At 50.6% G+C, this 57,671-nt stretch carries 48 protein-coding genes (2 of these 48 cut by a window edge); 37 read left to right on the top strand and 11 right to left on the bottom strand.

The genetic code is table 11. The features are described from left to right. From NT073_RS07300 to NT073_RS07290, 3 genes are all read left to right on the top strand, one after another. Nucleotides 1-946, top strand: the 3' portion of a protein-coding gene (locus tag NT073_RS07300; RefSeq protein WP_297371009.1) for a D-2-hydroxyacid dehydrogenase. 11 nt of this gene lie to the left of the window's left edge; the window shows 946 of its 957 coding nt (coding positions 12-957); the start codon falls outside the window, past its left edge; its stop codon occupies nucleotides 944-946. Between the two features lie 108 nt (nucleotides 947-1,054). Further along, on the top strand, nucleotides 1,055-3,070 hold the full coding sequence (locus tag NT073_RS07295) for an alpha/beta hydrolase domain-containing protein (RefSeq protein WP_297371006.1): 2,016 nt from the start codon (nucleotides 1,055-1,057) through the stop codon (nucleotides 3,068-3,070). Between the two features lie 106 nt (nucleotides 3,071-3,176). Next, nucleotides 3,177-3,473, top strand: coding sequence for a hypothetical protein (locus NT073_RS07290; RefSeq protein WP_297371004.1), 297 nt, complete (start codon nucleotides 3,177-3,179; stop codon nucleotides 3,471-3,473). 20 nt (nucleotides 3,474-3,493) lie between these two features. Here the strand turns inward: NT073_RS07290 and NT073_RS07285 are convergent, their stop codons facing one another. From NT073_RS07285 to NT073_RS07265, 5 genes are all read right to left on the bottom strand, one after another. Further along, nucleotides 3,494-4,048 (bottom strand): rhodanese-like domain-containing protein, encoded by a 555-nt coding sequence (locus NT073_RS07285; protein ID WP_297371002.1) that lies wholly within the window; start codon nucleotides 4,046-4,048, stop codon nucleotides 3,494-3,496. A 107-nt stretch (nucleotides 4,049-4,155) separates the two neighbouring features. After that, nucleotides 4,156-4,548 (bottom strand): hypothetical protein, encoded by a 393-nt coding sequence (locus NT073_RS07280; RefSeq protein WP_297370999.1) that lies wholly within the window; start codon nucleotides 4,546-4,548, stop codon nucleotides 4,156-4,158. Nucleotides 4,549-4,564: 16 nt separating this feature from the next. Further along, a complete protein-coding gene (locus NT073_RS07275) occupies nucleotides 4,565-5,050 on the bottom strand; it encodes a GNAT family N-acetyltransferase (protein ID WP_297370996.1) in 486 nt (161 codons plus the stop codon). 57 nt (nucleotides 5,051-5,107) lie between these two features. Continuing rightward, on the bottom strand, nucleotides 5,108-6,337 hold the full coding sequence (locus NT073_RS07270) for an alginate lyase family protein (RefSeq protein WP_297370994.1): 1,230 nt from the start codon (nucleotides 6,335-6,337) through the stop codon (nucleotides 5,108-5,110). Further along, on the bottom strand, nucleotides 6,289-8,403 hold the full coding sequence (locus NT073_RS07265; RefSeq protein WP_297370992.1) for a hypothetical protein: 2,115 nt from the start codon (nucleotides 8,401-8,403) through the stop codon (nucleotides 6,289-6,291). Before NT073_RS07265 ends, NT073_RS07270 begins: the two co-directional genes overlap by 49 nt. A 119-nt stretch (nucleotides 8,404-8,522) precedes the next feature. On the opposite strand from NT073_RS07265, the gene NT073_RS07260 reads away from it, so the two are divergent. Both NT073_RS07260 and NT073_RS07255 read left to right on the top strand, forming a co-directional pair. Next, nucleotides 8,523-9,869 carry a Gfo/Idh/MocA family oxidoreductase gene (locus NT073_RS07260; RefSeq protein WP_297370989.1) on the top strand — a complete coding sequence of 449 codons (1,347 nt, stop codon included), beginning with the start codon at nucleotides 8,523-8,525 and terminating at the stop codon, nucleotides 9,867-9,869. A 236-nt stretch (nucleotides 9,870-10,105) separates the two neighbouring features. After that, a complete protein-coding gene (locus tag NT073_RS07255) occupies nucleotides 10,106-11,098 on the top strand; it encodes an aldo/keto reductase (protein WP_297370986.1) in 993 nt (330 codons plus the stop codon). Nucleotides 11,099-11,185: 87 nt separating this feature from the next. Here the strand turns inward: NT073_RS07255 and lepB are convergent, their stop codons facing one another. Both lepB and NT073_RS07245 read right to left on the bottom strand, forming a co-directional pair. Then, nucleotides 11,186-12,355 (bottom strand): signal peptidase I, encoded by a 1,170-nt coding sequence (gene lepB, locus NT073_RS07250; protein WP_297370982.1) that lies wholly within the window; start codon nucleotides 12,353-12,355, stop codon nucleotides 11,186-11,188. A gap of 139 nt (nucleotides 12,356-12,494) precedes the next feature. After that, entirely contained in the window at nucleotides 12,495-14,462 is a 1,968-nt protein-coding gene (locus NT073_RS07245) for a glycoside hydrolase family 127 protein (RefSeq protein WP_297370979.1), read from the bottom strand. A 525-nt stretch (nucleotides 14,463-14,987) separates the two neighbouring features. Between NT073_RS07245 and NT073_RS07240 the strand changes: the two genes are divergently transcribed. The 5 genes from NT073_RS07240 (at nucleotide 14,988) to NT073_RS07220 (ending at nucleotide 19,721) form a co-directional block, all read left to right on the top strand. Then, a complete protein-coding gene (locus tag NT073_RS07240) occupies nucleotides 14,988-15,521 on the top strand; it encodes a hypothetical protein (RefSeq protein ID WP_297370976.1) in 534 nt (177 codons plus the stop codon). A 121-nt stretch (nucleotides 15,522-15,642) separates the two neighbouring features. Then, complete coding sequence (locus NT073_RS07235) at nucleotides 15,643-16,791, top strand: DUF3500 domain-containing protein (protein WP_297370973.1); 1,149 nt, start codon at nucleotides 15,643-15,645, stop codon at nucleotides 16,789-16,791. Between the two features lie 170 nt (nucleotides 16,792-16,961). Then, a complete protein-coding gene (locus NT073_RS07230) occupies nucleotides 16,962-17,696 on the top strand; it encodes a CPBP family glutamic-type intramembrane protease (RefSeq protein ID WP_297370970.1) in 735 nt (244 codons plus the stop codon). 219 nt (nucleotides 17,697-17,915) lie between these two features. Beyond that, nucleotides 17,916-18,239, top strand: a complete 324-nt coding sequence (locus NT073_RS07225; RefSeq protein WP_297370967.1) for a hypothetical protein — start codon at nucleotides 17,916-17,918, stop codon at nucleotides 18,237-18,239. A 198-nt stretch (nucleotides 18,240-18,437) separates the two neighbouring features. Then, nucleotides 18,438-19,721 carry a Gfo/Idh/MocA family oxidoreductase gene (locus NT073_RS07220; protein WP_297370964.1) on the top strand — a complete coding sequence of 428 codons (1,284 nt, stop codon included), beginning with the start codon at nucleotides 18,438-18,440 and terminating at the stop codon, nucleotides 19,719-19,721. A gap of 27 nt (nucleotides 19,722-19,748) precedes the next feature. Here NT073_RS07220 and NT073_RS07215 read toward each other — a convergent pair whose 3' ends face one another. Together NT073_RS07215 and NT073_RS07210 are read right to left on the bottom strand one after the other, a co-directional pair. Then, the gene (locus NT073_RS07215) at nucleotides 19,749-21,269 is read right to left on the bottom strand and encodes a VCBS repeat-containing protein (protein ID WP_297370961.1); all 1,521 of its coding nucleotides are present in this window, start codon (nucleotides 21,267-21,269) and stop codon (nucleotides 19,749-19,751) included. A gap of 90 nt (nucleotides 21,270-21,359) precedes the next feature. Next, a complete protein-coding gene (locus NT073_RS07210; RefSeq protein ID WP_297370958.1) occupies nucleotides 21,360-23,477 on the bottom strand; it encodes a S9 family peptidase in 2,118 nt (705 codons plus the stop codon). A 110-nt stretch (nucleotides 23,478-23,587) separates the two neighbouring features. Between NT073_RS07210 and NT073_RS07205 the strand changes: the two genes are divergently transcribed. The 23 genes from NT073_RS07205 to NT073_RS07095 all read left to right on the top strand — a co-directional run bounded on the left by NT073_RS07205 (nucleotide 23,588) and on the right by NT073_RS07095 (nucleotide 47,552). Then, nucleotides 23,588-24,265: a DUF3431 domain-containing protein gene (locus tag NT073_RS07205; protein WP_297370955.1), complete on the top strand. Its 678-nt coding sequence runs from the start codon at nucleotides 23,588-23,590 to the stop codon at nucleotides 24,263-24,265. 198 nt (nucleotides 24,266-24,463) lie between these two features. After that, nucleotides 24,464-25,957 carry a M20/M25/M40 family metallo-hydrolase gene (locus NT073_RS07200; protein WP_297370952.1) on the top strand — a complete coding sequence of 498 codons (1,494 nt, stop codon included), beginning with the start codon at nucleotides 24,464-24,466 and terminating at the stop codon, nucleotides 25,955-25,957. Between the two features lie 91 nt (nucleotides 25,958-26,048). Continuing rightward, entirely contained in the window at nucleotides 26,049-26,444 is a 396-nt protein-coding gene (locus tag NT073_RS07195; RefSeq protein WP_297370948.1) for an FtsL-like putative cell division protein, read from the top strand. Further along, nucleotides 26,434-28,563, top strand: coding sequence for a penicillin-binding protein (locus tag NT073_RS07190; RefSeq protein WP_297370945.1), 2,130 nt, complete (start codon nucleotides 26,434-26,436; stop codon nucleotides 28,561-28,563). Before NT073_RS07195 ends, NT073_RS07190 begins: the two co-directional genes overlap by 11 nt. An 84-nt stretch (nucleotides 28,564-28,647) precedes the next feature. Continuing rightward, nucleotides 28,648-30,117 carry a UDP-N-acetylmuramoyl-L-alanyl-D-glutamate--2,6-diaminopimelate ligase gene (locus NT073_RS07185; protein ID WP_297371656.1) on the top strand — a complete coding sequence of 490 codons (1,470 nt, stop codon included), beginning with the start codon at nucleotides 28,648-28,650 and terminating at the stop codon, nucleotides 30,115-30,117. A gap of 114 nt (nucleotides 30,118-30,231) precedes the next feature. Further along, nucleotides 30,232-31,440, top strand: a complete 1,209-nt coding sequence (gene mraY, locus NT073_RS07180; protein ID WP_297370940.1) for a phospho-N-acetylmuramoyl-pentapeptide-transferase — start codon at nucleotides 30,232-30,234, stop codon at nucleotides 31,438-31,440. Between the two features lie 126 nt (nucleotides 31,441-31,566). Beyond that, nucleotides 31,567-32,010, top strand: a complete 444-nt coding sequence (gene rplM, locus NT073_RS07175; RefSeq protein WP_012929222.1) for a 50S ribosomal protein L13 — start codon at nucleotides 31,567-31,569, stop codon at nucleotides 32,008-32,010. 6 nt (nucleotides 32,011-32,016) lie between these two features. Then, nucleotides 32,017-32,403, top strand: a complete 387-nt coding sequence (gene rpsI, locus NT073_RS07170) for a 30S ribosomal protein S9 (RefSeq protein WP_012929223.1) — start codon at nucleotides 32,017-32,019, stop codon at nucleotides 32,401-32,403. Between the two features lie 150 nt (nucleotides 32,404-32,553). Further along, nucleotides 32,554-33,387 (top strand): 30S ribosomal protein S2, encoded by an 834-nt coding sequence (gene rpsB, locus NT073_RS07165; protein WP_012929224.1) that lies wholly within the window; start codon nucleotides 32,554-32,556, stop codon nucleotides 33,385-33,387. A 221-nt stretch (nucleotides 33,388-33,608) separates the two neighbouring features. Further along, complete coding sequence (gene tsf / locus NT073_RS07160; protein WP_012929225.1) at nucleotides 33,609-34,442, top strand: translation elongation factor Ts; 834 nt, start codon at nucleotides 33,609-33,611, stop codon at nucleotides 34,440-34,442. Nucleotides 34,443-34,636: 194 nt separating this feature from the next. Continuing rightward, complete coding sequence (locus tag NT073_RS07155) at nucleotides 34,637-35,245, top strand: RNA polymerase sigma factor (protein ID WP_297370926.1); 609 nt, start codon at nucleotides 34,637-34,639, stop codon at nucleotides 35,243-35,245. Between the two features lie 5 nt (nucleotides 35,246-35,250). Continuing rightward, entirely contained in the window at nucleotides 35,251-35,424 is a 174-nt protein-coding gene (locus NT073_RS07150) for a hypothetical protein (protein WP_297370923.1), read from the top strand. Nucleotides 35,425-35,453: 29 nt separating this feature from the next. Then, nucleotides 35,454-36,281 (top strand): mechanosensitive ion channel domain-containing protein, encoded by an 828-nt coding sequence (locus NT073_RS07145; RefSeq protein WP_297370920.1) that lies wholly within the window; start codon nucleotides 35,454-35,456, stop codon nucleotides 36,279-36,281. A 166-nt stretch (nucleotides 36,282-36,447) separates the two neighbouring features. After that, nucleotides 36,448-37,404, top strand: a complete 957-nt coding sequence (locus NT073_RS07140) for a DUF3078 domain-containing protein (RefSeq protein ID WP_297370917.1) — start codon at nucleotides 36,448-36,450, stop codon at nucleotides 37,402-37,404. An 82-nt stretch (nucleotides 37,405-37,486) separates the two neighbouring features. Then, a complete protein-coding gene (gene mscL, locus NT073_RS07135; protein WP_297370914.1) occupies nucleotides 37,487-37,819 on the top strand; it encodes a large-conductance mechanosensitive channel protein MscL in 333 nt (110 codons plus the stop codon). A gap of 90 nt (nucleotides 37,820-37,909) precedes the next feature. Continuing rightward, the gene (gene murD / locus NT073_RS07130; RefSeq protein WP_297370911.1) at nucleotides 37,910-39,262 is read left to right on the top strand and encodes a UDP-N-acetylmuramoyl-L-alanine--D-glutamate ligase; all 1,353 of its coding nucleotides are present in this window, start codon (nucleotides 37,910-37,912) and stop codon (nucleotides 39,260-39,262) included. Nucleotides 39,263-39,339: 77 nt separating this feature from the next. Next, on the top strand, nucleotides 39,340-40,461 hold the full coding sequence (locus NT073_RS07125; protein WP_097126454.1) for an FtsW/RodA/SpoVE family cell cycle protein: 1,122 nt from the start codon (nucleotides 39,340-39,342) through the stop codon (nucleotides 40,459-40,461). A gap of 28 nt (nucleotides 40,462-40,489) precedes the next feature. After that, nucleotides 40,490-41,584: an undecaprenyldiphospho-muramoylpentapeptide beta-N-acetylglucosaminyltransferase gene (gene murG / locus NT073_RS07120; RefSeq protein WP_297370904.1), complete on the top strand. Its 1,095-nt coding sequence runs from the start codon at nucleotides 40,490-40,492 to the stop codon at nucleotides 41,582-41,584. Nucleotides 41,585-41,660: 76 nt separating this feature from the next. After that, a complete protein-coding gene (gene murC / locus NT073_RS07115) occupies nucleotides 41,661-43,046 on the top strand; it encodes a UDP-N-acetylmuramate--L-alanine ligase (protein ID WP_297370902.1) in 1,386 nt (461 codons plus the stop codon). A gap of 37 nt (nucleotides 43,047-43,083) precedes the next feature. Continuing rightward, nucleotides 43,084-43,857: a cell division protein FtsQ/DivIB gene (locus tag NT073_RS07110; protein WP_297370900.1), complete on the top strand. Its 774-nt coding sequence runs from the start codon at nucleotides 43,084-43,086 to the stop codon at nucleotides 43,855-43,857. Beyond that, nucleotides 43,854-45,251: a cell division protein FtsA gene (gene ftsA / locus NT073_RS07105; RefSeq protein ID WP_297370896.1), complete on the top strand. Its 1,398-nt coding sequence runs from the start codon at nucleotides 43,854-43,856 to the stop codon at nucleotides 45,249-45,251. The genes NT073_RS07110 and ftsA overlap by 4 nt, the downstream gene beginning before the upstream one ends. Nucleotides 45,252-45,332: 81 nt before the next feature. Beyond that, on the top strand, nucleotides 45,333-46,775 hold the full coding sequence (gene ftsZ / locus NT073_RS07100; RefSeq protein ID WP_297370893.1) for a cell division protein FtsZ: 1,443 nt from the start codon (nucleotides 45,333-45,335) through the stop codon (nucleotides 46,773-46,775). A 72-nt stretch (nucleotides 46,776-46,847) separates the two neighbouring features. Then, nucleotides 46,848-47,552: a DNA alkylation repair protein gene (locus NT073_RS07095; RefSeq protein WP_297370890.1), complete on the top strand. Its 705-nt coding sequence runs from the start codon at nucleotides 46,848-46,850 to the stop codon at nucleotides 47,550-47,552. A 77-nt stretch (nucleotides 47,553-47,629) separates the two neighbouring features. Here the strand turns inward: NT073_RS07095 and ffh are convergent, their stop codons facing one another. Further along, on the bottom strand, nucleotides 47,630-48,949 hold the full coding sequence (gene ffh / locus NT073_RS07090; protein ID WP_297370886.1) for a signal recognition particle protein: 1,320 nt from the start codon (nucleotides 48,947-48,949) through the stop codon (nucleotides 47,630-47,632). Between the two features lie 377 nt (nucleotides 48,950-49,326). On the opposite strand from ffh, the gene NT073_RS07085 reads away from it, so the two are divergent. The 4 genes from NT073_RS07085 (at nucleotide 49,327) to NT073_RS07070 (ending at nucleotide 55,950) form a co-directional block, all read left to right on the top strand. Beyond that, nucleotides 49,327-49,668, top strand: a complete 342-nt coding sequence (locus NT073_RS07085; RefSeq protein WP_297370883.1) for a hypothetical protein — start codon at nucleotides 49,327-49,329, stop codon at nucleotides 49,666-49,668. 263 nt (nucleotides 49,669-49,931) lie between these two features. Continuing rightward, the gene (locus NT073_RS07080) at nucleotides 49,932-53,207 is read left to right on the top strand and encodes a TonB-dependent receptor (protein WP_297370880.1); all 3,276 of its coding nucleotides are present in this window, start codon (nucleotides 49,932-49,934) and stop codon (nucleotides 53,205-53,207) included. 19 nt (nucleotides 53,208-53,226) lie between these two features. Beyond that, nucleotides 53,227-54,999 carry a RagB/SusD family nutrient uptake outer membrane protein gene (locus NT073_RS07075; protein ID WP_297371651.1) on the top strand — a complete coding sequence of 591 codons (1,773 nt, stop codon included), beginning with the start codon at nucleotides 53,227-53,229 and terminating at the stop codon, nucleotides 54,997-54,999. A gap of 108 nt (nucleotides 55,000-55,107) precedes the next feature. Beyond that, nucleotides 55,108-55,950: an endonuclease/exonuclease/phosphatase family protein gene (locus tag NT073_RS07070; protein WP_297370877.1), complete on the top strand. Its 843-nt coding sequence runs from the start codon at nucleotides 55,108-55,110 to the stop codon at nucleotides 55,948-55,950. Nucleotides 55,951-56,072: 122 nt separating this feature from the next. On the opposite strand, the gene NT073_RS07065 is transcribed toward NT073_RS07070, so the two are convergent. Then, on the bottom strand, nucleotides 56,073-57,671 hold the 3' portion of the coding sequence (locus NT073_RS07065) for an amidohydrolase (protein WP_297370874.1). 108 nt of this gene lie beyond the right edge of the window; 1,599 of the gene's 1,707 nt are visible here — the last part of the coding sequence; the start codon falls outside the window, past its right edge; the stop codon is at nucleotides 56,073-56,075.

Raw genomic sequence — 57,671 nt, 5'->3', positions numbered from 1 at the left:
CGTATTAGATGGCTACACCCTGAATCCGGGCGATTTGTCCTGGGAAGGTGTTGAAAAACTGGCTGAGGTGACGGTATATGACCGGACGCCCACCGATAAAATTGTGGAGCGGGCGCAGGATGCCGACATCATTTTTACCAACAAAACGCCCCTCGACGCGGCCACCCTCGACCAATTGCCCAACCTGAAATTCATCAGCGTACTGGCTACCGGATTCAATATTATCGACACCGCCACGGCTAAAAAGAAGGGGGTTGTCGTGAGCAATGTTCCCGGCTATGGCACGCCCTCCGTTGTTCAACTGACGTTTGCGCTGCTGCTCGAACTGACCCTGCACGTGCAGCGGCACAGCGATTCGGTACGGGATGGCAAGTGGGCGCGGTCGGTGGATTTCTGTTTCTGGGATTACCCGCTCATCGAACTGGCGGGCAAAACGATGGGCATCATTGGCTTCGGGAGTATCGGTGAGAAAGTGGCCGATGTAGCCACGGCCTTTGGCATGAACATCATCGGTTCCAAACGACACCGCACCGATCAGTCGCACCGGCCAAACTTCAAATGGGCGGAGATTCCCGAACTACTGGCGGAGTCGGATGTGGTGAGCATCCACACGCCCTTGGTGCCCGAAACGCAGGGACTTATCAACAAAGAAAACCTGGCCCTGATGAAGTCATCGGCCTTTCTGCTCAACACCTCGCGCGGCCCGATCATCGTGGATCAGGATCTGGCCGATGCGCTCAACAACGGCGTCATTGCCGGTGCAGGAATCGACGTTTTGTCGAAAGAGCCGCCCCTGCCCGACAACCCGCTATTTACGGCCAAAAACTGCCTCATCACCCCGCATATCGCCTGGGCCACCACCGAAGCCCGCGCCCGACTTATGGCCATTACGGTCGAGAATCTGGCCGCGTTTCTGGATGGCAAACCGGTGAATGTGGTGAATTAGAACGTCCGGGCCAAGCCGCTACGGCGGACCGTTCCAGCTTGGCCGTGTTACCTTTATGACAATAGCCAAGCTGGAACGGTTCGCCGTAGCGGCTTGGACCAGACATATATGCTCATCCGCTTATCCTTCCTGCTGCTCCTCATCGCCTTCTCCTTCCCGACGCAGGCGCGTATCATCCGTATCGAGATCAACAGCGTTCAGTCGCCCACGTTTGAGGGAAAAGTGTTCGGGCAGGTGGGGGCTTATGAAAAACTGAGGGGCAAAGCCTATGGCGAACTTGACCCCAACAGCCTGCAGAACGCGCTCATTACGGATATCAGGCTGGCTCCCCGTAATGCAAAAGGTATGGTGGAATATGCAATGGATATTTACATTCTTAAACCCATTAATCTTGCCACCGGCAACCACAAGCTCTTTCTGGAGATCAACAACCGGGGCGGCAAGCTTATTGGCGGGTTCAACAAAAGCAGTGGCGGCAACGACCCCAACACGGCCGCTCAGGCTGGCGAAGGCTTTCTGATGAACAGGGGCTACACGCTGGCCTGGAACGGCTGGGATTGTTCGGCCGCGCCGGTCAATAATAACCTGACGATTACCGTTCCCATCGCCCATAACGCCGATGGCTCGTCCATTACGGGGCCGTCTTACGAATACATCTCGTTCGACAATGCCACTTCCCTGACATATTCGCTCGCTTACCCGACCGCCACGCAGGAGAAAGCAAAGGCAACGCTCACCGTGCGGGATCGGCTGGGCGATACACCTACCACAATTCCGGCTGAGGGTTGGGAGTACACCGGCGATAAAACCATCCGGCTGTTACCAGTCGGAACACCCTTCCGGCAAAGTGCTATTTATGAGTTCAACTACACGGCCAAAGACCCCGTTGTAGCTGGGATTGGCTTTGCCGCCACCCGCGATTTCGTCTCGTTTCTGCGGTACGCCACCGCCGATGATTTCGGCAACCCGAATCCACTGGCGAACGACATCCGGTACACCTTTTCGTACTCACTCTCGCAGCCCGCCCGCTATGTCAATGATTTCCAGACGCTGGGTTTTAATGCCGATGAGCAGAACCGCCGGGTGCTGGACGGTATCGAAAACTGGCTCGGTGGGGCCAGTGGCATTGCCCTCAACTACCGCTTTGCTCAGCCCTCGCGCACAGAAAGAAACCGGCAAAATCACCTGTACCCTGAAGGCCTTTTCCCCTTCGCCTATCCCGTCCTGACCGATCCGCTTACAGGAAAAACTGCCGGTCGGCTAGCCCGCTGCACCGTCAGCAACACCTGCCCGAAAGTATTTGAGATCAACTCCGCCAATGAATACTGGGTAAAAGCCGCGTCGCTGCTGCATACCAATAGTCGGGGCAACGACCTCTCCGACCCGAACAATGTTCGGTTTTATTTGATTTCCGGCGCACAGCACGGAACGGGTAACGAAACGAACCGGGGCACTTGCCAGCAGTTTCAGAACCCCACCAACGGCGAACCAGCTTTGCGGGCACTGTTCATGGCACTCGATGCCTGGGTAACGAAGGGCATTGCTCCTCCTGCTAGTCAGGTGCCGCGGCAGTCCAACAAAACAGCCATTTTGGCCGTGCCGCAACCGGGTTCGCAAACAGGCGTAGTTCCGCAGGCGGCTCTAGGCTGGCCCACTATTCCGGGCGTTACCTACACGGGCCTGATCACCACCCGCTACCTCCTTGATTTCGGTCCTTCACTCGATCAGGGCGTCATTACCCGTTTCCCGACCAGCGTAGCCGACCGGCCTTCGTACGTGAATTTTGTGTCGAAAGTCGATAAAGATGGCAATGAAGTCGCCGGGATTCGCTTGCCTCCGGTTGCGGTACCCATCGCGACGACAACCGGATGGGCGTTACGGCGAACCGATTATGGTGAAAACGACGGCTGCGAAGGGGCTGGCCAATACATTCCGTTTAAAGCTACCAAAGCCGAACGGCTCTCAACGAATGATCCCCGCCTATCCATTCAGGAGCGTTACCAGACGCATGAGGGGTACGTAGACGCCGTTCGAAAATCGGTGCAGCTGCTAATTAAACAGCGATTTTTATTAGCGGAAGATGGCCAAGCTTACATCAAGGCTGCCCAGGAGAAAAAAATGTAGTCCCCGCCGTCGGCACTACATTGCTCCCACTTACTCAATATCCTGACTTTCGATAGCCCATTTCGGTTGCATGTAGTTGTCATCATACCAAGCGATGAATCACAACATGAACAAGCAACTAATTCTTCATACACTGTTACTGATAACCCTGACTGTTACGGCCCAGGCGCAAACCGGGACAACACCCAAAGCAAGCAAACCTAAATCGGCCAGAAGCACCACGCCCGGTAGTGTCGTCATCGACAGTTCAATGAATGTCAGTGCCACCAACGACGGAGCCAGTGGGCAAAGTGGCCGACCGATGGCGGTTCCGTCCAGCACCACAGCGCAGGGGACATCTGTAAAAACGCAGGAACGGGCTACTCGGAAGGTGAAGCGGAGTACGCGGACTAATCAGCGATAAGGGCCACTATCGAAACCAAATCATTTAACCAATAGTGCTTTACCAAAAGGAAGCTGACCGACCGAGTCATTCCAGACCGACATGCCACCGGTCATATTTTTGACATTGGTGAAACCGTTCTCGGTCAGGATGTGGCTGGCTCGCGGACTTCGATGGCTGTGCGAACAATAGACGATGATCTCCTTATTTTTCGCCCCATTCAGCTCGGCCAAACGGCTTTCCAATTCCTGTACCGGAATGTTAATGGCGTTTTTTAACCGACCGAAATGCTCATGCGCCCTTCCTGAAAATTCGTCGGGCGTTCGGACATCCAGCAGAATAACGTTTGGCCGGGCGGCTACCGTTTTGCAAAGTTCGGTAGGGGAAATATTCGTAAAAACGACACTCTTTTTGAGTACCAGTCTCATACCACAATGCGGACAGCTACCGGGTCCATCCAGTACGGCATGGTCGCAGTCAGACCCGCAAGGCAGACAGACATACTGATCGTTTGCCGATTTAGCGCTGGCTTTTTGCGCATAACTGCTCAGCGATGCGCTGGCGAGGAGAAGCAGTAGTAGCAGTCGTAGTTTCATTGGCTGAGGTTTTCCCCAAAAGTACGGCTGACTACCAACGACTTGGTGAAATTGTGATGGGTGGTTGTTGGTAGCTGTTTAGTTGTGCAGAAAGCTTCTGTATGAATTTACTTCCGCAACAGCGTTATCAGGATATTGGCGATATACGCACACTGACCTACCAGAAGAGCGAATACAATCAGGAAGAACCATTCGGCACCCATTAAATCACTATCACTGGCTACAGGCAGTGCCAAGAGCATCAACACGCCAATCGTTGGTAATAGGTGAAACACCGTCAGCGTAACATTTGGCATCTTACCAATTTTCTGAAGCAACCAGTAACCCAGTCCGGCTACCAGCAATAAGGCTGCTCCAGCTAGCGCAACGTGGTTATTGGCAATCACAAAATAGGTATCGTATAAGTGAATATCCACCGTATGCTGACGAAATAAAAACCCCATCAACATAAGCACGGGTACGGCCAGCCAGCTAATCAGGTATGGTTTTCTGAGTGTCATTTCGTTCAAATTCGCATTATAGTTTCCGATACATAATATAGGCGTTCGTATAGCTAAGCTGCGCATGGTTGAACGCATCCGGAATCTCACCAATGATGTCGAAACCGAGTTTTTGCCAGAGCCGGACAGCCCGCTCGTTGCTTTTCACGACGATATTGAACTGCATGGCCCGGTAACCTAACCGCCGGGCTTCCTGAATGGAATACTCGCCCATACGTTGCCCTATCCCCTGCCTTTCATACCCGGCAGAAACCATATACGACGCATTTGCTACGTGCGAGCCGAGGTCGACTTGGTTATCTTTCAGGATAAACGTTCCTGCCACGTTATCCTCAACCGTAGCGACGTAGGTGTATTTATCGTCATGACACCAATAACTCAGCATCTTCTCTCTTGATGAATCCGGGGCAAAACAATAGGTATCGCCCGTGGCAATAACGGGTCTGATAATATGCCAGATCGCGTCCTGATCATCGGCGGTGGCTTTACGAATTTCGGTCATTTCGGTTGTTGTCGTGTCTAGAATACCGATCTTAATTTGCTTTTACCTACTAAGCCATCACTCCAGCCAGATCAGCGGGTTTCGGATAGGCAGGTTGCGCAATACCTCTTCCACTTGTGGGTCATGATCCAACTTTTTCCAAGTGGCCAGCCAGTTGGGTTTATTGAAAGCAGCCGCGCCGAAGACCAGAAACGGCTGTGCAATGGGCCAGTCGTTCCAGTACATGACATCCGGTTTTAACGGCCATTTATGTTTGTCCATCACGTAAGGATACAGGTACAGAATGCCTTTTTCGATACCACGGCCGTCGGGAGTTTGATAAGTCCATAAGTCATGGTCTTTGTCGGAGAGAATCTGGCAGATCATCACCATCGCGTCGAGGTTGAAGATCGAATAGCCGTAGGGTTTTGTCCGGCGTAGCTCCAGCGGAAAGCTGCCGTCGGTGGCCATCTGGTTCGACAGTAAAACCGTTTTATACCGCTCCCGGCAGGCTTCCAGCACAGTCTCATTGCCGGTCAGTCGGGCAAAGGCCGCCACTTGCATGACCCAGCAGGTGCCGTGATTGTTTTTGGCCTCTTTTTCATCCTGACTGTACGAATGTGTGAGGAGCCAGTTCAGGTAGTCCGCGAACCATGCTTTAGCACCGGCCAGCACTCGTTTATCCACCGAATTTGCCTGTTCCATCGCTCGAATGCCCTGCGCCACTTCCATAAAATGGATGGTATCGATAATGCCGATACCTCGCCCGGTGGCGCGTCCTTTAATCGCCTGTGCGTACTGCAACGACGGATTCATACGGGTGGTGCTGTCCACAAACCACGCATTCAGATGCCGGAACGCCTGCCGGACATAAGCTTCGTTACCGGTGAGTTTATAAGCGGATGCCAGTGCGCCCACTACCCGGCTGAACCGGATCATGGCCTGCCGATGCGCAACAAAATTGTCGGGGTTGGTCATTCCATCGCGCTGCACGTACGGCCCCTGCGGATTTAGGGAATCAGGCCACCAGTAATCACCTTCCGAGAAAAAGTCATGGCGGCTCCCCGCCGACCGTGGACTCGTTTGCGCCGTAACGGTAACAGGCGTCTGTTGCATGGCCCAGGCAGCCTGTTTCAGCACCTGCGGGCGTAAGGTTTGTATGACGGCTTTCCGGACTGCGGCTCTATCCGTACGCCCGTTCACCCACCCGGCGAGGGGTAGTAGCAGAATAAACAGACAAACGGAGGCTGTTTTTTTTGTCATCTTGCTGGGTTGGTAGCCCCCGGCCGGGAGTTGGTTGTAAGCCATACCTGTTGCGTAAACGCCCCGTTCACGGCGGCATCCCATACCTCCAGCCGAACCCATTTTTTTCCTTTCAGATTGGTATTAAGCGTGAATGTCCGGTTGCCAAAAGGCCGGGTGTTTGTCAGGTCGATACGCTCGCGGAACACCTGTTTGCCATCGCCGGAGATAATTTCGGCAAAGGTCAGCGGAAACGTCCAGTCGATGTTGACGACAATGCTGGCTTTACCGTCGGGCTTCAAAGTCAGTGAATCGCCGGCCCCTTTTCCGTTTACGGTGAAGGTGGGCAGCAGCACTTCGCCGGTCGAGACAAAGAACTTACCCTGCCGCATAGCGTCCAAAACCGGTTGCCAGCCCTGGTTATAGTCGGGTAGTTTATTTAGTTGCAGGTAGTTCACATTGAGGTGGGCGTACATCTCGTTTTCCGGCTCGATGGTAAATAGATCGGCTTCGGCAATGACGTGTTTTTTGAGCCCCCAGTTGGCCATATCGTCCATCAAATCCAGCACCCGACGGCTCAGCTTCGGCTCCGACAGATCGGCGGGAATGTTTTTCCAGGCTGCGCCAAAGAACCGATCTGATCTATAAAACTCTTCATCTTTGTATTTGTCCGGGAAACCGGTCGATCCTTTGGTACGGGCGTGGGCTGTCCAAGCCAGGCCATTTTCTGCTTCGAGGAGTTTCAGCATGTCGTTCTTATCTGCAATACGGTACACTTTTCCGTATCTCGGGTCGTCCGTTACGAACGGCATATCGGGTTTGCGCGACATGATCCAGTACACCGGCTTCGGGAAGAAATCCAGCCAGTGCCCGCCAAAGAATTCGTTGGGTTCTTCACCGGGCAGCAGCAACAATTTCTTATCCGACCAGCGTTTGCACATGTCGTGCAGCGTTTTCAGCTCCAGCAGCCGTTGCTCGTCGGGTCCTTTAGGGTGCGCCGTGTAGTGGAATTCGGCCAGATGCACTATGTCGACGCCCGAGTTTTTAAAGACCTTTACGAAGTTAGGCACCTCCGGCACCGGCTTTCCGGCCAGTAACACACTCATCACGTATTCATTATGAAAGTGGCTCGACATGGTCTTGTAGCCAGGCAGAGCAGGGTATTTATCCGTATGCGTAAACTTCTTCACCTCATCCAGTGCTTTGTCGGGCGTGTCGGTGCTGAGCAGGCAGAAAAAGTTAAGTCGTTGCTGCGTTTTTGGCGGGGCATTGACCCAGGGCACCCAGCGTTTATCGCCCATGAGATCCTGCCGGATGCCGATGCCAAAATCGGGCACCAGGCTTCGGTAGCCTCGGCCATACCAGGTAAAATCGAGGTTGAAGGCTTCGTCCAGCGGATAGAAATACTGATGGGGAGCCGGAAAAACGGCCAGACTCCCGGTATTCCCCGAACCAATGATTGTCCGGTATTTTACGCCCTGTGCTTTGTTGAGTTGGTTTGGATCAGCCGGTACATGCTGCATGTTACCGTCGGTATCCGACCAGGCGATGGTGTTCCAAACGGGTTGTTTACTCATTAACCCCGCATCGTAGAGAATGGCCGTCGAGTCGACTTCGGTCGCCATTACGGCGGCAATATTAATCAGCGGACTACCAGTATAGGCCGTTATTTCGATAGCGCCGGTAAAGGTGGCCGCCTGCACATCCGACACCCGGATAACGGTTCGGGAACCCTGACTGGTCACGCTGGCCGTTCGTTTGGTGAGTTCGACGGCGTAGGCTTTGTGGGGCAGTTTATTGGTCTTGTCGAAAAAGATATTCCAGCCGTTCTGCGACACCAGATCCCGCTTGCCGACGGTCAGGACAAAGGCAGGGTCGAGAGACTGGGCAATTTCGCGGAATGTTCCTTTCTGTGATAATTGCATGCTGCTGAACAGCGGCTTTCCGTTCGTCAGGTCAATGACCAGCTTTGCCGTTTCCTTCGAACTGGCAGGCCAGCTTATGATGAGCGTATTATCCTGATGGATGGCCGTTGTTCCGTTTGCCTTCTGAAAGCCAGACAGATCGACCGGCACCTGCGCATATATCTGGGGGCTGATTATGAGTAATAGAAGGAGCAGAATTTCTTTCATAAGCGACAATACGGGAAAGGGAGCTGGTAGTATGTAGGTAACAAAACGACAGCGAAAATCTACCCAAAAAGCGTTGTAACACCGACCGTCGGTACTACAACTTAAACTTCCATACACCTATGAAACCAACACGCAGACATTTCTTACGCCAGTCGGCTTTAGCGGCTACGGGAGCCGGGCTCATTAGCTTACCGACAATCGAAGCCATTGCCAATCAACGGAAACAGATTTCGGCCAACGACAAACTTCAGGTTGGCCTGATTGGCTGCAACGGCATGGGCTGGTCGGACTTACGGTCGCATTTGTTGCAGAGCGACGTTCAGTGTGTGGCCCTGGCCGATGTGGACCAAAGTGTGCTCGACAAACGCTCGGCCGATGTGGAAGCGATGCAGCACACCAAACCGCAACTATACAAAGACTATCGCAAACTGCTCGAGAACAAGGACATCGACGCGGTCATCATCGGCACCCCCGACCATTGGCACTGCATGGCCATGATCGACTCGGTTTCGGCAGGAAAGCACGTATACGTAGAAAAACCTTTGGCCAACAGCATTGAAGAGTGTAATCTGATGCTGGCAGCGGCCAAAAAGTATAACAAGATCGTGCAGGTGGGCCAATGGCAGCGCAGCGGCTCGCACTATGAGAAAGCCATTGAGTACATCCGGTCGGGCAAGCTGGGCAACATCCGGCTGGTAAAAGTATGGGCGTATCAGGGCTGGATGAATCCCGTTCCCGTTCGGCCCGACAGTGCGCCCCCGGCGGGCGTCGACTACGCTATGTGGCTGGGTCCGGCCCCCAAACGCCCGTTTAACCCGAACCGGTTTCACTTTAATTTCCGGTGGTTCTGGGATTATGCCGGTGGGCTCATGACCGACTGGGGCGTCCACGAAATCGACATTGCGCTCTATGCCATGAACGCCAAAGCACCCAAATCGGTAATGGCGTCGGGTGGTAAACTCGCCTACCCCGACGATGCCTCGGAAACGCCCGACACTTTACAGGCCGTTTACGAGTACGATGGCTTCAACATGCTTTGGGAACACGCCACGGGCATCGACGGCGGCAACTACGGTCGAACGGAGGGCATCGCCTTTATCGGCAATAACGCCACGCTGGTGCTGAACCGCGATGGCTGGTCCATCCTGCCCGAAACGGAAACCAAAAACGGTATCAAGGTCTATAAAGTGGAAGACATACCGGACCAGACCCGCAACGGCGAATACCTGAACGAGCACACCAAAAACTTTGTGCAGGCAGTGAAAGCCAATGATCCGAAACTGCTCAAGTGCGGCATTGAAACGGGCAGTATTGCCGCCATTAACGCGCACATGGGAAACATAGCCTACAAAACTGGTCGGAAAGTGTACTGGGATGCCGCAGCAAAAGGCTTCAAAAACGACCAGCAGGCCAACGCCCTGATAGCCGCCCATTACCACAACGGCTGGAAGCTGCCCGTCGTGTAACCAACCCCGGACTGACGTCCGGGGATATCCACAGTCAACCCTTTTGGGGGTCACAAAGCATTGATAACAAACAAGTTGATTCGACTTTGCAATCAAAATAACCTAACCCCGAAAGAGTTGACTATGAGTAACCCCGGACGCCAGTCCGGGGATATAACAATACCAACCCTGAAAGGGTTGACTATGGATAACCCCGGAGCCAGTCCGGGGATGCAACAACATCCGGAGATATACACATGGAATACAGAACACTGGGTGAATCAGATTTAAGCATATCGGTTATCACATTTGGCGCCTGGGCCGCCGGGGGCTGGATGTGGGGAGGTACCGAACGAAACGGGGCCATTGAAGCCATTAAAGCTGCTTACGATCTGGGGGTCACCTCCATCGACACGGCACCCGTTTACGGACAGGGCACCAGCGAGGAAATTGTGGGCGAAGCCATTAAAGGTATCCCCCGCGATAAGGTCCAGATTCTCACTAAATACGGCATGCGGTGGGATTTGGCAAAGGGCGACTTCGGTTTTAAAAGTCAGGATAACGACGGCAACCCCATCGATGTCTACAAATATTCGGGAAAGGAAAGTATCATCAAAGAGTGCGAAGACAGTCTCAAACGCCTGGGTACCGATTACATCGACCTATACCAGATGCACTGGCCCGATGTAACGACGCCCATCGAAGAAAGCATGGAAGCGGTACTTCGGCTGATCGAGCAGGGGAAAGTTCGGCAGGCGGGTGTCAGCAACTACAACGTCGAGCAGATGAAACGGGCCGAAACGGTGCTCAAACTGGCATCCAACCAGGTGCCGTTCAGCATGATTAACCAGGGCATTGAAGATGAAGTGGTGTCCTATTGTCTCGAAAACAAGAAAGCGATTCTGGCCTATAGCCCGATGGAACGCGGCCTGCTGACCGGTAAGATCAAGCCCGGCCACCAGTTTGCCCCCGGCGATCACCGGGCAGGCTACCGATTCTTTAAAGAAGAAAACATCAAAAAAACGGATGACCTTCTCCAGAAGATCAAACCACTGGCCGACAGCAAAAATGCCAGCCTGAGCCAGCTGGTCATCCGCTGGACCATTGAGCGTCCGGGTATTACCGTCGCACTGGTGGGCGCCCGAAACGCCGAACAGGCCATTCAGAACGCCAAAGCTATTGACATTCAGCTATCCACGGAGGAGATTGCCTTTATCAACGAGCAGTTGGAAGCGGTAGAGCTGGTGTAATGTCGACCGATTGTAGTACCGACAGTGTCCCGGTTGGGCGTAAAACGGGTTACGTCACACCCAACCGGGACCGTCGGCATTACATTGTTACCCAATTAACCGAAACAGCCGGTTCCAGCGGATTTTATGCCAGATGTCGGCCGGAACCGGGTCGAGCGATATCCAGACGAATACGGCTTTGCCCACAATATGGTCTTCCGGTACGAAGCCCCAATAGCGGGAATCCTCGGAGTTGTGGCGGTTATCGCCCATCATAAAGTAATAATTCTGCTTAAAGGTGTAGGCCGTAATGGGTTGACCGTCTACCCGAATGCCCGTTGGTGTTACATCCACCGTTTTGTTGTCTTCGTAGCGTTTGATGATATCGCCATAAACGGCAATTGTTTGTTGGTTAACGGCAATGGTCATTCCTTTCTTAGGCACGGTGAGTGGCCCAAAATTGTCCTGATTCCAGGTATAGGCCGAACTGCCATAAATACCGGGACCCGTTTGCCCGGCCTGCTCCACCATCGGCTCTACGGATTTCACCCAGTCGAACGACTTGAATTGCTGCATGACTTCGTGCGTCATGTTTACCCGGTAACCCACCTGCACCGACTGTTTGGTCTGCTCATTGTAGGCTTCCAGCGGCTGCCAGTTAATAAAGGGGCCCTCAGACGACTTAAAGTCATTGACAATGTCGTATTTCCGGAAGAATCGATCATCCAGCACTTCGCTGGTTTTAACAAAGTAGGTCGTTTCGGAGCGGGCGGGTGTGGGAAAAGCCTTGCCATTTACATATACCTGCGTCTGTCGGATGGTCAGTACATCGCCCGGAATACCGATACACCGCTTAATGAAATTCGTCTTCAGATCCGTTGGGTAAGCGGGCTCGTTGGCCTTGGGGGGTGGGTAATTAAACACCACCACATCGCCGTTTTTGACGGTTGTGAAGCCTGGCAGCCGGTAGATGGGCAGTTGAATAGCCGTGCTGTACGATGGTATCTCCGTACCCCAGATTTTCTGGTGGGTCAGCGGCACTTGCAAGGGCGTTTTGGGCGTCCGGATGCCGTAATGGAGCTTACTGACAAAAAGAAAATCACCGACCATCAGGCTGTTCTCCATCGATGGCGTCGGTATGGCGTAAGCCTCGAATGTTAGAAAACGAATCAATGTGGCGGCTATGACCGCAAAAAGTACCGAATCGAGCCATTCTCGCAATGCCGATTTTTTCGGTTTGACCGCTTTCCCGCTGGTCTGTGTTCCCTTCTTTTTCATAGTATCCGGAGTAAATAGTAATCGCCGGACGTACGCGGCTGGTGGTCAGTCACGAATGTCCGGCGATTGAAAGATACGCGTCGACGTTGCCGAAGGCGCATTATTTTACAGGGATGGCGCTATGGTTGGGTGAAATGCATTACTTCGTCGGCTTTACCTGCCCAAACCAGACCGCCATTTCGTTCGGCCCCCGGTGCGACCAGGCATAGTACGGAATCAGCGTCAGGCTCTTACCAGCCTCCTGCCCCGACAGCGACACAATACCGCCTAATTTGTCGGGCAGCATCTGGGGTCGGAACGCGGTACCTGCCGGAACCGCCAGCGATAGCGCCTGTCCGCCATTATCGGCTCCTTCGGCGCAGTACACCACCGGACCCCGTTCAATGGCCACCCTGTTTCGGTCGTCGGTCACCTGTTCGTTGGCTTTTACTTCCCTTACGGGCATATCGAGCGTCCATTCGAGCCGGTCGCCGGGCTTCCAGGTGCGGCTAACGCGGGCGTATCCGTTCTCCGTGATATACGGCACCGGTTTCCCATTGACCAGTAAAATAGGTGCTTTAGCCGCTGTATTCACGTAGTCATACAAATATCCCGGCATGGGTTTGCCCGACGCCCAGCCGGGCAAACGCAGTTGCATAGTGAACGTCTGTGCCTGCTTAGGCTGCACCGTTACCGATAATTTTCCATCCCATGGATAATTCGTTTCCTGCCTGATTTGTACCGGTTTTCCGTTTACAGATACCGTCGACTGATTGGTCAGGAACAGGTTGACGAACACATTATTGCCCTTTGTGGCGTATATATAACCGGGCAGCGACGGTAGAAAACGCACGACATTGGTTGGGCAGCAAGAGGTACCAAACCAAGGTGCCCGCGTAGCCGCCTGACCAACGTTGAATTTGCGCTTTCCATCAGAAGCCAGCGGATTTACATAGAAGAATGAGTCGCCTTCGAGCGAAACACCAGCCAGAAATCCGTTGTAAAGAACTCGTTCAAACACATCCATGTACTTGGCTTCGCCCGTCAGCAGGAACATCCGGTGATTCCAGAGCATATTGGCTACAGCCGCGCAGGTTTCAGCATAGGCCACATCGTTGGGCAACTCATAGGCCTCCCCGAAGGCTTCCCCATGTCCACGGGCACCCAGCCCGCCAGTGAGGTACTGTTTGCGCTCAACCACATCGTTCCAAATGGCCAGCAGCGCATCCATATAAGCTTTGTCTTTCTGAATAGCCGCAATGTCGCTCATGGCCGCATACATGTAACCCGCCCGAACCGAATGCCCGACGGCGGTTTTCTGCTGCGTTACGGGCAGATGGTCCTGCAAGTAACTGGCTCCCTGACCGGTTTTGGCGGGGTCGGGGAACAACGGTCGCTTGTCGGCCCGCCCCCGCATGTCGAGCAGAAAACGGGCGAAATCGATGTATCGTTTATCGTTGGTAACGCGGTAAAGTTTTACCAGCCCGATTTCTATTTCCTGATGCCCCGGCACCACAATCAGCTTATCGGGACCGATGGTACGCATCAGGTAATCGGCGTTTTTCAATGCTACATTCAAAAAGGAGCGTTTGCCGGTGGCCTGAAAGTGAGCTACGGCGGCTTCATACATATGCCCAACGTTGTACAATTCGTGACTACCCGCTACGTATGAGAAACGCGTTGGCCCCGCCTGATCATCCTTGATATTGGCACTGTCTTTCAGAATGGTCCGGATGGTGTAGAGATAGCCGTCCGGTTCCTGAGCTGCCGCGAAAAGCGTGATCAGACTATCCAGATAGTGATCCAGTTTGACGTCGTAGTGCGTTTGGAGCGAATATGACGCCCCTTCCACGACCTTGAACACATCGGAATCGTCGTACCGTTTTCCTTTAAACGTGCCTTTGGCCAGTCCACCGGCTACGGCGAAGTTGGCGATGCGTCCCGTCTCTTCGCACTTCCTGAAATCGAAGGGAATGGTGACGGTGCGGTTTGTAGCGAGCCGGGATTGCCAAAAGCCACCATTGATGGCAACGCTCGTAAATGGAACCGGCACAATGGGATAGTCCTGCGCACTGGCAACGGTCGTTAACAGACTTAATACCAGCGCATAAACCGTTCGTTTTGTCATAAGAGATAAGGTAGCGGGCGGGAGAATGCGGCTTACCCGGTCTAGACTTTCATCTTGCGTACTACCCATTAAGGCAGTATGCAAGATGAACAATGTACTACTAAACCAACTAGATCCCAGGCAAATGAAGGTAAACCGACTTGTTAGCCCGATCATAGAGTTGAAGCACTTTTGCGGCAAAACCTACCGTCTTTTTTTGGGGGAATTTCGGAATGTATAGCCCTGATGTACGGACAAACGCATCGCTCACCTACTCGACATCCATAGACCCGTATCAGGGTTACTCAACAAATCATGACATAACCGTGGCACGGGTCTATGAATCTAAACGAATGTCATACAGCAATCATTTCGACATTAATTTTATATACATAAATTCTTAAATTGTTCATTAGTTGCGCTTACTTTTACGTACTTATTAAGTTATCGCTGACGGGTTAAAAATGGAAGCGATGTACATTATAATGTTAACTCACAGCTATTTACGACAGGCTAAACGCCTTGACAGAGCATAATCTTTGACACATGATCGTTGAACACGCATTAAACGACTTCTATCATCAGCATGGCTATGGTGAAGAAGGAGGTATCAACAAAAAATGGGACATGATTAAGTTTGGCTCTATTGCTCTTCCCCTGCCCAACCTCGAATCCCGGCGCAAGAATATTTATCTGCACGACATCAGCCATTTAGTGACAGGATACGATGTGTCCTGGTTAGGCGAAAGTTCGGTGTCAAGCTGGGAGATAGCCACGGGGGGTTGGGGTCGCTTGTATTTTCCCTGGTTGTTAACCTTATGGGCGATGGCTGTAGGTGTCATGCTGTATCCTGGCCAGAGTTACAGGGCTTTTCAAGCTGGTTTGCGGATGAAGAACGCCTTAATAAGTGATTTGACTAAGCAAGAGATGTATCAGTTGAGCCTCGCGGAGCTAAGGGTTCGGCTGCAACGGACAGAAAGCGAGTTTGTAAATCGTAGCTATTACTTATGGGCAAGCCTGAGTTTACTGGTTTGGTGGAGTCCATTCCTGATAGGCTGTATGCTTTATTCGGTATGGTAACCTGGCTGTTCGTGCTTTATGATACAGTGTATAGTCCATAACTTGTAACCTTTCTGTTCGTAAGTGCAACGCTGAAGCCAATTAGCCCGTAGTGTCAATAACACTATACTTACCAAAAAGTATGAGATTTATTTTAGTTACGGCTATTTCCTTGTTTTTGCTATCCATTTTGGCAGGATGCAAAAAGAACGACGATACGATAGTTACCCCAGGTAACCCGACAAGTACCACCACCGTTACGCCAGGCACATCAACGACCACCATATCGGGTACGGTGTCCTCAATCACCAGTTTCCTGTCGGCCACGACAACTGTTTCGAGTAAATCGGGGCTGGCGCAAATAGTTACCCTGTCGGAAGCGTTCAAAGCAACCCTTACCAGTACCCAGTTAGCGGCCGTACAACTGAGTTTTAGCAAAACCGACGCTCAGAAATGGTCAAATCTACCAGCCGGCGACGTACCTCGGGTTGGCATCAATACCGGAAGCCTCACTAGTAGCCAACTGGCAGCCTTTCAGAATTTGATGAGCAGCCTGTTAGCCCTGAATGTGACCGATGAGGGCTATGACGAAATGTTGGGCGATCTGGTCGCCGATGACTATTTGGGAACCATCAACAAGCCAACAACTTTCGGAGCCGGGTATTACTATATCGCGTTTCTGGGTACGCCCAGCACAACGGGTTTGTGGGAGATTCATTTTACGGGCCATCATTACACCCAGCCCTTTGTATTTAATGCCGGGCAGCTTATTGGGGTTACACCCGCTTTCCGGGGCGTAGAGCCCATGGCAGCGGTAACCGCCAACAACCGAAGCTATCAACCCGTTGAACAGGAACGCCAGGTCTTTGCCGCCCTGCTAACAGGCCTCAGCAGCAGCGAACAGGCCACCGCTAAACTCGCTGCCACGTTTTCTGACCTTATTCTGGGGCCGGGTCAGGACGGTAAGTTTCCGGCTACCAAAGTAGGGTTGTCCGTAGGTAGTCTGAGTACCGATAAGCAAAAGCTGGTATTGAATGCCCTCAAGTTATATACCAATGACCTGGAGCCATCGCTGGCGGCTATCGTTCTGGCGAAGTATACGTCGGAATTAGCGAATACCTACGTGGCTTATTCAGGTACGACGGCTGTCAATACCCGAAATGATTACATCCGCATTGATGGACCAAGTGTCTGGATTGAGTTTTCGTACCAGGGCGGGGCGCTCATTCCGTCCAGTCCACACCCGCATTCGGTCTGGCGCGACCACATGGGTGACTATGGCGGCAATTGACCGACCATCTCCTATTGACTTAGCTGGCAGTCTATACTTATTTTAGCTTCTTTACTAGGGCATCCTACGACCGGGTAAACGCTCCTTACGAACGGGTTACTGGTCAACGTCTGACCTTACCTGAAGAGAGTAACGATTCGAGTAAACAAAACCGCCAGTCTTAAACCATAATGAAACAACTTGTACTGCCAATCATTGTATTTGCCGGTTTGGCCTTTGTATTTTCATGGGTAATTAACCAGTACGTCCCTCCCTTTACATGGCTCACCATTGACGGTAAAGAAGTTCTGACGGGTTGCGGTCCGGCACTGTCGGGCTTAGTTTGTTACAGGCTTTTTGGCATCCCTAACACATTCAACCTGTCTTTGGCAGGCAGCAAACCGCTTGTTGTCTTCGGCATCACTTTTTTGAGCTTATTCGTACCTGTTTTACTAAGCAAGCAGCCGACTACGTTAACTTTCGTAGGTCTTATAGCAGCTCAATTCGCGTATACACTGGGGGAGGAGTTTGGCTGGCGGCATTATCTGCAAAACGCCGTGGCCCCTTTCACCAAATGGCAGCAGGCGTTGATCATCGGGACGATATGGTTTTTCTGGCATTATGCCATCTTACCTGACCCGACAACCATGCTAACCGGAAAGCCTGTCCCTTTTTATATTGGCATCCCTCTATTTGTAGGTCTGCTGACGTTGTTCTCAAAATTAGCCAGCGACATAGTCGTACGAACCCAGGCCGTTTTATTACCAACGGTGCTGCACTATATTGGCAAAGTAAGCAATAGCTACACCCTATTGACTATCTATATTCTTGTGTTAGCGACCTACCTGATGTGGCATAAAATTGGGGCTAAGCGATTATCACCAAACAGAACAATGGTATATCGTTATTCTGGAGCACCCTACTAATCAATGGCTGTTCACAAAACTACCTACAGAATTTCCCACCTATAGATTCAATTATTCGCAAATTGGCTAACATCAAAGCATCTTTACTAATAAAGATGTATATTCAGGTTCATTATTTACGCGCGAACCTTGAGCTAACGTAGCTAAGACTAAGCGTTTTATACAGCTTTATTTTGATTGAATAGTTCACATCTCACCTTTATCTCACACATTCATTACATGAAAAAAGCACTTTTATCCACATTCGTAGTTGTATCGGGTTCTATTCTGATGAGTTGTAATGCTACCATGCATACAGTTGGCACAGGTGGTCCAGGCGACTGCAAAAGCCCTGGTCAGTATGATGCCAAGAAAAAACAATGGTATATTTTCTGGGGATTACTGCCATTAAATAATGTTGATTCGAAAGCCTTAGCGGGGGGGTCAAAGAATTACACCATACGAACCACTACCAGTTTCGGAGATGGTCTCATTGCTATTCCCGGCTCGTATCTTCTCGGAATTCGGACTCAAACCATCCGGGTTTCAAAGGGGAAAGAGTAACGAGAAGTTCCACGAGTTGTCTAACCTAGTGAAACCAGCAGGATCGATTGGTCCTGCTGGTTTTTAGAACCATACCTTATAACTTCCCAATTAATACATAACATTCCAAAATCAACTGTAAACCAGTAGATAACCTGCATTTTGGCATTAAAGGTAAAGAATAAGCTAAGCCTGTTAACCCATTCTGTTCCTACTGCCATGACGCTCCAGTCGAACCGCCGTAATTTTATCAAACAAGGTAGCGCGGCTGCCTTAAGTTTAGCCCTGTTTCCCAGCTTTAAACGTAAAGTCGCGCCCAGCGACAAGCTCCGGGTAGCCCATATTGGTGTGAACGGCATGGGCACCAACCACCTCAACTGGTTCGCCAACCTGCCCGAAGTCGATGTAGTGGGCCTCTGCGACCTGGACCAGACCCACCTCGATAAAGCGTTAAACACCTTACAGAAAATCCACCCGGACACAACGGCTAAAACCTATTCCGACTTCCGCTACCTCCTCGACCGCAAAGACATCGACGCCATTACCTGCGCTACCCCCGACCATTGGCATGCGCAGGTAGCCATCATGGCGTTTCAGGCTGGGAAAGATGTATATGGTGAAAAACCACTTTCATACAATGTTCGGGAAGGGCAGCAGATGCTGAAAGCCCAGAAACGCTACGACCGGATTTTTCAGCTCGGTACCCAGATTCACGCGGGCGACAATTACCACCGGGTTGTGGAACTGATTCAGTCGGGGGCCATTGGCAAAGTACATACCGTCCGGCTCTGGAAAACAGGTTTCCCGCCAGTGCTTGGCCCAGCGCAGTACCAAACGCCCCCATCGACGCTCAACTGGGATATGTGGCAGGGGCCGGCCCCGGTTTCATTGTATACGCCCGAGCGTTGCCATTTCACTTACCGCTATTTTCTGGATTACTCGGGCGGGGTGTTTCAGGATTTCTGGTGCCACATTGCCGATGTGGTCTGGTGGGCCATCAACCCGACCGGACTAAAACGGGTGAGCGCTAAAGGCGAAGCCCCGGAGGGGATCGGCGATGCTCCTAAATGGATCGACATCGACTACGAATTTGAGGGCTTGAATCTCCACTGGGCCAGTACCCCACCCAATGTACCCGGTGCCGAAAAACGAGGCATTGGTGCGTATTTCGAAGGCGACAAAGGAACACTTCTCTGCGATTATAACACGCGGGAACTCACCATCAACGGCGTGTTCATGAACGACGTTCCCGAAATCCCCATTACGCTGCAACGGTCGCCGGGGCACCAGCAGAACTTTGTCGATGCGGTTAAATCGCGCCAGCAGCCGGAATCCAGTCTGGCCTACGCCCGCATGATGACCATGCCCATGCACCTCGGCCTGATCTCTTACCGTCTCGGCCAGCCACTGGAATGGAACGCTCACAAAGAGAAGTTCCGCCATAATCCTGAAGCTAATGCCATGTTATCGAGGGAATACCGGAAGGGGTGGGATTTGGTGTAACACACAGCAATATGCTGTTTGTTACACCTATTGCGTCTTATTCTTCAGTACAATTAACGGCAGATGCGTGTCCCAGGTTGGTTTCAGCCCTTCCTGAATCACAAACGTTTTTGAGAAGTTCCCCAGCACAATATCGGCGTCGCCATCCTGGTCAATGTCGTTCACGTCCATGCAAATCCAGCGGCCATAGGCGCTGACGGGAACGGCATGAGGTTGGAATTGAAGGGGCTTCTGCTGCTCGAGATATAGAAACCCTTCGGCCGGGTTATTCTTGAAATCAGCGAAGAAGGCAATGGTGGCGATATCGAGGTCGCCATCCTTATCGAAATCGGTGGCGATGGCTTTGGTGCAGCCATTTATGGGGTAGAAATATGCCTGCTTATAGGCAAAGTTGCCCTGATTCAGGTAAATATACAGCCCGTGGTAGGGCTTCATGATTTTAGAATAATCGCTGTTGTCGCCACAGGTGTACAGAATATCCAGTTTACCATCTTTGTTGAAATCAACCAACTGGAAACTAGTAGAGCCGTAGACCGATGGAAACCGAAGCAGATTTTTCTCTGTAAAGCCTCCTTTTTTGTCGTTCTGAAAAAGCCAGATACCCTCGTCGGCGTGGGCGAACAGCACCATCAGATCGGGCCAGCCGTCGCTATTAAAATCACCCGTAATGGCCTGACTCGCGCCAGGCACTTCTTTAATGGTCATCTTCGTAAACTGGTGATTAGGCTGCTGTTTCAGCCAGTACAGCCCGCCCGTCGTATGTCCGAATCCACAAACGACCCAATCAGTCAGTCCATCTTTGTTGACATCTACGGGCAGCGATTTCAGTGGGCGGGGCAGTTGCATCGCGATGGTCGACAGGTCCGTGCCTTTGGAGGCAGTTAACCCCAGTGAAACCAGCTCTCCTCTGGCAATATCGGCCGCCTGCATGGTGCCCAGCGTCGTAAACAGGCTACGCTCCTGCCCTCGCTCATCGCGAAAAAACTGTGCATCGACAGCCGCCGAGTTAAACTGCCGGAATAGCGTTGGGTTGAGGTGCTTGTCCCAGCGCGTTACGTCACTCCGCAGCGCATCGCTGGTGTAAAGCTGGTGCCCGATGGTATCCATTGCCACCAGCGTCGTCATGGCCGTTTTTGTCGTATCAGGCTGCGGCTTTTCGAGCGAAAACATAGCCCAGTCATCCCTAACGGGCTCTGGCTTATTGGCAGGCTTAAGCGTTTCCGGCGCCAGCGTCTGGTAATACGCGATCAATTTCTGCCAGTTGTCGAACGAAATAGCGGCATTCGGCCCGGCATAATATAATCCATCCGGGTACACTTCCAGCCCCAAGTTCGACGCCATTGCAGGCAATACATGCTTCGTCCAGGTCCCCTTGTCGAGTAGTTGGGGCGCCGGTACGAGGTGGCAATTTCCGCAGTGTTGTTCAGCCAGTCGTTTCCCTTCCGCTACAAGCGGGTCGTTTTCCTGTCCTGACTGACAACTGCCAATAAGTATAGCAAGCGTAGCAACGGCCAGAAACCAATGGTAATAGTGGGAAAGGGAAGTCATTACACGTAGTGCTCACTGTTTGGGCCAATCTCCAGATTGACTCTATCATTAACAAAAGTGGGCCAATCTCCAGATTGGCCCAGACGAAACTTACTGCCGCTCGCCAACCAGATTGAGCATGAAGGCGTATTCCAGCGCTATCTCTTTTAATGCCTGGAATCGGCCCGAGGCACCACCGTGACCCGCTTCCATGTTCGTATGGAGCAGAAGCTGATTATTATCCGTTTTCATGTCACGCAGTTTGGCTACCCATTTGGCGGGTTCCCAATACTGCACCTGCGAATCGTGCAGACCCGTAGTCACAAGCAGGTTCGGGTATGCTTTTTTCTCCACGTTATCGTAGGGCGAGTATGATAGCATGTAGTCGTAATACTCCTTGTTTTTCGGGTTACCCCACTCTTCAAACTCACCCGTGGTGAGCGGAATACTTTCGTCGAGCATGGTCGTCACCACATCCACAAAGGGTACAGCCGCCACCACACCCCGGTACAGTTGCGGAGCCTGGTTAATAACGGCACCCATCAGCAAACCACCCGCGCTGCCGCCCATGGCAAACAGCTTGTCGGCGCTGGTGTATTTGTTCTTGATGAGGTATTCCGACACGTCTACAAAGTCATTGAAGGTGTTTTTCTTCTTGAGCATCTTGCCGTCTTCGTACCAGTGCCGACCCATTTCCTGCCCGCCCCGAATGTGGGCAATGGCGAAGATAAAGCCACGGTCGAGCAGGCTCAGGCGGGTTGAACTAAAGCCGGGATCGGTGGAGTAGCCGTACGAACCGTAGGAGTACTGAAGCAAAGGAGCCGAGCCGTCCTTCTTCGTGCCCTTGCGGTACACCAGCGAAACGGGCACTTTCACGCCATCGCGGGCAGTAGCAAAAAACCGCTCCGATACGTAGTTGTTCTTGTCGAATCCACCCAGTACTTCCTGTTGCTTCTTCAGCGTTTTCTCCTTCGTGTCCATGTTGTAGTCGAAGGTAGAGCTGGGCGTTGTGAGCGACGAATAGCCGTACCGCAGCACATTGGTATTGAAATCGGGGTTGTAACTGATGCCCGCCACGTAGGCCGCTTCGCCGAAATCGAGGTATTCGTCGGCACCCGTTTTCTGATTGATGACCCGGATATTGGTCAGCCCGTCTTTGCGTTCGCCCAATACGAGGTGATTGGCGAAGATGTCCATATTCTCCAGATACACGTCGGCCCGGTGGGGAATCACTTCTTTCCAGGCATTTCGGTCATTGGTTTTACCTTCCGGAACCTCCATCAGGCGGAAGTTCTCGGCTTTCCAGTTCGTGCGGACGTAAAACTTGTCTTTGTAATGAACAATGTCGTACTCGTGCCCTTTCTGTCGGGGCAGGAACGTAACAAACTCACCCAGTGGTTTGCTGGCTTCCAGTAACCGGTATTCGGTGGCGACGCCATTATGATCCGAGCCGATCGTTATGTATTTCTTTGATTTCGACCGGCCCAGCCCCATGTAAAACTGGTTGTCTTTTTCTTCATAGACCAGCACATCGTTTTTTGCATCCGTACCCAGCACATGCCGGTAAACCTGATAACCAAGGAGGGTTTGTGGGTCTTTTTTGATATAGAACAGCGTCTTGTTATCCGTAGCCCAAGCAAAGCTGCCTGCTTCCGTATTGGGAATAGCTTCGGGATACATTTTACCCGTCTTCAGGTTTTTCACCCGCAGGGTATAGAGCCGACGGCTAACGGTGTCTTCGGCAAAAATGGCCAGTTCGTCGTTGTCCGATACTTCAAAACCACCCAGTTGGTAATAGTTATGCCCTTTTGCCATCATGTTTCCATCAAACATGATTTCCTCGGCACCTTGAAGCGAACCTTTTTTACGACAGTAGATCGGGTACTCGCCCCCTGTTATGAAGCGAGTGTAGTAATAATAGTTACCTTCTTTGTAGGGCACCGATTCGTCCTGTTGCTTAATGCGCCCTTTCATCTCCTCAAACAACTTGGTCTGAAGATCTTTGACCGGAGCCAGCACCTGATCGACATAAGCATTTTCCTCGGTCAGATATTTGATCACCTCCGGGTTTTCGCGTTCGTTGAGGTAGTAGTACTTGTCGATCCGTTTATGACCGTTCGTAATCAGTTCTTTGGGTTTGACAGCCGCTCTGGGCGGGGTTATCGGTTGTGCCTGGGTCATGCTATAGAGCGCGAAGGAAAAGATGAACAGTTGACAAGTCCGTTTCATGAGAGGACATTGGTTCAGTTTGTTTCAGAAGAATATTCGTAAAATTACGACTTTTAAGAAGCCCTGAATTACTGAAACCTATAAGGTTTCAAAAACCTTATAGGTTTGCTATGACCGAACTCGTTGTTGCTCATTATACCGAAAATCTGAACTGGCTGCGAAATCTGCCAGTCAGTCTGCAAAAAACGGTGTATACCAAAGGACCAGAGGTACTGGCAGAATTAACCCATATTCTCCTGCCTAACATCGGCCGGGAAGCACATACATACTTGCACCATATTGTGAACCGGTACGATTCTCTGGCCGAGTGGACGGTTTTCTGCCAGGGTAAACCCTTCGACCATGCCTATGATTTCAAGAAGACGCTGCATGGCTTTTCAGCTGATCCTGATGCCATTAGCCAGACGGGATTCAGATGGCTGGGACACCTAATCGATACGGATGATAATCAGGGTAATCGACTCTTCCGGCCGTGGAGCAAAAACGAGGATGGACGCGGACTCGATCTTAAGGGGTTTCACCGCGCCGTATTTGATACCGACGGGCCAGCCCTGTACACCTTCATGCTGGGCGCTCAATTTGCCGTTCATCGAAACATTTTGCGCCAACGGCCTTTATCATTCTACACCCACGCCCTGCACGTATCAACTTCGTTTCCCGACGCAGCACATTGTTTTGAGCGAAGTTGGGACCGTATTCTGGGGGTTGTGGGCATTGATCCCGGCTGGCTGGCTGGCAGACAAACGGTTCAGCTAAAACCAATGAAACATCAGCCTGCCAGCGAGTAAACATCCGTGCCCTGGCTCAGGAAGCAAATTGAATTTTATCAATAAATGATTCATGAAAACTGGCATTTTTAATAAATAATTTAATACGTTGCCAACGTAGGCGAACGCTTTACGAGTCGTTTGTGTCTAATCAGTCAGCATCTCAAATCAGTAGTTATTTTCGTATCTTTATCCAGGAATTCTACCATCCATTTTCTCATGGCCCGCACATTTTACGTGCCTCGTTTTCGGCTCGTGCTGTTCTGTATCGGTACAGCCGGTACGTTAACTGCTTTTCACCCCGACAAACTTTCTTTTCGAAAGGCGTTTGCCCGTATCAACAACGAGGTAAGTGTCCACAGCCGCGCTTATGAAACACTTGCCGACGCATCTCAACGGGTAGGCCACCGCCTGACGGGTAGCCGCAATGGTACACTTGCCGAAGCGTACGCGTTCAATTTACTGTCGTCTTATGGATATAAAGACGTTCGCTACGAGCCATTCGAGGTAGAAGCCTGGATGCGTGATACCGTTACCCTGGCCATTGTCCCTAATAAAAGCGACAATTTTCGGGATGTACCGGTAGTAGCGCTGGCTCACTCGCCCATTGAAGCACACGTAAACGGCGAGATTGTGGACGTGGGCAATGGCCTCGAAGGCGATTTTGAGGCCTTAAAAGATAAATTGAAAGGTAAAGTAGCCTTGGTTAATATTGGTCTGGCAGCTCCAACAAAAGGAGCACGTAACCTCCACCGTTCCGAAAAAACGGCACTGGCCATTCAATATGGAGCCAAGGGCGTTATTATGGTCAACCTCGTTCCGGGTAATGTATTGCTTACAGGTACCGCTTCGGTAACGGGTAAACTGATTCCCATTCCATCGGTATGTATTTCGCTCGAAAGTGGTCAGGCTTTGCGGGCCTGGATGCAGGAAGAGCGCGAAAAACTTCATGCCCAGATCAACATGACCAATACCAGCCGAAAAATACGGGCTCGCAACGTGGTCGCAACGCTGAAAGGGTCTGAGTTTCCCAACGAAAAGATCATCGTGGGCGGCCATCTGGATTCCTGGGATCTGGCCACCGGTGCTATTGACAACGGCATTGGCTCATTTGCCGTCATGGATATTGCCCGCACCTTCAAAGCCTTGAAACTGAAGCCTAAACGAACCATCGAATTTGTCCTCTTTATGGGCGAAGAACAGGGGTTGCTGGGGTCAAGAGCGATGGTCGAAAAGCTAAAAAAAGCGGGCGAACTGGACAATGTCCGGTACATGATGAACCTCGACATGACCAACGACCCATCGGGTCTGAACGCCTTTGGCCGTAGCGATATGGTTCCTTTCTTAAATATGGTGGGCGAAACGATGAAAGAAGTCGAACCAACTTTTGCCAACCAGATGGAAAATCAGGCCGGCCTTCACTCCGACCACCAGCCATTTATGCTGGAGGGCGTTCCGGTGGTGGGCATGAATGGGCACCTCGCCCGGGAAGTGCTTGACTGCTATCACGCCAATTGCGACCGTATGAATCTGGTTGATGCCAGCCAGTTGAAAAATACCGTTCGTTATTCGACCATGCTGCTGTTTGCCCTCGCCGACGCCGACGCCATTCCAACCCAGCGCCAGACCGACAACCAAACCCGCGATTACCTGACGGCGCAGGGCTTGCGTACCCCCCTGCAGATTGCCAACGAATGGCGCTGGAAAGAGTAAACACACCTGGTTTTCGAAAAATTAGCCGCTACCGGCGGAACCCCTGACGAGGATTTTGTTTCTTTGTAGCACGATCGTCTCCTAACCCATCATGGCTAAGAATACCTTCCGGCAACCCGAGCGTATAGCCAAACAGAAACAACGCCGTAAGCTGCGGCTGGCGTCCTGGCTCAATGACTTTATTGGTCTGGACCGCCTGTTTGGGGAAGATAACGCCTGGCCAATTCAGCATATCGACCGTATTCTGTGGGTTACCTTTCTGCTCATCCTGTACATTGGCCTTAATCACAACGCAGAACGACTAGTTCGGCGGACGCAGCGGACCAAAGCGCAGGTCGATGAGTTACGGTCGCAGTTTACCGTTCTTCAGGCCGACTTTAACAAAAGCGGCAAGCAATCTGAAATAAGCAAACGTGTGGCGGCTATGGGCCTCGCCGATAGCCAAACCCCACCTCATAAAATCGTTGTCAAGACCGATGAACATTAAGCAGGACATCATTCAGCGGGCCAATCATGTCTTTTACGTTGTCATTTTTCTGGCAGTCTGCGTAGTGTTTCGGCTCGTGTCGGTGCAGTATTTCAAGAGAGACTTAAAGGGTAGATTCTGGCGGGAGCGTGTAGCGGCAACGCTCATCCAGCGGGATACCATCCGGGCCATGCGCGGGAACATCTACGCCCATGACGGCTATTTATTGGCGACCTCGCTGCCCAGCTACGTCGTTGGCTTAGACCCTACAATGGCCAAGCCCGATTATTTCAACAAGAAAGTAGACTCCCTGGGGCTGCTGCTGTCTCAGCTTTACGGCGACCGCTCGCGGCAGGATTATACGGACATGATTGTTGACGCCCGCAAACGTAAACGCCGGTATGTGTTGCTTAACCGACGGCGGGTTACGTTTCAGGAGCGGCAAAGAATGCTTACCTGGCCCTTTTTCCGATCATCGACTAAGGTGGCCGCCCGGGGTGGTGTGCTTCGCCCTTACTACGAGCGCTACCATCCCTACGGTCAGATGGCCGAACGAACAATTGGTAATCTGGACGCCAAAACGGGCCGGGGTCTTATTGGCCTCGAAGCCAGTTTCCAACCAGCGCTGGCAGGTAAAAATGCCGTTGGTCTGGTTGAAGTACTGTCGGGCGGGATTCGTAAACCCGTCGATGATGGCCCTGAAATGAAGCCCGAACCGGGCATGGATCTGTACACGACCATCGACGTCAACTACCAGGATATGGCCGAGTCGGCGCTCCGCTCGACGCTCGAAAAATACAACGCGGCCAAAGGGTGCGTCATCGTGATGGAAGTAGCCACCGGCGAAATTCGCGCGATGGCTAACCTTTCCCGCGTAAGCAGCCCCACAGGGCCAAACCGGTATGTAGAGAATTTCAACCACGCACTGGCTGGCCGCACTGATCCCGGTTCGACCTTCAAGCTGGCCACCATGATGGCTCTGATGGAAGAAAAAGCCATTTCGCTCAATCAGTTGGTAGCAACGGGCAATGGATCGACGCGCTATAACGGAATCGATATCCGCGATGCCAGCCGAACAGGCAAAGGAACAATTACGGCCCGGGAGGTTTTCGAGAAATCGTCCAATGTGGGCATTCACATGCTGATGCGCAGTTATTTTTATAAGCGCCCCGACTTATACTGCCAGTACCTGCGTAAATTTCACCTGACCCAGCCAACGGGTATTCACATGAAAGGCGAAGCCATTCCCGTTGTGCGCAATCCCGATATGAAAGGCTGGAGCAAAGTATCGCTCACCTCCATGTCGTACGGGTACGAAATGCAAATCACTCCCCTGCAAATGCTGGCCTTTTACAACGCTGTGGCCAACGGCGGGCAATGGGTACGCCCCGTGCTCGTTAAGCAGATTAAACTGGCCGACGAGCTTATTGAGGATAATAAACCGTATGTGGCCCCGGACCCCATCTGTTCGAAAGAAACCGCTCGCAAAGCCCAGGAACTACTGCGGGGCGTGGTGGAACATGGAACGGCCAAACACATCAATAATCCATTTTATGCCATTGCCGGTAAAACCGGAACGGCCCAGAAAGTTATCAACGGCAAGTACCAGGTTGGGCGTTATTACACCTCGTTTATCGGGTATTTTCCGGCCAACAATCCAAAATACAGCATGATTACCGTTGTTGATAATCCGGAAGGCGACAACATTGATATGCTGTACGCTGGTGCCGTAGCGGCCCCGGTGTTCAAGGCAGTAGCCGACCGCATTGTGGCCTACGATTACCAGATGCACGCGCCTATTCGGGTAAGGGCTTCCCGGCCGCAATCAACAACGGATGTCGTGGCCGGTTATGCCGATGATCTGCACGTGATCGGGTCGACACTGAATATGCGGAATGAACCCTCGACCGAAGGCTGGGTGGAGGCTACACCACGCGGAAGCTGGAAAGCCCGCCCCACACGCACTGACCGCGTACCTGATGTGCGCGGCCTGACCCTCCGCGATGCACTTTATTTGCTCGAAAACCGGGGATTCCGGGTTCTGGTCGATGGCCGCGGCAAGGTAAAGGAACAGTCTGTTGAACCGGGAACCGGGATTGAGAAAGCGGCAGGCAAAGTGATTACGCTCACGCTGGGCTAAACAGAATCACAAAAATTAGGTAGTCCCGGCATCAACCCTTTTTTTTGCAGCCGATAAACGAACGTCATGTTCGTTGCCCCACGCATGCAACTAAAAGATATTTTCTATAAAATTCCGCTGCTGGCTACGTCCGGCAGTATGAATACCGAGGTAACAAGCCTGACGATGGACTCGCGCAAAGCCGGTCCGGGCAACCTGTTCATCGCGGTTCGCGGTACCGTTACGGACGGCCATGCGTATATCGAAACGGCCATTCGGCAGGGAGCGACCGCCATCCTGTGCGAAGAGATTCCGACCGAAACCAACCCGGCTGTAGCCTACATCCGGGTCCTGAATTCGGCTCGGACTATGGGGCTGGTGGCCGCTAACTTCTATGGCCAGCCTTCGAAAAAACTCAAACTCGTTGGCGTAACGGGCACCAACGGTAAAACGTCGGTAGCTACGCTGCTCTTCCGACTTTTCCGCGCACTAGGTTACCGCTGTGGACTTCTGTCGACTGTTCAGAATCAGATCGACGACGATGTGATTCCCGCTACTCATACCACCCCCGATGTGATCACGACTAATCAACTGCTCACCAAAATGCTGGCGTACGGCTGTACACATGTGTTTATGGAGGTCAGCTCGCACGCGGTTGTGCAGGAACGGATTGCGGGACTGACGTTCGTGGGCGGAATCTTCACCAACATCACCCATGACCACCTCGATTTTCATGGTACATTCGATAACTACATCCGGGCAAAAAAGGGATTCTTCGACCAACTCCCGGCATTAGCTTTTGCCCTGACCAATGTAGACGACAAGCGTGGGCTTGTCATGCTCCAGAACACAGCCGCCCGCAAGGAGACGTACTCTCTCCAAACACTAGCGTCTTTCAAAGGGAAAATCCTGGCCGACAGCCTGTTCGGACTGAATATGCTCATCGACGAGCACGAGGTATGGTTCAAACTCATCGGACGGTTCAACGCCTACAACCTACTAAGTGTATATGGTACGGCTATTCTGCTGGGCGAAGACCCAACGGAAGTTCTGACAATGCTATCGGGCATTACGCCCCCGCCCGGTCGGTTTGAGCAGGTGGTTTCGGACGATAAGATTGTTGGTATTGTCGACTACGCCCATACGCCCGACGCCCTGCAAAATGTACTGGAAACTATTAACGAACTGCGCAGCACAGATGAACAGGACTACCTACCCCAGATCATTACGGTCGTGGGCTGTGGCGGTAACCGGGACACTTCCAAACGACCCATTATGGCTGATATAGCCTGCCGGTTAAGCAACCGCGTTATCCTGACCTCCGATAATCCCCGGAACGAAGACCCGATGGCTATTCTGGAGCAGATGCAAGCTGGTGTCTCACCGGTCGATTTCAAAAAAACGATCACTATTGAAGACCGGCACGAGGCTATCTGCAAAGCTGTTGAACTGGCCAAACCACACGATATAATCCTGATAGCCGGTAAAGGTCATGAGACCTATCAGGAGATAAAAGGAATCAAATATGATTTCGATGACCGGGTCGTACTGCGCGACGCTTTCGCAGACCGTTGAAATCAGTAACTTTGAACCATATACAATTTTGAGTGAGTGAATGATAGAATGTGTGAATAAAGCTGGACAGTTATTCACACATTCTATCATTCACTTATTCGCTCATTCGCCATTATGCTCTATTACCTCTTCCAGTTTCTTGACGAACGCTATAACTTTCCCGGCGCGGGGGTTTTCCAATACATCTCCTTCCGGGCGCTGGGTGCCGTAATTACGTCGCTTCTGATCGCAGCCATCTTTGGGCGACGCATTATCGACACCCTGCGAAACCTTCAGATTGGCGAGTCGATACGCGATTTGGGGCTGGAAGGACAAATGCAGAAACGAGGAACCCCAACCATGGGCGGGTTTATCATTCTTGCCTCCCTACTGATTCCAGCGCTGCTCTTTGCTAAGCTAACAAATGTATACGTCGTGCTGGCGCTGGTATCTACCGTCTGGACCGGCATGATTGGCTTTCTGGACGACTACATCAAAGTATTCAAGAAAAACAAAGAGGGCCTGGAAGGTAAATTTAAAGTAGTTGGACAGGTGGGGCTAGGCCTTATCGTAGGACTAACACTGTATTTCAACGACTACGTAAAAATCAGAAAGTACGCTCCCCGCCTGTTGAGCACCTCAAATGTGCCAGATGTATATACCGATATCAAATCGACGCTCACCACGGTGCCCTTCGTCAAGAACAACGAGTTCGATTACAGTTCGTTGCTGTTCGGGTTTCTCCCCGACAGTTATACCTGGATAGTATATGTACTGATCTGCATTTTCATCATTACGGCCGTTTCCAACGGGGCCAACATTACCGATGGTATCGACGGCCTGGCGGCTGGTACGTCCGTTATTATCGGCCTAACGATCGGCGTACTGGCCTATCTGTCGGGTAACAAGGTTTTTTCGCAGTACCTGAATATCATGTACATTCCGAACGCCGGGGAGCTGGTAATTTTCTGCGCGGCTTTTGTAGGGGCCTGCGTTGGCTTTCTCTGGTATAACTCTTACCCGGCGCAGGTATTCATGGGCGACACGGGCAGTTTAATGTTAGGGGGTGTCATTGCGGTATTGGCTCTAGCGATTCGTAAAGAGTTAATGATTCCGATTATCTGCGGCATTTTTCTGGCCGAGAATATATCCGTAATTATTCAGGTCAGCTATTTCAAATACACAAAACGAAAGTACGGGGAGGGCAGGCGAGTTTTCCTGATGTCGCCTTTGCACCACCATTTTCAGAAAAAGGGGTATCACGAAGCCAAGATTGTAACCCGCTTCTGGATCGTAGGTATTATACTGGCGGTATTGGCTTTAGCCACGCTGAAGCTGCGGTAGGTATGATTTCTTATTATCCCCTTGTTTTTCAGCCTACTATCTCCTATATTTGCACTCCCGTTTCAGGACGGACCTGTTTTTTAATCAGGTAAGTAATTATAAATCAAACAATTAGTCTCCTTAATAGTGAATACGCTCAGTTACAAAACCATCTCTGCCAACAAAGAAACGGCGCAGAAGGAATGGATTGTGGTTGACGCTCAGGGTGAGGTGCTCGGTCGGCTGGCCAGCAACATCGCACGTCTGATTCGCGGCAAACACAAAACCAACTTCACGCCACACGTTGACTGCGGAGACAACGTGATTGTCATCAATGCCGACAAGGTTCGCCTGACCGGTGCCAAGATGACCGATAAAGTCTACGTCCGCCACACGGGTTATCCCGGTGGTCAACGGTTCGCATCGCCCCGTTTGCTGCTTGAAAAGCATCCAGAGCGTATCATCGAGCACGCCGTAAAAGGTATGTTGCCAAAAAACCGGCTCGGTCGGCGGTTGTATACCAACCTGTACGTTTACGCCGGTGGTCAACACCCGCACGAGGCTCAGCAACCAACCGCAGTTAAATTTTAAGTCATAATGGATCGTATTAATACCATTGGCCGCCGTAAAACTGCCATCTCCCGCATCTATATGTCGGCGGGCAGCGGAGCCATCTCGGTGAACGGAAAAGATTACAAACAATATTTTCCTACCGAAGTCCTGCAAATCATTCTGAACCAACCTTTTGCAACCGTAAACGGTGTTGGTGGTTACGACGTTAAAGTGAACGTTCGCGGTGGTGGTGTGGCTGGACAAGCCGAAGCTACCCGTATGGCTATTGCCCGCGCACTGGTCGAGATGAATGCTGAATTCCGTCCGGCCCTGAAAAAAGAAGGATTCCTGACACGGGATTCGCGTATGGTAGAACGGAAAAAATACGGTCGTCGGAAAGCCCGCCGTCGGTTCCAGTTCTCGAAACGTTAATCATTGGCAATGGGCTTTGGGCCGATGGTATTGGGTTTTACCCCTTGCCCCGTACCCTTCCCCTACGCAAAATTTGTCCAGACTACCCTTAGATGATGCCGACGGGTGGTGCTGCGTATTTTTTAACAACATTCATTTTCAAAGTCTGAAATGGCACAAATTGAATATAAAGACCTCCTCGACGCTGGTGTGCACTTTGGCCACCTTACGCGTAAGTGGGACCCTCGGATGGCTCCGTATATCTTCATGGAGAAAAACGGCATCCACATTATTGACTTAAACAAAACGGTTGCGGCATTAGACGAAGCCTGCAATGCCATCAAAGGAATTGTTCGCTCGGGCCGGAAAGTGATGTTCGTCGCTACGAAGAAACAGGCTCAGGAAATCGTTTCGGAAGAAGCGCGTCGCCTGAAAATGCCTTACGTTACCGATCGCTGGCAGGGCGGTATGCTAACGAACTTCGCTACGATCCGGAAATCGCTGAAGAAAATGCAAACGCTGGACAAAATGCTGAAAGACGAGGAGACCGTTAAAAGCATTGCCAAGCGTGAGCGTTTGACCCGCAGCCGTGATAAAGAAAAACTGGAGCGCGTACTGGGCGGTATTGCCGACCTGACCCGCCTGCCAGCTGCTCTGTTCGTGGTTGACGTAAAACGCGAGCACATTGCCGTTGCCGAAGCACACCGTCTGGGTATCCCCGTATTTGCCATGTGCGATACGAACTCGAACCCCGAAGAGGTAGATTTCGCTATCCCGGCCAATGATGACGCCTATAAGTCAATTTCGCTGATTACGCTTGCCATCGGTAAGGCCATCGAAGAGGGTCTGATGGAGCGGAAACAGGATAAAGACGACCAGCGTGTTCAGGAAGAGGAAGAGGCCAAGCGTTCTGAAGATCTTGCCCAGGCTAAAGCCGAAGGTGAATCGCAGCCCGAGGCTACTGCTGCTCCTGCCGCTGTTGCTGAAGACGAGCAGGAAGCCTAGTAGAGTCAGTAAGTCGGTAAGTTTGTAAGTCAGTAAGTTGACGTGCTGTAGAATTTTTCTATCTGTCTCAACTTGTCAACTTATAAACTTGCTTCCTTAACAACTTTATAACTTCATTAGAAATAGCCCGTAGCCAGCCGCTATGGGCTATTCCATTTCAGGATACAAGTAGTAAGTACCAAACATTTTTTGGCAATTTAAATCGATAATCACCTATTACTATGGCAATTACCGCTGCTGACGTAAACAAACTTCGGCAAGAGACTGGAGCCGGCATGATGGACTGTAAAAAAGCCCTCACCGAAGCCGATGGCGATTTTGAAAAAGCAAAAGAGATTCTGCGCAAGCAGGGTCAGAAAATAGCCGACAAACGGGCTGATAACGCAACCGCCGAAGGTATCGTACTGGCTCACGTTAGCCCGGATGGTACAACAGGTAAAGTAATCGCTCTGGCCTGCGAAACGGAGCCGGTATCGAAAGTTGCCGATTTCCAGAATCTGGCAATGGCCATCATGAGCACCGCTGTTGCTTCGGATGTTACGGACAAAGCAACCTTACTCGCAACGCCACAAGCGGATGGCCGCGCTCTGCAGGATCATATCACTGACCTGATGGGTAAAATCGGTGAGAAAATCGATGTAGCTTCGTTTGAAACGGTATCTGCCGATAAAGTCGTATCGTACATTCACTCGAATGGCAAATTGGGCGTACTGGTAGGTCTGAACAACACCAACGGTACCGACGTAACCGAGGTGGGCAAAGATATCGCCATGCAGATTGCCGCTATGAAACCCGTAGCGCTCGATAAAGATGGTGTTGACGCGACGATCGTTCAGCGGGAAATTGAAATTGGCAAAGAGCAGGCTCGCCAGGAAGGTAAGCCTGAAGCCATGCTCGAAAAAATTGCTATGGGTAAGCTGAACAAATTCTATAAAGACAACACCTTGTTGAACCAGGAGTTTGTGAAAGATACTTCTTTGACGATCAGTCAATTACTTGAAAAAACTAGCAAAGGTCTGACAGTGTCTGCATTTAAGCGGGTAGCTATCGGCTAATTATAACGAGTATACTTCTGTGAAAAATACCCGGCCTCTCAGCCGGGTATTTTTTTGTGGGTCAATTAACAACTAGTCACTTGACTAAAAGCTCACTCAGAATCAATCCTGCATTGCCCATACAGCAGCAGAACGCCTATAGGTAATGTTACTTTTAACCCGGATTTATGTCTCATTAACCACCACTGTACAAAATGGAACATATTTCTGATGAGGAGTTGGTTCGCCTGTATATCACGACACAGCGAAACATCTATTTTGAGCGTCTATATGAGCGATATTCGAATAAGGTATACCGAAAATGTCTGTCATTCACCAAAGACCCGGTTCGGGCAGAAGACCTGACTCACGACGTTTTTTTGAAATTAGTCGTTAAGCTTAGCAGCTTCCGCGAGCAGGCGAAATTTTCAACCTGGCTGTATTCAATAACGTACAACTATTGCACAGACCAGCTAAGAGCCCATAATCTGCGTAAAGAAGTTTACATAGATGATAGCTGGGACCGGCTGGAAGGTAATATGGATGATGGACTGGGCGAAATAGCTGAAATGGAAGCCCAGCAACTGGAAAAGGCTTTGCATCAGCTTCCGCCTGATGAACAAACCATGCTTCTGATGAAGTACCAGGATGATATCAGCATTCGGGAGATTGCCAATTTTATGGGCTTAACCGAAAGTGCGGTGAAAATGCGACTTAAGCGATCGCGGGATAAACTACGTAAATATTACCTCGAAGGGGTTGTATTCTGGCTACTGGTGGCGGCTAAACTGGCGCTTTCCATCCGTTGGCCCTTTCGGCACTGAGCGTTATGGAAACAACAAATCCCTTTAAGGAAATTGAACCAGATGACATCTGCCCACCTCATCTGCAACATGAACTGGTCACTGAAATTGACTTAATTCGAAATGCGATCACAGTTATAGAAATCTACATCGGTGATCTTTTTAGTTTGGCTTCCGTGCTGGCAAACCCACCTAATTAGACACCTAACGATACCACCAACCCGATACCATGAGACAGCTCCCGAACTTGACTGAAATTTTACGTAATACCTTTCAGACACTTATCGATCAGTTTATTGACTTTGTCCCCCGGATTATAGGAGCGCTTGTCATCCTATTAATTGGCGTTGGCGTTGCCAGGCTGGCAGCTTTTGTCGTTCAGCGAGTTTTAGGCCAGGTAGGATTCGATAAAATTGGCGACCGACTCAATCAAATCAGCGTAATTAAGCAGCTTAATACCGAAATCAAGCTAAGCGAAATAATTGCTAAGGTTCTCTATTACTTTATTCTCCTGGTGTTTATCATGGCTGCGACCGAGACGCTGGGCGTAGCGGCTATTACTGAAATGGTATCATCGCTGGTAAACTTCATCCCCAAGCTACTGGCAGCCGCCATTATGCTACAGGTAGGGGTGTTACTGGCCGATACCCTGCGCGGAGCGGTGGTAAACTTATGCCAGTCGTTCAATATTGCCGCCGGGCGTTTACTAAGCATGATTGTTTTTGCATTTTTCCTGATTGTCACTATCATTAGTGCACTGGGCCAGGCAGGCATCAACACCGAGCTACTCGAATCAAGCTTTAATCTCATCATAGGCGGGGTCATTTTCGCCTTTGCCATCGGGTATGGCATTGCCTCGCGCGATATCATGGCGAATGTGCTGTCGTCTTTTTACACAAAAAATAAGTACAAAGAAGGGCAACTGGTCCAGATCGACGATGTAAAAGGGGAAATCTTGAAGATCGATACGCTATCTATAACGCTGCGTACCGGCGATACAACAACCATTGTACCTCTACAGACGCTCCAGTCTAAAAACGTGGAGGTGTTTGATTAAACCGAGTTTGGTTAATGGTTATTCGCTTGATTAGGTTGGATGTATCTACGGGCCTCGTTCGACTGCAATAGTAGCTTTAGGCTAGTAAGTAAATCCAATCACTTAATTCAGTTAATCGTTATTCTTTGTCAATCATTAACTCAATAACTTGTAACTCATACCATCAATGAAGCAAACTTTACTCTGTCTGACTACTTTACTATGGATACATACGACATCAGCGCAGGATTCAAGCCGGGTCACAACAAATTTTAAGGATACAATAGCCGTTAAAATTGATACCTCGTATTGGCAGCGCTCCTTCAGTGGTGGGGTTAATTTCAACCAGGCTTCGTTCAGCAACTGGGCGGGGGGCGGTGTTAACTCAATTGCCATTGGGGGTGTTGTAGCCGCCCGTGCTTTCTACGAAAAAGGGAAAACTTCCTGGGACAACACCGCTGACCTTCAGTTAGGGTATGTTTCGCAGTTAGGCAATACCCGTAAAGCGGCCGATCAGATTATTATCATCTCAGTACTGGGCCATAGAATAGCGCCCAAATGGGATTTGTTTGTTTCCGGAACCTTCAACACATTCTTCACGGCTGGTTACCGTTACGACAAACTCCCTACCGATCAAACCAGCCTGAAGGTATCCAATTTTTTCGCTCCGGCACAGCTGACATTTTCCACAGGGCTGGCCTATAAACCCAACGACTGGTTTGCGTTGCGGATCAGTCCGCTAGCGCCCCGGTTTACCTTTCTGGCCGACCAGAGCGTTCGGGTACGGCAAGATGCTACAACGGGCCTGTATGTCAGAGACCCCACTCAAAAGGCATATGGCGTTGAGCCCGGAAAAAGCAGTCGTACCGAATGGCTGGCTTTCCAGTTACAGGCCGCCCTAAATAAACCACTTAGTGAAAACGTATCGATAAACGTCCGGTATCAACTCTTCACAGAGTATGCGCAGTTAGACAATATCAATCACCGTCTCGACTTGATTCTTACGGCCAAAATAAGTCGTTACCTGAATACAACATTTGGCCTTATTGCGCTCTACAACAAAGATTTTAGCAGTGAACTACAAATTCAGCAAACGCTTGCCATTGGTCTCTCCTATAACCTGAGTTCTTTCCGCAAGAAGTAAAGAGTTGCAAACTGTAGAAGAGCTTACTCAACCCCGTAATCTTAATCTAACTTAATTTTCTACCCTAAACTAAGTTGTTCTTATGTTAAGCGAGTTTCGTACGTTCATTGCACAGGGCAATGTATTGGATTTGGCCGTTGGTGTCATCATTGGCGCTGCTTTCGGCAAAATCGTCAACTCATTTGTAGAAGACATTGTCAATCCAATACTGGGTTTGGTAATGGGTGGCACCGATTTCAGCCAATTAAAAATTGTGCTGAAAGAAGCGGTCGGTGAGGTTCCAGAAGTGGCCATTCGATATGGTAATTTTCTAAACACCTTTATTCAATTTCTGCTCATTGCCTGGGTCATTTTTATGATCGTCAAAGTGGCTAACCGCGCTCGCTTATCCAGCTCTTTAGTCCCCAAAGAATAGCCGTTTAGCTGAAAATTTTGCGTAAAGAGCCTCGACCTATGGCCGGGGCTCTTTTTTTATGCGTTATTTTGCCGGTTGTATTGTTTACTTATGGCAGTTCAAAAAATAGTTATCCTTGGCGGGGGCGAAAGCGGTGTAGGCGCTGCTCTGTTGGCGCAAGCCAAAGGGTTTGCCGTTTTCCTGTCCGATAGAGGCACTCTAAAAGAAAGCTACCGGACTACACTTCAGGCAGCCGGTATTCCTTTCGAAGAAGGCCAGCATACCGAAGCGCAGATTTTAGACGCAACGGAAGTTATAAAAAGCCCCGGTATTCCCTCGACGGTTCCGCTGGTACAAAAACTCATTTCGCAGGGTACGCCCGTTATTTCTGAAATAGAATTCGCAGCCCGCTACACCAAGGCTAGACTCATTGGTATAACCGGCAGTAATGGAAAAACAACGACCACGCTGCTCACCTATCACCTGCTTAAAACCGCTGGGTTCAACGTAGGGCTAGCCGGTAATATCGGTGATAGTTTCGCCGAGCAGGTCATTGCCGACACCTACGATTATTATGTACTGGAACTGAGCAGCTTTCAGCTGGATGATATGTACCGAACGCAGCTCGATGTAATGGTGCTGCTGAACATTACGCCTGATCATCTGGACCGATACAACTATGAGTTTCAAAACTACGTAGCGTCAAAGTTCCGGATCTTACAGAACGCCCGCCCTGCCGATAGTTTCATTTATTTCGCGGAGAGCCAGCCCATTATGAATGAGTTGGCAAAGCGTCAGCCCGATGTACAGAAACTGCCGATTTCCTTACAGTCAACGCCATCACCGGGCGGCTATCTGGCAGACGGTCAGTTAACGGCGAGGACCCAAACCCAATCCTTCGCCATTCAACAAAGCGAAACGCCGTTGCGTGGCCCTCACAACGCACTCAATATGCTGGCAGCTATTCTGGCAGCTCAATCTGTAGGGATACCCCATGAGGCCATTCAGGCGGGGCTAAAAACGTTCCAAAATGCATCCCACCGGCTCGAACCGGCGGGCACCATCAACGGAATACAGTTTATTAACGACTCGAAAGCCACAAACGTCGATTCCGTCTTTTATGCCCTGTCCAGTATGGATGCGCCAACCATCTGGATAGCTGGTGGTCAGGATAAAGGTAATGATTATAGCCAGTTGGATGCCCTGGTGAGCCAGAAGGTAAAAGCATTGATCTGCCTTGGCGTCGATAACCATAAATTAGTCGATTATTTCGGGGGTAAGGTTCCGCTGATTTACGAAACGCAGGACATAACGGATGCCATTGCGAAAGGTCTTGAGTTAGGTCAACCCGGCGATGTCGTTTTGCTATCGCCTGCCTGCGCCAGCTTCGATTTGTTTAAAAATTACGAAGACCGAGGAGATCAATTTAAAGCAGCCGTGCAAAAAATGATGTATGATGTATGATATAGGATGTATGATGGGTATACCTATCATACATCCTATATCATACATCATACATAGTACATCATACATCAAAAAACATGTTCCTTCGCGACTGGATTCGTACACACCTAAAAGGAGATCGCCAGATTTGGTGGATTGTTCTTTATTTGTCCATTATGAGTGTCCTGGTCGTATACAGCGCGACAGGGACGAAGGCCTTTCGTGAGCTCGACGGGAATACCGAAATCTTTCTTCTCAAGCATGGCTCACTCCTCCTTATCGGGCTGGCCTGTACGTATTTCGCCCATAAGATCAATTACGTTTACTACGCCCGGCTGTCGAAATTTGGCTTATGGCTTTCTATTCCGCTCTTACTGTGGGCCTTTTTTAAAGGCTCGACCCTGAACGATGCCTCGCGCTGGGTAACGATCCCGATCATCAACCAAACGTTTCAACCCTCCGATTTAGCCAAGCTGGCACTCATCTCAAACCTGGCGGCCATGCTGGCCAAACGACAGCGCTTCATGAGCGACCCGATCGTTTTGTTTAACCTGATTCTCTGGATTGGCGTCATTTGTTCGCTCATTATCCTGTCCAATACCTCAACAGCACTGCTGTTGGGGGCTACCTGTTTTTTGCTGATGTACATTGGTCGGGTACCGGTTCGCTATCTGGGTTACATGATTGCCGTTTGTGTGGTATTCGGCGGTATAGCTTTAGCAGCCGGACAACGCTTTGGTACGGCCTCCAACCGGGTAAAGAACTTTATGAGCTCAGATACCATCTTTTACCAGGTCGAACAATCCTACATTGCCCTCGCCAATGGCGGTCTAACAGGTCAGGGGCCTGGCAACAGCCATCAGCGAAATACCCTGCCGAATCCATTTTCCGATTTCATCTATGCCATCATCGTCGAAGAGTATGGTTTGTTACTGGGTGGCATTCCGGTCATACTGGCCTATCTTTGGTTTTTGTGGCGAGGCATGAAAACCCTCCAAAAGGCCACCCGCCCTTTTGGAGGACTGTTATCGGCGGGTTTAACGTTTAGCATTGTTTTTCAGGCATTTGCCAGCATATGTGTAGCCATTGGGCTGGCTCCCGTAACCGGGCAACCACTGCCGTTGTTAAGTATGGGCGGTACTTCGCTGATATTTACCGGCCTAGCCATTGGCATTGTATTGAGCGTAAGTCGTGACGAAGCCGACGAGAGCAAAATCTGACTCAACCAGCTTCTAAACCATTATTTGAATGAGAATAATTATCAGCGGTGGCGGTACGGGAGGGCATATATATCCCGCTATTGCTATTGCCAATGAACTCAGGGCTATAGACCCCGCAACGGAGATTCTGTTTGTGGGTGCTGAGGGAAAAATGGAAATGGAAAAGGTGCCCCGCGCCGGTTATACCATCGTAGGCTTACCCGTGGTAGGAATCAAACGTGAACTGACCCTGGCAAATCTGGCCTTTCCATTCAAGCTGGGCCGGAGTTTACTGCGTGCTCAACAAATTGTCCGCGAGTTCAGACCCGATGCCGCCGTGGGTGTAGGAGGTTATGCCAGTGGGCCGCTGCTTTTGGCGGCATCCCTGAAAGGCATACCAACGCTTATTCAGGAGCAAAATTCATATGCCGGTCTGACCAATAAAGTGCTGGCTCGATGGGCAAAGCGTATTTGCGTGGCTTACCCCGGTATGGACGCTTTTTTTGCGGCCGATAAAATTAAGCTGACAGGCAATCCCGTCCGCAGTGATATTCAGTTTGCCAGTCAACAGGTTGAAGCGGGACGAACGCTATTTGGCATTAACAGTAATCACCCGACGCTGCTGATTATCGGCGGTAGCCAGGGGGCACGCACCCTCAACGAAAGCATTGAAGGTGGGCTGAAACGGTTTGTCGACGCGGGCATCCAGATCATCTGGCAAACAGGACCAGCCTTTATTGAGCGGGCCAAAGCAGCCGTAGCGGCAACCGGCACATCGCTTATCAAGGCGTATGACTTTATTTACGACATGGATAAAGCCTATGCCGTTGCCGACTCTGTTGTATCTCGGGCGGGTGCCTTGTCGGTGTCGGAGTTGTGTTTAGTAGGTCGTCCGGCAATTCTGGTGCCCCTGCCTACAGCGGCCGAAGATCACCAGACAAAAAATGCGATGAGCCTGGTCGAGCATAACGCAGCTCTGCTCGTCAACGACCGAACCGCCCGTGAAGAACTGGTTACGGCGGCCCTGAATCTGCTGGCTAACCCTGCTCAGCAGCAACAATTAAGCCAGCAGATAAAAACGCTGGGCAAACCCAATGCCGCCCGCGATATTGCCAATGAAGTAATTAAACTGACAAGGCCGTAACAGGCTCCGGCTGTTACCGTAAAAGCAAATTTTGTGAAAAGTAACGGCCGGAGTCTGTTACAGCCAAAAACCAACAATGACACTAGACCAATTTAAATACATTTATTTCCTCGGAATCGGAGGAATCGGCATGAGTGCCCTGGCCCGCTGGTTTCAGGTCAATGGCTATGCTGTAGCCGGATACGATAAAACGCCCACTGCCCTGACGAATGTGCTTGAGTCGGAAGGGATGATCATTCACTTTTCGGAAGATGTCGATCAGATTCCAGCCGAATTTCGGGCTAACCCAGCCGAAACGCTAGTTATCTACACGCCTGCGGTTCCCAGAACGCACGCAGAATATATATACCTGACTGAGCAGGGCTTTACGCTTCAGAAACGGTCTCAGGTGCTGGGACTACTGGCCGGTCAAATGACTACCATTGGCGTAGCCGGTACGCATGGAAAAACCACGACCTCATCAATGGTGGCGCATATTCTGCGGGATTCGGGGGTTAACTGTGCAGCATTTCTGGGCGGTATCACTACTAATTATGGCACGAACTTCCTGCTCAACGAGCCCGCCAACGACCTCAAATCGGTGGTTTGTGTAGTTGAAGCGGATGAGTTTGACCGTTCCTTCCTGACGCTCTTTCCGAAATACGCCATCGTCACCTCTACAGATGCCGATCACCTGGATATTTACGGGGCGCACGACGCCGTACTCGAATCGTTCGGCAAGTTTGTGAGCCAGATTGAACCCGATGGCGTGTTGTTCATGAAGCAAGGGCTCTCATTGACGGAAAAAACACAGGCAGCGGTTCGACCTTATTCGCTGAAGGAGGGCGACTATCGAAGCCAGAATCTGCGGATCGAGAATGCGTCATTCGTCTTTGATCTGGTTTATCCGGGTGGCGTCATAGCTGATATTCATCTGCTGGTTCCTGGTTTTCACAATGTGGAAAATGCGGTGGCAGCGGGGGCGGTGGCACTGGAAGTTGGCGTATCGCCGGAGGCCATTCGATCGGCGCTAACGAGTTACCGGGGAGTTCGTCGTCGTTTCGAGTACATTTTGAAAACAGATTCGACTGTTTTCATCGACGATTATGCCCACCACCCGGCAGAGGTAGAGGCTTTTTTATCGTCGGTAAAAGCACTTTATCCAGATCGCGACGTAACGGCTATCTTCCAGCCCCACCTCTTCAGCCGAACGCGCGATTTTGCCGACGGTTTTGCGGAGAGTCTTTCTCTAGCAGATCACGTCATTTTATTGGATATTTACCCGGCGCGTGAATTACCGATGGAGGGCGTCACCTCCGATCTGATTTTTCGAAACATACACTCGAAAACGAAAATAAAATGCACCAAAGGCGAATTAACAAACGTTCTGCGGGAAATGAAGCCTTCATTACTTGTCACTATAGGCGCGGGGGATATTGACCAACAGCTGGAAACAATAAAAAACCTCCTAAAAGACCAATAGATAAAAATATCTAAAAAACAACCCAGCTTATTTACAGATGTTTTCTACCTTTAAATCATCCAAAAAGTGGTTACTTTCGGCAGCAGGTATTTTTACCCTGTTCGGACTTATCGCTTTCACGGAAGTTCGGCACGGGCAACAACATGTTAAATCGGTTGTTGTCAGGCTGGATGAGGTTGATGGTCACCGTTTTTTGACACGTCGGGATGTGCTGGGGTATCTTACCAACGAAGGGGCCAACCCGGTAGTTGGGGAAAACTACGACAATGTTGACCTCCGACGGTTGGAGGAAAGGCTGCGTCAACATGGTTTAGTAAAAAGTTGTCAGGTCTCCCGTGACTTAAATGGTGATTTGCTCGTCAGTATAGAGCAACCTCACCCGTTGGCGCGGCTGATGCCGTCAGGTGATGGAATTAGAAGCGTATCGGGGCAGTATGTAAGCGAAGAAGGCCGTTTTTTTCCGATTTCGATGAATTACTCAGCGCGGGTACCGGTTTTAACGGGGAGTTTTTTTGCTCAGAACCGTTCGTTAGCGAACAAACGAAACCAACCGCTGTTGGAATTGTTAAAGCGCATACATGACGACCCATTCTGGCGGGCACAAATTACCGAATTATCGGTAGATGAGCAGGGGGATATAACGATGTGGCCGCAGATAGGTAACCATCGGATTGAGTTTGGTCCGCCTACTGAGTTGGATGCGAAGTTTAAGAAGTTAAAATTAGTGTATACGGACGTTTTGCCGGCTAAAGGCTGGAATCGCTATAGCCGGGTGAGCGTTCAATACCGAAATCAAATAGTTTGCGAATGACATCAACGGGCATGGACGAGAAAATAGTAGTTGGTCTGGACATTGGCAGTACCAAAGTATGTGCCGTAGCTGGCCGATTGATTCGGAATAATAAAGATCAGGAAACACTCGAAGTATTGGGTGTGGGCGAAACAAATTTGACCGATGGTGTAGCGAAAGGTTCTGTCGTTAATGTCAACAATACCGTAAATGCCATCCGACGCGCTGTAGCTGATGCATCGAATCAGTCAAATCTGAACATTCACCTGGTAAACGTCAGTTTCAGCGGTTCTCATGTCACATCGATCAAATCGAGTGGCAGCATTACCCGCTCGTCGTCGGGCGACGAAGTGCAAACAGAAGACATTGACCATCTGCTCAATGACATGTACCGCACGTCCATACCGGCCGACAAGGAAATTATCCATGTACTGCCAATGGATTTTGTGGTTGATAATGAAACCAGTGTAAATCAACCCGTTGGCCGGAACGGCGTCAAACTTGGCGCTGATTTTCAGCTCATTACGGCTCAGGCTAACGCGGCTCGCAATATTCGCAAGTGTATTGTCCGCAATAATCTGGCTCAGGATACTATGATGCTGTCTGCACTAGCATCGGGGCTGGCGGTGTTGACAGATGAAGAAAAATACGCGGGCGTTGCCCTCGTCGATATTGGTGGAGGCACTACTGAAATGGCCATCTATTACCGGAATGTCCTGCGTCATGTAGCCGTTTTCCCCTGGGCTGGCAACAGCCTGACCTCGGATATTCAGGCAGGCTGCAAAATCCTCCCGAATCAGGCCGAACTTCTTAAGAAAAAATTTGGCAGCGCTAACCCGAACGAATATAACCTCAACGAGGTAGTAGCCGTGCCGGGCCTGAGCAATCGTAAGCCGAAAGATGTACTCCTGAAGAACGTAGCTGTTATTATTGAAGACCGGCTTCGTGAAATTGCAGCCCTGGTACAGGCAGAAATTATTCGGTCAGGTTACGACGGTAAGTTACTGGGCGGAATCGTTTTAACAGGTGGTTCTGCACTCATTCCGGGTGTTGAGCTTATTTTTGGGCGGGTAACCGGCGTTGAGGAAGTTCGGGTAGGTTATCCCGAACATTTGGAACCAAATGGTCGCGCCGACCTTGTTGGCGACCCAGCTTATGCAACAGCCGTTGGACTGGTATGGGCAGGGTACAAGACCATTGATAACCGAATCTCGTTTATCAGCGACCCTAACCGGACTTATAAAGAGGAAGATCAGCCAGTTGGCTCTACTCGTCCGGTATACTCACCCGGAAGCAGCGCAACTAAACCGCCGGTGGTTCCTAAACAACCGGAACCGGAGCCGAGGAAAAGCTGGTTTGATAAGCTTAAGGAGGCACTTCAGCCAACGAGAGGCAGCGAGACCGATACCTATTGATGACCGTACCGAACCAGCCTTATGCCGGTTTGATTGCAAGCAGGCACTTTTTACACAGAACAGACACCACAGACAGACACGATGAATAGTCAGGGCTATAGATTCGAACTCCCAGATGACAACCCGATCATAATTAAGGTTGTCGGCGTGGGCGGCATGGGCGGAAATGCCGTCAAGCACATGCACAAACTGAAGATGCAGGATGTGAGTTTTGCGGTATGCAATACTGATCGCCAGGCTCTTATGAGCAATCCTGTACCTACAAAATTACAATTAGGCGATGGTTTGGGAGCAGGTACTGAGGCTAAAGCAGGCGAAGATGCTGCCCGTGCCAGTCTCGAAGAAATTCGAAATCTGCTGGCTCCCCCCACTAAAATGGTCTTCATTACGGCCGGTATGGGTGGCGGTACCGGTACCGGTGCTGCTCCCGTGGTGGCTGAAGTAGCTCGAGAGATGGGCTTGCTGACCGTGGCCGTTGTAACCGCTCCGTACTGGTATGAAGGTACCGACAAAAAAGAACAGGCTCGCGAAGGGATCGAAAAATTAAAGAAAAGCTGCGACACCGTCCTTGTTGTACTGAACGATAAGCTTGCTGAGCTATACAGTGAACTGACTTGGACAGAGGCCTATGCACATGCCGATGATGTACTGGCCAATGCTGTGAAAAGTATTGCTGAAATCATTACGACACAAGGCGATATTAACGCTGACTTTGCCGACGTAAAGAAAGTACTTGAGCAGGCAGGTCAATCAGTTATGGGATCGGCCGAAGTATCGGGTGAAGATCGGGCGCTACGGGCGATCGAAGCGGCCTTAAATTCTCCCCTGCTTAACGACCACGATATCCGCGGAGCAAAACGGATTCTGCTGACTATTTCGTCGAGTAAGGAACATGCAATGCGGCTGAAAGAGCAAATGGCTATTTCAGAACACGTAGCTAAGAAGATTCAGAATGAAGCCAAAATGTTTAAGTTTGGCGCTATTACAGACGATGCCTTGGGCGAAAGTCTGCGGGTTACCATCATTGCCGCTGGCTTTGATGGAACAACCACGTTGATGGAGCAGCTCAAAGACACATCCGTTCAGAACACACCAGTGCTCGTTGAGCCAGATCCAGAACCGGAAATTTTGCCCCAGGAACCCTTTCTACAGCCTGAGCCAGTGAATGAACTGGTATTGGTGGTTGATGATGGTGAAGAAATCGACCCTAACCCAGTTAGTCTGAGTGCTAAAATTGACGACAAGCAAACGCCAACCGGCTACAACGGAACCACGATAATCCGGCCGGAAACACCCGGTATTATTCGCCCGCTTCCGCACGATGATTCGGATGTGTTGCTGCTCGATGATGAAGAACGTCCTAATGATGCTGATATGATTAAGCGAACGGTCGACGCCTTTGTGAAGGGTCAATACCTGGCCGCTGATCTTGACCGGCCTACATTTGAACGAAACAAAACGATGCTTTACTCCTTACCCATGTTATCCGAACAGGAGTTTGTGCGATCGAAGCTGAATGATTAGTTAACCGTTATCTGGTGAAGGATATTTGCACGGCAGAAACTCAACGGAGTTTCTGCCGTTTCATTTACACCTATGGAGTCAACTTCTATCAATGTAAAGGACGCACTTCTCGAGCTGGCCGATCCCGAACGAGCCGTGCTGGTTGCCCGTTTTTTTAAAACCGGACCAGGGCAGTATGGCGAAGGGGATCAATTTATGGGTTTGTCTATGCCACAGCAGCACATTATAGCGAAGCAACACGCCCGTTTGCCTCTTCACGAAACAGAGTTACTGGTACACGATGCTTTTCATGAGTGCCGCATGGTGGGATTACTTATCTGGGTCAACCAAAACCGTAAGGCAGCAGCAGCACAGCAGGAACTCATACTGGAGCGGTATCTGGCTAATCGGTACTACATCAATAATTGGGATCTGGTTGACGCTACCAGCCCTCATATTCTTGGCGCTCATCTGGTAAGAGGAGACCGGTCGATACTATATAACCTCGCGGGTGAAGATCACTTGTGGAGTCAGCGAATAGCCATTGTATCGACTCTGGCTCTTATCCGCCAGAATCAGTTTTCAGATACGTTCGCCGTTGCCGAACAACTTTTATTCCATAAACATGACCTCATTCACAAAGCCATTGGCTGGATGCTCCGGGAGGTAGGGAAGCGCAATCCCGATGCGCTGGAAGAGTTTCTGCATGACCACGTTCGGCAACTTCCCAGAACGGCTCTGCGCTACGCCATCGAACGGTTTCAGCAGGTGCGACGGCGGTATTACCTGGAGCTGTAATCAGTGAAGAAGTCAAGTATAGTCAAGTTGTTTGCAACTCCTGACCATACTTGACTTTACTACTGACTGACAGATGGTTAGCGCATCATTTTATTCAACTTGCCCGACGACTGCATGGTGTTCATCTTCTTCATCATCTTGCGCATCTCGTCGAATTGCTTCAATAGGTTATTAACCTGCGTGATGCTGGTACCGCTACCGGTGGCTATGCGCTTTTTACGGCTGCCATCAATGATGTCGGGACGACTGCGCTCTTTGGGCGTCATAGAACTGATAATCGCTTCAATCGGCTTGAACGAATCGTTATCAATATCCAGATCTTTAATCATTTTACCCATCCCCGGAATCATCCCGAGCAGGTCTTTGACGTTACCCATCTTCTTGATCTGCTGCAACTGCGACAGGAAATCATCGAAGTCGAACTGATTCTTACGCATTTTCGCGTTGATACGCTTGGCTTCGTCTTCGTCGAAAGCCTGTTGCGCGCGCTCAACCAGCGAGATCACGTCGCCCATGCCCAGGATACGGCTGGCCATACGGTCGGGATAGAACACATCGAGTGCTTCCATCTTTTCTCCCGTACTGATAAATTTGATCGGCTTGTTAACGACCGTTTTGATCGATAAAGCCGCTCCACCACGAGCATCGCCGTCCAGTTTTGTTAAGACAACACCGTCGAAATTCAACCGCTCGTTGAATGTCTTCGCCGTGTTGACCGCATCCTGCCCGGTCATCGAATCCACAACAAACAGCGTTTCGGATGGAGCAATGGCACGCTTAAGGGCTTCAATTTCCTGCATCATCGCTTCGTCGACAGCCAAACGGCCGGCGGTGTCAACGATTACGATTTTCTTACCGGTTTTGCGGGCCAGGGCAATAGCATTCTGGGCAATCTGAACAGCGTTCTTGTTTTCCGGCTCGGCGTACACCTCTACCCCAACCTGCTCACCCAGTACTTTCAACTGGTCAATAGCCGCCGGACGATAGATATCGGCAGCTACCAGCAGCACATTACGTCCCTGTTTTTTCAAGTAGGATGCGAGTTTACCCGAGAAAGTTGTTTTACCGGAACCCTGCAAACCAGCAATCAACATAATGGCAGGATCGCCCTTGATGTTAATGCTCTGCGCTTCGCCACCCATCAATTCGGTCAGCTCTTCCTGAACGATCTTGACAAACAGCTGGCCGGGCTCAACCGAAATAAGTACCTTTCGATCAAGGGCCTTATCGCGGATACGATCCGTAATATCTTTGGCTACCTTATAGTTAACATCGGCATCGGTGAGCGCACGACGAACTTCTTTAATCGTCGCAGCAACGTTAATTTCTGTGATGCGGCCCTGTCCCTTTAGGGTTTTGATGGCCTTATTTAGCTTATCCTGAAGATTCTCAAACATAGTCTATGACAAAACAACGATACAAAGATAACAGTTTCTGCCGGGCGTTTTTGCAGAGAAATACTAGTGAACCCCACTTACACGTTATTTTCTGGAAGCCAAATTGTTATAGTGTTCATATAATCATCGAAAAAGCCTATTATTGTATAAGATCGACCTGATTAATGGCCTGGCAAAATAAAAGTTGGTTCATTAACCGATTAAGCATTGAAAAGCTGGCACTATGTTTGATATTCGCTAAATAGGTCAATTTATTTTGAAATCAATCAATCCAATTATATGAAGCAATAATACTATTCTATATATTTGTAATGATTGCTTTATCATTTACAGGGATTACGAATAAGGTTTCATACTAATTCCTAACCTATTGCCTCATGAAAACTTACTTAACGACAACAAAATCAGGCTATTTAGCCATTCTTTTAGTAATAGCCTGTCCGTTTGTCTCATCGCAAAGTGAGGCAATGCCATCTATAAATGCATTCACCGTTGTGTCGACAAAGGCGAATGCACCTTCGATCGATACGCAGACACGGCCTGTTAAGCTGGAAAAAGACGCTGTCCTGGTACGTAATGCCCCGGCCAAAGCAGATCCAGTTGCTCCGGCAGCGGCATCCAAAAAGACTGAAGAGAAAAAGACGATCAGCCGGTGCTGGAAACGTCTGATGAACATGGCTCGCGAAATACGACACGCACATTCAGGCAGCAAGAAATAAATTAAGCTCACTTAATTATAATGCCCCACGGTCTATTCAGGCCGTGGGGCATTTGCGTTTTAACAGCCCCGGCGAAGAAAACCTTAACATAGACCATCTATAGTTAATGGTCCCGTAACATAGGCAACCCTAATTTTGCGCTACTCGAAAAGGAATAGTTTAAGAAAATTTCTACTTAATCTTTAGGTAAACTTCCGACTTACTATTCTTCTGTTTTTTCATGAAACAATGCTAACATGATGAAAAGCTTTTACTACAAAACAATGCTATTGTATATCCAAAAGACGTTACTCTTATCGGTAGCTCTGCTGGCTATGCTCTGTAGCCTGTCGTATGCCCACGGTTTACGTAGGCCGGTTGCCCTAGTCGACCAAACCATCACTGGTACAGTCAGCGACGATAAAGGTGAAGTACTTCCCGGCGTCAGTGTGGTTGTAAAAGGCACACAACGAGGCACTACAACCGATGCCCAGGGACAGTATAAACTCAACGTTCCAGACGGCAAAGCCACGCTGATCTTTTCATTCGTCGGCTACCTGCCGCAGGAAATTCAGGTGGGAAACCAAAGCATCATCAGCGTTACCCTTAAAACCGATTCCAAGTCACTGGAAGAGGTAGTCGTGGTAGGCTACGGCACCCAGAAGAAGGTTAACCTGACCGGAGCCGTAGATCAGGTTACGAGCGAAGTACTCGAAAACCGTTCCCTCCCCAACCTCAGCCAGGGACTTCAGGGTACGATTCCAAACCTGAACCTGGTTATGGGCGATGGCAAACCGACACAGTCGCCAACTTACAACATTCGCGGAACAACCTCCATTGGTCAGGGTGGTAATGCGCTGGTGTTGATCGACGGCGTGGAAGGTGACCCCAGCCGACTAAACCCCAATGATGTAGCCACGGTATCGGTACTTAAAGATGCCGCTTCGGCCGCTATCTACGGCGCACGGGGTGCTTTTGGTGTGGTGCTGATCACAACCAAAAGCCCAACCAAAGATCGGACAAGCATCACGTATTCGGTCAATCATTCCATCAAAAGCCCGACCACCGTTCCCAAGTACGTAACGAACGGCTATCAGTTCGCCAAGATGTTCAACGAGGGCTGGTCGGCTTGGAACGATTATTCGCAGACACCCCAGAACGTCAATAAAACGGTTCGATTTTCGCCCGCTTACCTGACCGAACTGGAGCGCCGTAACAATGACCCGACTCTGCCAAAAACAACAGTCGACCCCACCACAGGCGAGTATGTGTATTACGAAAACATGGATTGGTACGGGGAGCTTTACAAGAAAAACACCAGCGCCACCGAGCATAACCTGTCATTTTCGGGCAGTAGCGGCAAAGCCGACTTCTACGTAACAGGACGGTACTACACTCAGGACGGTATTTTTAAATACAACTCCGACGATTACAAAATCCTGAGTTTGCGCGCCAAAGGGTCTATCCAATTGTATCCTTGGCTGAAGATTGGCAACAACGCCGATTTCTCGTCCATGAAGTATCATAACCCACTCAACGTAGGCGAAGGCGGCAGTATCTGGCGAAACATCTCGGATGAAGGCCACACGGTTGCCCCGATGTTCAACCCCGATGGTACCCTCACTTACTCGGCTGCCTATACCGTTGGTGATTTCTGGTACGGCAAAAATGGTATCGACATGGACCGGCGCGTATTCCGGAATACGGCCGATTTCTCGACGAAGTTCTTCGATGACAAGCTGCGCGTGAACGGTAACTTCACGTTCCAGACGACCGATAATAACGAGTTCCGGACCCGTGTGCCAGTGCCGTACAGCCGCAAACCGGGGGTTATCGAGTACGTAGGCACAAACTACAATGATTTACAGAATCTTTACCGCGAAACGCAGTATCTAGCTACGAACCTCTACGCCGAATACGAACCCCGGTTCAGCCCGAATCATTACCTAAAAGCGCTGGTAGGCTACAACTACGAGCAGTCAAATTTCAAACGGCTCGAACTGGTGCGAAACGGACTGATCTACCCAGATGCCAAAGATATCAATCTCGCGCTGGGCCAATCAATTACGACCAGTGGCGGCTCAGAGAAATGGGCTATTCTGGGCGGTTTCTACCGGTTGAATTATGCCTTTAAAGACCGCTATCTGGTCGAACTGAATGGCCGCTATGATGGCTCATCTAAATTTCCGACCAACCAGCGATACGCCTTTTTCCCATCCGTTTCAGGTGGCTGGCGGGTATCGAATGAATCATTCTGGAAAGTATCGCCCAAAGCCATTACCGATCTGAAAATCCGGGCTTCATATGGTTCACTGGGCAACGGGAGCATTGGCTCGTATGCATTTCAGGAGCAGTTCAATATCTCGCAGTCAGGGCGGGTGCTCAATGGTGTGAAGCCACAGAAAACGGGTCAACCCACCGTTATTCCCGACGGTCTGACCTGGGAAACCTCCACCACCTCCGACCTGGGTATCGACCTGGGCATGCTCAACAACCGCCTGACCTTTACGGGCGATGCATACATCCGCAAAACAATGGGCATGTTCACAACCGGAATGACCTTACCGGCTGTTTTCGGTACCGATGTGCCCAAAGGCAACTATGCCGATCTGACCACAAGAGGCTGGGAAGCCGTGCTGACCTGGCGGGATAAACTGAAAGTGGCCAGCAAGCCCTTCAATTATGAGGTTCGATTAACGATGTCCGACTATCAGGCGACCATCGACAAGTTCAATAACCCGAACCAGCGACTGACGGATTATTACGCGGGTCAGAAAGTGGGTGAAATCTGGGGATTCGAGACCGCGGGATTCTTCACCTCGACGGATGACATAGCTAAATCACCCAAACAAACCCTGTACAAAGCCTCCAACACCGGCCAGTTGCTACCGGGCGATATTAAATTCCGCGATCTCAACGGCGATGGTGTGATCAACAACGGCGACAACACCGTAGGCAACCCCGGCGACCGACGAATCATTGGTAACTCGACTCCACGTTATACGTATGGCGTGATGCTCAATGCCGACTGGAACAACTTCTTCTTTTCGACTTTCTTCCAGGGCGTTGGCCAGCAGGACTGGTGGCCGGGTTCAGAAGCCGGGATTTTCTGGGGGCAGTATAACCGGCCTTATAACAAGCTGCCCGAATGGCAACTGGGCAACATCTGGTCGGAACAAAACCCGGACGCCTATTTACCTCGCTACCGGGGTTACGTAGCCCAGAATGGCTCTGGCGAACTGGCACAGGCCCAGACCAGATACCTGCAAAATGCGGCTTATGTCCGGATGAAGAATATCCAGTTTGGCTATAACCTGCCCCGAACACTCATTCAGAAAGTGGGCATGAGCAGTGCGCGGGTGTTTGTATCGGGTGAAAATCTCCTCTCCTGGTCACCGTTGTACAAAATCACCCGGGATTTAGACATTGAAAATATTGGCCGCTCCGATGCGGTTTTGAACCCACCAACCAGCAGCGACCCCAACAGCAACAACAGTGGCAACGGTAATAACTACCCGATCCTGAAAAGCTTCACGATGGGTTTATCGGCCACATTTTAACCAAAAATCTTGATTAATGATGACTACAAAATATAGCTGGCTTCTCCTGATCGGGCTCTTGGCTGCCGGATGCAGTGAGCTGGAACAGGTTCCTCAATCGACCGCTTCTAAAGACGCCGTATTCAGCAGCACGGGTGGGCTGGATTTATACGCCAATTCGTTTTACGATAACCTGCCTTCCGGCAATGACATTATCCGCAGCGACGAGATGGCGGATTATTCAGCCCGGACCCAAGTGCCCGACTTCCTAAGAGATGGTGCCTATGGCCCACGTCAAAGCACCGGCTGGGATTGGCGGCCCCTGCGGAACATCAACTATTTTATCGCTAACTGTACAAACCCAGCCGTTCCCGCCGAAACCCGACGGCATTATATCGGACTGGCGAGGTTTTTCAGAGCTTGGTTTTACTTCGATAAAGTAAAACGCTTTGGCGATGTGCCCTGGATTGGCAACGCCATGAACGTCGATGATGCATCCTTGTACAATGCCCGTGACCCACGGGCTACGGTCATGGATTCGGTATTGGCCGATCTGGATTATGCTACCCAGAACATCCGCACAACGGGCGACAACACCCGTAGTCTGGTTACCAAGTATGTGGCTTATGGCTTAAAGTCGCGGGTGTGTTTGTTTGAAGGGACGTTCCGGAAGTACCGTACCAGTTACAATCTGGGCAGCACAGCCGAAAAGTGGCTGAACGAATCGGTGAAAGCGTCCGACGTGGTCATGAAAGAAGGCGGGTTTAGCCTCAACGAAACGGGTGGTACGGATAAATCGTACCGGCAGTTATTCACCAACACCACACCGGTTACCAACGAAATCATGCTCTCAGCTGTTTCGGATGCTACGCTGAGCGTGTATAACGACGCCAACTGGTGGTGGACCAGCGCAACTTATGGCTCGCGGGTGAGCCTGATCCGAACCTTTGTCAACACCTACCTGAACATCGACGGAACGCCGTTTACCGATAAAGCGGGCTACCAGACAATGACGTTCATGGACGAAGTAAAAGGCCGCGACAAGCGGTTGCAGCAAACGATTCGGATGGGAAATTACATCCGTACAAACGCCGGGGCAGTTGAAGCCGCACCACCTGTTTTCTCCTATACGTACACGGGCTACATGCCCATCAAATGGTCGCTGGATGACACGTATTACGATGGTGGCACGCGTAACATCAACTCCATATCCATCATGCGGTATGCCGAAATTCTACTGAACTACGCCGAAGCTAAAGCCGAACTCGGTACGCTTACTAACGAAGACTGGGCAAAAACCGTGGGTGCGTTACGGAAACGGGCGGGCATTACGGCGGGATTAACGGTCAAACCGGTGGTGGTCGACGCCTACCTGAAAGCCAATTACTTCCCGGACATTTCGGATGCCGCTCTGTTGGAAGTTCGTCGGGAGCGGGGCATCGAGCTGGTGTTCGAAGGCTTCCGGTTCGCCGACATCATCCGCTGGAATCGCGGACCGCTGATGGAGCAGACCTGGAATGGCTTTTATGTACCAGCCCTCGATAAACCGCTGGATTTGAATGAAGACGGTAAGAACGATGTGGTTTTCTATAAAGTCAAACCCGCTACGCAACTGGCTGGCGTAACCTACATCAACGTGGCCGAAACGGTTAACGGCGTTCCGAATCCGCAGCGGCTCAAAAACGACACCTTTGGGGAGCTAACCTGGCTAAATAACATTCCCAGAAAATGGGATGAAAAGTTCTATCTCTATCCTATACCGGAGAACGACCGGCTGATCAATCCCAAGCTCGGCCAGAACCCCGGTTGGTAGAATATCGGTAGCAAGTTGTTTATAAGGTGGATGATGGGCTGGCACGAGCATTGGCTCGTGCCAGCCCATCATCCAGTAATACTAGTAACAATTTTAAACTCAACCCAAATGCGCGTACTGATTTTTGTTTTATTAAGTAGCCTGCTGCTTACTAAGACCACTTTTGCCCAAAAAGATACACCCATCAACGTGGCGACCTATAATCTCCGCTACAATAACAAAGGCGACGGTATCAATGCCTGGCCAAATCGAAAGGAGAATGTAAAAGCCCTCATCCGGTTCCACGAATTCGACCTGTTCGGTACGCAGGAAGCTCTGCGCGACCAGTTGAACGATGTAGCCGAACTCACTGAATTCGCGTTTCTGGGTGCCGGTCGGGATGATGGTAAAGAAGCTGGCGAACACTCCGCTCTTTTCTACAGAAAAGACCGGTTCAAGCCCTTGCAGTCCGGCAACTTCTGGCTTAGCGAAACACCCGATAAACCCGGTAAGGGCTGGGATGCTACCTGTTGCAACCGAATTTGCTCTTGGGCGAAACTGAACGACCTGAAAACAAAGAAAGACTTCTACTTTTTCAGCGTTCACTTCGATCACCAGGGCGTCGAAGCCCGTCGGCAGTCGGGCAAGCTGATGGTTGAAAAGATAAAGGAGATAGCAAAAAATACGCCCGTTATCCTCGTCGGCGACCTAAACTCAACCCCCGATACGGAGCAGGTGAAAACCATTCAAACTTTACTGAACGACACGCATAATGTAACAAAAATGCCTCCCTACGGTCCGGAAGGCACATTCAATAGTTTCAAGTTCGACGCGCCCATGAACAACCGCATCGACTACATCTTCACCAGCAAGCAATTCGATGTGCTGAAATACGGTGTACTAACCGATGCCAAAGAGCAACGTTACCCATCGGATCACCAGCCAGTGGTGGCGAAGGTTGTGTTGAAATAGGTTATTGATGTATAATACCAACCGGGACGGTCAGTAGCGAACTTCCATGGTATCGGGTTCTCGAACCCGATACCATGGAAACCTCAAAACAATTGCACAACTATTTGATACTGACTTAAAAACTACTCCGACCGCGACGACCCGGCCTTGGCCGCACTCGACTTCTCTTTTTCGACGGCTTTCTTCACCGCTTCACGCTGATCGTCCCGCACCGTGGGGTACTTGATGCCCAACTGCTCCAAATAGGTTTTGTACTTGGCAGGATCATAGTAAAACGGCTCCAGTTTGGGCTTGAACTCGGTCATGATCTTCTTATTGAGGTAGATGGCCGGTTGCTCCTTAGGTGAAATCAGTGGCTCGTATTTGATATCTTTCGTCTGTTCGTCTTTATAATAAGCCCAGGCTTCTTTCAAAACTTCTGGCTTGAGCAGCAGATCCAGCAAGGTCATAGCCTCCGCTTTGGCACCATAAACAATTCCCTTATGGGCGATGGGCGTAGCCATAGAAATGGCATTGGCCCAGTGGTGACCCGGCAGACCCGGAATGTTGCTCGGATAACGCAGTACGATGGTGGGTAATGACCACGAAATGTCGGCGATATCGTCGGAGCCACCGCCCATGGGCGTCATGGCCTGACCACCCATCATGACCACGGGAGCGGAGGAAGTAGGCATACCCATCGAATCCAGTTTCGTAGCCAACCCTTCGGTTTTAGGAGCCTGCAACTCAATTTGGGAAGCGCGAGCCAGCAACTGATCTTCATCCGACCAGGTAGGCAAGCCTACTTTCTTGATGTTGTCGTAAGCCGCAGCAGCGATAACCCGGTTGGTATGCACCGGCCAGGCGGAGCCCAATATTTCGTACGTGAACTTGGTATCGGTCATCAAGGCTGCTCCTTCTGCAATTTTCACACCCGTCTCAAAAAGTTTTTTAATTTTCGGGTAGGTCCGCTCACGGAAGTAATACCAAACGGCGGCTTTGGAAGGCACGACGTTGGGCTGATCGCCACCGTCGGAGATGACGTAGTGGGAACGCTGGGTCAATTCGAGGTGCTCGCGCCGGAAGTTCCAGCCAATGTTCATCAACTCGACGGCATCCAGTGCCGAGCGTCCCCGCCAGGGTGCACCGGCCGCGTGGGCCGCCTGCCCTTCGAAGTTAAAGCGAACCGATACAAGTCCGTTGTTGCCATTATCGCCCCAGGACACACCGAGGTTGTTACCCACGTGGGTGAAGATACAGGCATCCACATCCTTGAAGTAGCCATCCCGAACGTAAAATGCTTTCGTGCCGACGAGTTCTTCGGCAACCCCCGGCCAGAGCATGAGCGTACCGGGAATCTTCTCCCGCTCCATCAGCTTCTTCACCGCCAGAACCGCTACGATGTTGAGGGCCTGACCCGAGTTATGGCCTTCGCCATGCCCCGGTGCGCCTTCTACAATTGGGTCTTTATAGGCAACACCTGGTTTCTGGCTAGCTTTTGGGATGCAGTCAATGTCGGAGCCCACTGCAATCAGGGGCTTTCCCGATCCCCAGGTAGCGATCCACGCCGTGGGAATACCGGAGATACCTTTCTTGACGGTGAAGCCTTCTTTTTCCAGCAGGGTGGTCAGGTACTTAAACGACTCTTCTTCCTGGAAGCCCAGTTCAGCGAAGCTGAAGAGCATGTCATTGATTTGCTGAGCCTGCACGGCGTTGGCTTCTACAGCGGCTACGGCTTCGGC

The organism is Spirosoma sp. (genome assembly GCF_026391055.1).
In the GTDB taxonomy this organism is placed as follows: Bacteria; Bacteroidota; Bacteroidia; order Cytophagales; family Spirosomataceae; genus Spirosoma.
The sequence above is the reverse complement of the archived record's forward strand: the minus strand, read 5'-3'. Positions and strand labels throughout refer to the sequence as shown.

What these genes read in the sequence shown, in the direction of transcription:
- NT073_RS07095 (WP_297370890.1), top strand. Translation starts at nt 46,848, where the DNA reads ATGGAGTCAACTTCTATCAATGTAAAGGACGCACTTCTCGAGCTGGCC.
- NT073_RS07085 (WP_297370883.1), top strand. Translation starts at nt 49,327, where the DNA reads ATGAAAACTTACTTAACGACAACAAAATCAGGCTATTTAGCCATTCTT.
- NT073_RS07210 (WP_297370958.1), bottom strand. Translation starts at nt 23,477, where the DNA reads ATGAAACGGACTTGTCAACTGTTCATCTTTTCCTTCGCGCTCTATAGC.
- NT073_RS07145 (WP_297370920.1), top strand. Translation starts at nt 35,454, where the DNA reads ATGAGACAGCTCCCGAACTTGACTGAAATTTTACGTAATACCTTTCAG.
- murD (WP_297370911.1), top strand. Translation starts at nt 37,910, where the DNA reads ATGGCAGTTCAAAAAATAGTTATCCTTGGCGGGGGCGAAAGCGGTGTA.
- murC (WP_297370902.1), top strand. Translation starts at nt 41,661, where the DNA reads ATGACACTAGACCAATTTAAATACATTTATTTCCTCGGAATCGGAGGA.
- NT073_RS07270 (WP_297370994.1), bottom strand. Translation starts at nt 6,337, where the DNA reads ATGGCTTACAACCAACTCCCGGCCGGGGGCTACCAACCCAGCAAGATG.
- mscL (WP_297370914.1), top strand. Translation starts at nt 37,487, where the DNA reads ATGTTAAGCGAGTTTCGTACGTTCATTGCACAGGGCAATGTATTGGAT.
- NT073_RS07125 (WP_097126454.1), top strand. Translation starts at nt 39,340, where the DNA reads ATGTTCCTTCGCGACTGGATTCGTACACACCTAAAAGGAGATCGCCAG.
- NT073_RS07230 (WP_297370970.1), top strand. Translation starts at nt 16,962, where the DNA reads ATGAAACAACTTGTACTGCCAATCATTGTATTTGCCGGTTTGGCCTTT.
- murG (WP_297370904.1), top strand. Translation starts at nt 40,490, where the DNA reads ATGAGAATAATTATCAGCGGTGGCGGTACGGGAGGGCATATATATCCC.
- NT073_RS07205 (WP_297370955.1), top strand. Translation starts at nt 23,588, where the DNA reads ATGACCGAACTCGTTGTTGCTCATTATACCGAAAATCTGAACTGGCTG.
- ftsZ (WP_297370893.1), top strand. Translation starts at nt 45,333, where the DNA reads ATGAATAGTCAGGGCTATAGATTCGAACTCCCAGATGACAACCCGATC.
- NT073_RS07245 (WP_297370979.1), bottom strand. Translation starts at nt 14,462, where the DNA reads ATGACAAAACGAACGGTTTATGCGCTGGTATTAAGTCTGTTAACGACC.
- NT073_RS07265 (WP_297370992.1), bottom strand. Translation starts at nt 8,403, where the DNA reads ATGAAAGAAATTCTGCTCCTTCTATTACTCATAATCAGCCCCCAGATA.
- NT073_RS07255 (WP_297370986.1), top strand. Translation starts at nt 10,106, where the DNA reads ATGGAATACAGAACACTGGGTGAATCAGATTTAAGCATATCGGTTATC.
- NT073_RS07285 (WP_297371002.1), bottom strand. Translation starts at nt 4,048, where the DNA reads ATGAAACTACGACTGCTACTACTGCTTCTCCTCGCCAGCGCATCGCTG.
- NT073_RS07220 (WP_297370964.1), top strand. Translation starts at nt 18,438, where the DNA reads ATGACGCTCCAGTCGAACCGCCGTAATTTTATCAAACAAGGTAGCGCG.
- NT073_RS07225 (WP_297370967.1), top strand. Translation starts at nt 17,916, where the DNA reads ATGAAAAAAGCACTTTTATCCACATTCGTAGTTGTATCGGGTTCTATT.
- mraY (WP_297370940.1), top strand. Translation starts at nt 30,232, where the DNA reads ATGCTCTATTACCTCTTCCAGTTTCTTGACGAACGCTATAACTTTCCC.
- NT073_RS07260 (WP_297370989.1), top strand. Translation starts at nt 8,523, where the DNA reads ATGAAACCAACACGCAGACATTTCTTACGCCAGTCGGCTTTAGCGGCT.
- NT073_RS07195 (WP_297370948.1), top strand. Translation starts at nt 26,049, where the DNA reads ATGGCTAAGAATACCTTCCGGCAACCCGAGCGTATAGCCAAACAGAAA.
- NT073_RS07280 (WP_297370999.1), bottom strand. Translation starts at nt 4,548, where the DNA reads ATGACACTCAGAAAACCATACCTGATTAGCTGGCTGGCCGTACCCGTG.
- NT073_RS07140 (WP_297370917.1), top strand. Translation starts at nt 36,448, where the DNA reads ATGAAGCAAACTTTACTCTGTCTGACTACTTTACTATGGATACATACG.
- rpsB (WP_012929224.1), top strand. Translation starts at nt 32,554, where the DNA reads ATGGCACAAATTGAATATAAAGACCTCCTCGACGCTGGTGTGCACTTT.
- NT073_RS07070 (WP_297370877.1), top strand. Translation starts at nt 55,108, where the DNA reads ATGCGCGTACTGATTTTTGTTTTATTAAGTAGCCTGCTGCTTACTAAG.
- rpsI (WP_012929223.1), top strand. Translation starts at nt 32,017, where the DNA reads ATGGATCGTATTAATACCATTGGCCGCCGTAAAACTGCCATCTCCCGC.
- tsf (WP_012929225.1), top strand. Translation starts at nt 33,609, where the DNA reads ATGGCAATTACCGCTGCTGACGTAAACAAACTTCGGCAAGAGACTGGA.
- NT073_RS07190 (WP_297370945.1), top strand. Translation starts at nt 26,434, where the DNA reads ATGAACATTAAGCAGGACATCATTCAGCGGGCCAATCATGTCTTTTAC.
- NT073_RS07235 (WP_297370973.1), top strand. Translation starts at nt 15,643, where the DNA reads ATGAGATTTATTTTAGTTACGGCTATTTCCTTGTTTTTGCTATCCATT.
- NT073_RS07215 (WP_297370961.1), bottom strand. Translation starts at nt 21,269, where the DNA reads ATGACTTCCCTTTCCCACTATTACCATTGGTTTCTGGCCGTTGCTACG.
- ftsA (WP_297370896.1), top strand. Translation starts at nt 43,854, where the DNA reads ATGACATCAACGGGCATGGACGAGAAAATAGTAGTTGGTCTGGACATT.
- NT073_RS07150 (WP_297370923.1), top strand. Translation starts at nt 35,251, where the DNA reads ATGGAAACAACAAATCCCTTTAAGGAAATTGAACCAGATGACATCTGC.
- NT073_RS07290 (WP_297371004.1), top strand. Translation starts at nt 3,177, where the DNA reads ATGAACAAGCAACTAATTCTTCATACACTGTTACTGATAACCCTGACT.
- NT073_RS07080 (WP_297370880.1), top strand. Translation starts at nt 49,932, where the DNA reads ATGCTATTGTATATCCAAAAGACGTTACTCTTATCGGTAGCTCTGCTG.
- NT073_RS07275 (WP_297370996.1), bottom strand. Translation starts at nt 5,050, where the DNA reads ATGACCGAAATTCGTAAAGCCACCGCCGATGATCAGGACGCGATCTGG.
- NT073_RS07185 (WP_297371656.1), top strand. Translation starts at nt 28,648, where the DNA reads ATGCAACTAAAAGATATTTTCTATAAAATTCCGCTGCTGGCTACGTCC.
- NT073_RS07110 (WP_297370900.1), top strand. Translation starts at nt 43,084, where the DNA reads ATGTTTTCTACCTTTAAATCATCCAAAAAGTGGTTACTTTCGGCAGCA.
- ffh (WP_297370886.1), bottom strand. Translation starts at nt 48,949, where the DNA reads ATGTTTGAGAATCTTCAGGATAAGCTAAATAAGGCCATCAAAACCCTA.
- NT073_RS07155 (WP_297370926.1), top strand. Translation starts at nt 34,637, where the DNA reads ATGGAACATATTTCTGATGAGGAGTTGGTTCGCCTGTATATCACGACA.
- NT073_RS07295 (WP_297371006.1), top strand. Translation starts at nt 1,055, where the DNA reads ATGCTCATCCGCTTATCCTTCCTGCTGCTCCTCATCGCCTTCTCCTTC.
- NT073_RS07075 (WP_297371651.1), top strand. Translation starts at nt 53,227, where the DNA reads ATGACTACAAAATATAGCTGGCTTCTCCTGATCGGGCTCTTGGCTGCC.
- NT073_RS07200 (WP_297370952.1), top strand. Translation starts at nt 24,464, where the DNA reads ATGGCCCGCACATTTTACGTGCCTCGTTTTCGGCTCGTGCTGTTCTGT.
- NT073_RS07240 (WP_297370976.1), top strand. Translation starts at nt 14,988, where the DNA reads ATGATCGTTGAACACGCATTAAACGACTTCTATCATCAGCATGGCTAT.
- lepB (WP_297370982.1), bottom strand. Translation starts at nt 12,355, where the DNA reads ATGAAAAAGAAGGGAACACAGACCAGCGGGAAAGCGGTCAAACCGAAA.